The organism is Pseudomonas floridensis, from assembly GCF_002087235.1.
Lineage (GTDB): Bacteria > Pseudomonadota > Gammaproteobacteria > Pseudomonadales > Pseudomonadaceae > Aquipseudomonas > Aquipseudomonas floridensis.
The window spans coordinates 1-57,671 of record NZ_MUIO01000072.1 but is presented as its reverse complement, the minus strand read 5'-3'; the positions used below and the strand labels follow the sequence as shown (position 1 = coordinate 57,671).

Annotated in this window: 46 protein-coding genes and 2 pseudogenes; 18 read left to right on the top strand and 30 right to left on the bottom strand. The window is 55.4% G+C overall.

Annotated elements, in window-relative coordinates:
• Nucleotides 1-10: 10 nt before the first annotated feature.
• Both BZK31_RS17840 and BZK31_RS17835 read left to right on the top strand, forming a co-directional pair.
• Nucleotides 11-478 (top strand): hypothetical protein, encoded by a 468-nt coding sequence (locus BZK31_RS17840; protein ID WP_024648475.1) that lies wholly within the window; start codon nt 11-13, stop codon nt 476-478.
• A gap of 323 nt (nt 479-801) precedes the next feature.
• The gene (locus BZK31_RS17835) at nt 802-1,761 is read left to right on the top strand and encodes a hypothetical protein (RefSeq protein ID WP_024648476.1); all 960 of its coding nucleotides are present in this window, start codon (nt 802-804) and stop codon (nt 1,759-1,761) included.
• Nucleotides 1,762-1,766: 5 nt separating this feature from the next.
• Here the strand turns inward: BZK31_RS17835 and BZK31_RS17830 are convergent, their stop codons facing one another.
• The 4 genes from BZK31_RS17830 to BZK31_RS17815 all read right to left on the bottom strand — a co-directional run bounded on the left by BZK31_RS17830 (nt 1,767) and on the right by BZK31_RS17815 (nt 6,165).
• On the bottom strand, nt 1,767-2,798 hold the full coding sequence (locus BZK31_RS17830) for a DEAD/DEAH box helicase family protein (protein ID WP_024648477.1): 1,032 nt from the start codon (nt 2,796-2,798) through the stop codon (nt 1,767-1,769).
• The gene (locus BZK31_RS17825; protein WP_083184264.1) at nt 2,783-4,348 is read right to left on the bottom strand and encodes an ATP-dependent nuclease; all 1,566 of its coding nucleotides are present in this window, start codon (nt 4,346-4,348) and stop codon (nt 2,783-2,785) included. Before BZK31_RS17825 ends, BZK31_RS17830 begins: the two co-directional genes overlap by 16 nt.
• Nucleotides 4,349-4,390: 42 nt before the next feature.
• Nucleotides 4,391-5,320 carry a hypothetical protein gene (locus tag BZK31_RS17820; RefSeq protein WP_083184263.1) on the bottom strand — a complete coding sequence of 310 codons (930 nt, stop codon included), beginning with the start codon at nt 5,318-5,320 and terminating at the stop codon, nt 4,391-4,393.
• Between the two features lie 371 nt (nt 5,321-5,691).
• Nucleotides 5,692-6,165: a helix-turn-helix domain-containing protein gene (locus BZK31_RS17815; protein ID WP_032631873.1), complete on the bottom strand. Its 474-nt coding sequence runs from the start codon at nt 6,163-6,165 to the stop codon at nt 5,692-5,694.
• A gap of 217 nt (nt 6,166-6,382) precedes the next feature.
• On the opposite strand from BZK31_RS17815, the gene BZK31_RS17810 reads away from it, so the two are divergent.
• From BZK31_RS17810 to BZK31_RS17790, 5 genes are all read left to right on the top strand, one after another.
• A complete protein-coding gene (locus tag BZK31_RS17810; RefSeq protein WP_024648481.1) occupies nt 6,383-7,111 on the top strand; it encodes a metallophosphoesterase in 729 nt (242 codons plus the stop codon).
• Nucleotides 7,111-7,437, top strand: coding sequence for a hypothetical protein (locus BZK31_RS17805; RefSeq protein ID WP_083184262.1), 327 nt, complete (start codon nt 7,111-7,113; stop codon nt 7,435-7,437). The genes BZK31_RS17810 and BZK31_RS17805 overlap by 1 nt, the downstream gene beginning before the upstream one ends.
• A 105-nt stretch (nt 7,438-7,542) precedes the next feature.
• Complete coding sequence (locus tag BZK31_RS17800; protein ID WP_157900760.1) at nt 7,543-8,046, top strand: hypothetical protein; 504 nt, start codon at nt 7,543-7,545, stop codon at nt 8,044-8,046.
• A 286-nt stretch (nt 8,047-8,332) separates the two neighbouring features.
• Entirely contained in the window at nt 8,333-8,968 is a 636-nt protein-coding gene (locus BZK31_RS17795) for an HAD family hydrolase (RefSeq protein ID WP_024648484.1), read from the top strand.
• Between the two features lie 86 nt (nt 8,969-9,054).
• Complete coding sequence (locus BZK31_RS17790) at nt 9,055-9,381, top strand: LysR substrate-binding domain-containing protein (protein ID WP_024648485.1); 327 nt, start codon at nt 9,055-9,057, stop codon at nt 9,379-9,381.
• A 52-nt stretch (nt 9,382-9,433) separates the two neighbouring features.
• On the opposite strand, the gene BZK31_RS17785 is transcribed toward BZK31_RS17790, so the two are convergent.
• From BZK31_RS17785 to BZK31_RS17755, 7 genes are all read right to left on the bottom strand, one after another.
• Nucleotides 9,434-10,330, bottom strand: a complete 897-nt coding sequence (locus BZK31_RS17785; RefSeq protein ID WP_083184260.1) for a PD-(D/E)XK nuclease domain-containing protein — start codon at nt 10,328-10,330, stop codon at nt 9,434-9,436.
• 305 nt (nt 10,331-10,635) lie between these two features.
• Nucleotides 10,636-11,013, bottom strand: a complete 378-nt coding sequence (locus tag BZK31_RS17780; protein WP_083184259.1) for an ester cyclase — start codon at nt 11,011-11,013, stop codon at nt 10,636-10,638.
• A gap of 76 nt (nt 11,014-11,089) precedes the next feature.
• On the bottom strand, nt 11,090-11,785 hold the full coding sequence (locus tag BZK31_RS17775) for a helix-turn-helix domain-containing protein (protein WP_024648488.1): 696 nt from the start codon (nt 11,783-11,785) through the stop codon (nt 11,090-11,092).
• A 161-nt stretch (nt 11,786-11,946) separates the two neighbouring features.
• A complete protein-coding gene (locus tag BZK31_RS17770) occupies nt 11,947-13,743 on the bottom strand; it encodes a hypothetical protein (RefSeq protein ID WP_024648489.1) in 1,797 nt (598 codons plus the stop codon).
• A gap of 491 nt (nt 13,744-14,234) precedes the next feature.
• On the bottom strand, nt 14,235-14,903 hold the full coding sequence (locus tag BZK31_RS17765) for a hypothetical protein (protein WP_087881676.1): 669 nt from the start codon (nt 14,901-14,903) through the stop codon (nt 14,235-14,237).
• Between the two features lie 426 nt (nt 14,904-15,329).
• Complete coding sequence (locus BZK31_RS17760; RefSeq protein WP_024648491.1) at nt 15,330-16,496, bottom strand: reverse transcriptase family protein; 1,167 nt, start codon at nt 16,494-16,496, stop codon at nt 15,330-15,332.
• 160 nt (nt 16,497-16,656) lie between these two features.
• Nucleotides 16,657-17,922 carry a phosphoribosyltransferase-like protein gene (locus BZK31_RS17755; protein WP_083184272.1) on the bottom strand — a complete coding sequence of 422 codons (1,266 nt, stop codon included), beginning with the start codon at nt 17,920-17,922 and terminating at the stop codon, nt 16,657-16,659.
• Nucleotides 17,923-18,510: 588 nt separating this feature from the next.
• Here BZK31_RS17755 and BZK31_RS17750 point away from each other — a divergent pair.
• Entirely contained in the window at nt 18,511-20,496 is a 1,986-nt protein-coding gene (locus BZK31_RS17750; RefSeq protein ID WP_083184258.1) for an ATP-binding protein, read from the top strand.
• Between the two features lie 272 nt (nt 20,497-20,768).
• On the opposite strand, the gene BZK31_RS17745 is transcribed toward BZK31_RS17750, so the two are convergent.
• Together BZK31_RS17745 and BZK31_RS17740 are read right to left on the bottom strand one after the other, a co-directional pair.
• On the bottom strand, nt 20,769-22,643 hold the full coding sequence (locus tag BZK31_RS17745; RefSeq protein ID WP_083184257.1) for a UvrD-helicase domain-containing protein: 1,875 nt from the start codon (nt 22,641-22,643) through the stop codon (nt 20,769-20,771).
• Nucleotides 22,640-24,934, bottom strand: coding sequence for an AAA family ATPase (locus BZK31_RS17740; protein WP_083184256.1), 2,295 nt, complete (start codon nt 24,932-24,934; stop codon nt 22,640-22,642). The genes BZK31_RS17745 and BZK31_RS17740 overlap by 4 nt, the downstream gene beginning before the upstream one ends.
• Nucleotides 24,935-25,781: 847 nt before the next feature.
• Here BZK31_RS17740 and BZK31_RS17730 point away from each other — a divergent pair.
• A complete protein-coding gene (locus tag BZK31_RS17730; protein WP_083184254.1) occupies nt 25,782-26,750 on the top strand; it encodes a hypothetical protein in 969 nt (322 codons plus the stop codon).
• Nucleotides 26,751-26,945: 195 nt separating this feature from the next.
• Here BZK31_RS17730 and BZK31_RS17725 read toward each other — a convergent pair whose 3' ends face one another.
• The 3 genes from BZK31_RS17725 to BZK31_RS29505 all read right to left on the bottom strand — a co-directional run bounded on the left by BZK31_RS17725 (nt 26,946) and on the right by BZK31_RS29505 (nt 31,749).
• Nucleotides 26,946-28,202, bottom strand: a complete 1,257-nt coding sequence (locus tag BZK31_RS17725; protein WP_083184253.1) for a hypothetical protein — start codon at nt 28,200-28,202, stop codon at nt 26,946-26,948.
• A gap of 688 nt (nt 28,203-28,890) precedes the next feature.
• A complete protein-coding gene (locus BZK31_RS17720; protein ID WP_024648499.1) occupies nt 28,891-30,225 on the bottom strand; it encodes a tyrosine-type recombinase/integrase in 1,335 nt (444 codons plus the stop codon).
• 1,371 nt (nt 30,226-31,596) lie between these two features.
• Nucleotides 31,597-31,749, bottom strand: coding sequence for a hypothetical protein (locus BZK31_RS29505; protein ID WP_157900759.1), 153 nt, complete (start codon nt 31,747-31,749; stop codon nt 31,597-31,599).
• Between the two features lie 192 nt (nt 31,750-31,941).
• Between BZK31_RS29505 and BZK31_RS17710 the strand changes: the two genes are divergently transcribed.
• Nucleotides 31,942-32,247, top strand: coding sequence for a hypothetical protein (locus BZK31_RS17710; protein WP_244182700.1), 306 nt, complete (start codon nt 31,942-31,944; stop codon nt 32,245-32,247).
• Nucleotides 32,248-32,266: 19 nt separating this feature from the next.
• Here the strand turns inward: BZK31_RS17710 and BZK31_RS17705 are convergent, their stop codons facing one another.
• From BZK31_RS17705 to BZK31_RS17675, 7 genes are all read right to left on the bottom strand, one after another.
• Nucleotides 32,267-32,671 (bottom strand): DUF2251 domain-containing protein, encoded by a 405-nt coding sequence (locus tag BZK31_RS17705; RefSeq protein ID WP_083184251.1) that lies wholly within the window; start codon nt 32,669-32,671, stop codon nt 32,267-32,269.
• 437 nt (nt 32,672-33,108) lie between these two features.
• A complete protein-coding gene (locus tag BZK31_RS17700; protein WP_083184250.1) occupies nt 33,109-34,128 on the bottom strand; it encodes a hypothetical protein in 1,020 nt (339 codons plus the stop codon).
• A gap of 437 nt (nt 34,129-34,565) precedes the next feature.
• The gene (locus tag BZK31_RS17695) at nt 34,566-36,173 is read right to left on the bottom strand and encodes a hybrid sensor histidine kinase/response regulator (protein WP_083184249.1); all 1,608 of its coding nucleotides are present in this window, start codon (nt 36,171-36,173) and stop codon (nt 34,566-34,568) included.
• Between the two features lie 134 nt (nt 36,174-36,307).
• A complete protein-coding gene (locus BZK31_RS17690; protein WP_083184248.1) occupies nt 36,308-38,062 on the bottom strand; it encodes an ABC transporter ATP-binding protein in 1,755 nt (584 codons plus the stop codon).
• A 3-nt stretch (nt 38,063-38,065) separates the two neighbouring features.
• On the bottom strand, nt 38,066-39,211 hold the full coding sequence (locus BZK31_RS17685; protein WP_083184247.1) for a family 1 glycosylhydrolase: 1,146 nt from the start codon (nt 39,209-39,211) through the stop codon (nt 38,066-38,068).
• Between the two features lie 2 nt (nt 39,212-39,213).
• On the bottom strand, nt 39,214-40,410 hold the full coding sequence (gene glf, locus BZK31_RS17680) for a UDP-galactopyranose mutase (RefSeq protein WP_083184246.1): 1,197 nt from the start codon (nt 40,408-40,410) through the stop codon (nt 39,214-39,216).
• Nucleotides 40,398-41,558, bottom strand: coding sequence for a glycosyltransferase family 1 protein (locus tag BZK31_RS17675; protein WP_083184245.1), 1,161 nt, complete (start codon nt 41,556-41,558; stop codon nt 40,398-40,400). Before BZK31_RS17675 ends, glf begins: the two co-directional genes overlap by 13 nt.
• Before the next feature lie 417 nt (nt 41,559-41,975).
• Here BZK31_RS17675 and galE point away from each other — a divergent pair, with 417 nt between their 5' ends.
• Nucleotides 41,976-43,004: a UDP-glucose 4-epimerase GalE gene (gene galE, locus BZK31_RS17670; RefSeq protein WP_083184244.1), complete on the top strand. Its 1,029-nt coding sequence runs from the start codon at nt 41,976-41,978 to the stop codon at nt 43,002-43,004.
• A gap of 105 nt (nt 43,005-43,109) precedes the next feature.
• Nucleotides 43,110-43,619: a ferritin-like domain-containing protein gene (locus tag BZK31_RS17665; protein WP_083184243.1), complete on the top strand. Its 510-nt coding sequence runs from the start codon at nt 43,110-43,112 to the stop codon at nt 43,617-43,619.
• A 137-nt stretch (nt 43,620-43,756) separates the two neighbouring features.
• On the opposite strand, the gene BZK31_RS17660 is transcribed toward BZK31_RS17665, so the two are convergent.
• The 3 genes and pseudogenes from BZK31_RS17660 to BZK31_RS17650 form a co-directional block, all read right to left on the bottom strand.
• A complete protein-coding gene (locus BZK31_RS17660) occupies nt 43,757-44,323 on the bottom strand; it encodes a cupin domain-containing protein (protein ID WP_083184270.1) in 567 nt (188 codons plus the stop codon).
• Between the two features lie 39 nt (nt 44,324-44,362).
• Nucleotides 44,363-45,211 (bottom strand): OBAP family protein, encoded by an 849-nt coding sequence (locus BZK31_RS17655; protein WP_083184242.1) that lies wholly within the window; start codon nt 45,209-45,211, stop codon nt 44,363-44,365.
• A 42-nt stretch (nt 45,212-45,253) separates the two neighbouring features.
• Nucleotides 45,254-45,469 (bottom strand): annotated as a pseudogene (locus BZK31_RS17650) (metallothionein); the annotation flags it as partial.
• Nucleotides 45,470-45,784: 315 nt separating this feature from the next.
• On the opposite strand from BZK31_RS17650, the gene BZK31_RS17645 reads away from it, so the two are divergent.
• Nucleotides 45,785-47,872 carry a TonB-dependent receptor family protein gene (locus BZK31_RS17645; protein ID WP_167378021.1) on the top strand — a complete coding sequence of 696 codons (2,088 nt, stop codon included), beginning with the start codon at nt 45,785-45,787 and terminating at the stop codon, nt 47,870-47,872.
• Between the two features lie 20 nt (nt 47,873-47,892).
• Here BZK31_RS17645 and BZK31_RS17640 read toward each other — a convergent pair whose 3' ends face one another.
• Both BZK31_RS17640 and BZK31_RS17635 read right to left on the bottom strand, forming a co-directional pair.
• On the bottom strand, nt 47,893-48,441 hold the full coding sequence (locus BZK31_RS17640) for a cupin domain-containing protein (protein WP_083184240.1): 549 nt from the start codon (nt 48,439-48,441) through the stop codon (nt 47,893-47,895).
• Between the two features lie 101 nt (nt 48,442-48,542).
• Nucleotides 48,543-49,304, bottom strand: coding sequence for a gamma-glutamyl-gamma-aminobutyrate hydrolase family protein (locus BZK31_RS17635; RefSeq protein ID WP_083184239.1), 762 nt, complete (start codon nt 49,302-49,304; stop codon nt 48,543-48,545).
• 133 nt (nt 49,305-49,437) lie between these two features.
• Here BZK31_RS17635 and BZK31_RS17630 point away from each other — a divergent pair, with 133 nt between their 5' ends.
• The 3 genes from BZK31_RS17630 (at nt 49,438) to BZK31_RS17620 (ending at nt 52,602) form a co-directional block, all read left to right on the top strand.
• Nucleotides 49,438-50,319: a LysR family transcriptional regulator gene (locus BZK31_RS17630; RefSeq protein WP_083184238.1), complete on the top strand. Its 882-nt coding sequence runs from the start codon at nt 49,438-49,440 to the stop codon at nt 50,317-50,319.
• Nucleotides 50,320-50,572: 253 nt separating this feature from the next.
• Nucleotides 50,573-51,637 (top strand): aromatic ring-hydroxylating oxygenase subunit alpha, encoded by a 1,065-nt coding sequence (locus BZK31_RS17625; protein ID WP_083184237.1) that lies wholly within the window; start codon nt 50,573-50,575, stop codon nt 51,635-51,637.
• Nucleotides 51,638-51,651: 14 nt separating this feature from the next.
• Nucleotides 51,652-52,602, top strand: coding sequence for a PDR/VanB family oxidoreductase (locus BZK31_RS17620; RefSeq protein WP_083184236.1), 951 nt, complete (start codon nt 51,652-51,654; stop codon nt 52,600-52,602).
• On the opposite strand, the gene BZK31_RS17615 is transcribed toward BZK31_RS17620, so the two are convergent.
• A complete protein-coding gene (locus BZK31_RS17615; RefSeq protein WP_083184235.1) occupies nt 52,603-53,313 on the bottom strand; it encodes a GntR family transcriptional regulator in 711 nt (236 codons plus the stop codon).
• A gap of 182 nt (nt 53,314-53,495) precedes the next feature.
• Nucleotides 53,496-55,439, bottom strand: a complete 1,944-nt coding sequence (locus tag BZK31_RS17610) for a putative bifunctional diguanylate cyclase/phosphodiesterase (protein WP_083184234.1) — start codon at nt 55,437-55,439, stop codon at nt 53,496-53,498.
• A gap of 335 nt (nt 55,440-55,774) precedes the next feature.
• Between BZK31_RS17610 and BZK31_RS17605 the strand changes: the two genes are divergently transcribed.
• Nucleotides 55,775-56,779: a nucleoside hydrolase gene (locus tag BZK31_RS17605; protein WP_083184233.1), complete on the top strand. Its 1,005-nt coding sequence runs from the start codon at nt 55,775-55,777 to the stop codon at nt 56,777-56,779.
• A 123-nt stretch (nt 56,780-56,902) separates the two neighbouring features.
• Nucleotides 56,903-57,671: pseudogene (locus BZK31_RS17600) on the top strand (peptidase S8 and S53 subtilisin kexin sedolisin); the annotation flags it as partial.

The window sequence follows — 57,671 nt, the reverse complement described above, 5'->3', positions numbered from 1 at the left end:
AGGAGTTGCCATGAGTTATCTGCGTCGCATGTTCAATCGCGCTGTCGCCATCCCGTCTACCAACCAAGCACTCGTTTCCGTCGTGGCGTGTCCGGTTCTATATGCAGTGGCTTGCTCACATACCCCACAGATATCCGAGTACCTCAGTGGCCTGGGTGTGCACGTCAGCACGATGCAGCTCTTCGTTGCTGGCAGCACTGCTTACTGCGCCATGCTGGGCTATCACCGGATGTTCAACAACTCTGTTCGCTATACGCCCGACATTGAGCGTCATCGTCAGTTGGCCACTGCCTGCCAAGCTATGGTCGTCGTGGGGATGATTGAAACAGCCGGCTATAAGGCAATGGCCCACGAGCGTGATGGCATCAAGGATCGCCTGGGGTTTCTAGTGGATGCTGATAACTTCTACCGCAAGCTCAACCGCCTGGTCGACCTGATGCGTGTGGGGCTTCGCTACCTGCGGCAGTTGAGCCGCTAAGCGCTGAGAAGGCTGGGATCAAACAACCCCGGTCAACGATCATCTTTCGATACCGATAACGCATCAGCCGTTTTCGGCGGGAGAGCGAGGCGGTGGTTGAATAAAGCATTCCATATGCCTGCAGGTGTCTTCGTCTGTACCTAGATGGTGTGAGCAGCCCAGGCACTTGGCCTTTTCCCGAAACACCATCGTCACTCAGCTAGTCGCGCAGAGGGCGTCCCATTAGTACAGGAAGGGGATACGCGGATACAGTACCCTCGTTGTCGCAGCTCATAGCAACAGTTGTTGAATCAGGTGTGGGTAGATTCGTTGAGGCTTTACGAATGAGCATGATGCAGAACGCTGTCACATCCATTCAGCTTGGCGTGGAGGATTTCCATAGCGACGACCCGAGAAGGGTTCTCTCGGCAATCCGCAATCTCTACGCGGGTTTACTGTTGCTGTTCAAATGTAGGCTGCAGCAACTCAGTCCACTTGGGTCGGATGAGGTTTTATTGAAAACCGATATCAGCCCGGTCATCCACCCTCAGACCCAGGACGTGACCTGGAAGGGCAAGGGAAAGAAAACCGTTGATTACATGGAGATCCAAAAACGGCTCTCATCGCTCGGCATCACGGGTGTTGAGTGGAAGCTGCTTGAAAATCTTCAGAAAATCCGGAATTCAACTGAGCACTATTACAGCCTTGTTTCGCACTCCCAGATGCAGGAGGCCATCGCTAATTCGTTGCAGCTCATCATCCAGTTCTGCCAGCCCCACTTGGGCGAAGATCCTGCGAAGCTGTTGGGGCGGTCATGCTGGCAATCCCTAGTGGAGGTCGAGCAGGTCTACGCACAACAATACAAAGCGTGCTTGGAGTCGTTGGAGCAAGTTGACTGGGTTTTTCCCGAGCTTGCCGCTGCTGTTAACGAAGTTCGCTGCCCCAAGTGCGACTCTCAGCTGGTTCGGGTCAGCGATCCGACGCTCGATCCTGAGAGCTTAGAATTCGTCTGCATGGTATGCCTGGAATCCAGCAGCTACGAGGCGGTCATGGTGCCTGCCCTAGCGGAATCGCTAGCTGGCATCAATTATGTGAACGTAAAAGATGGTGGGGATGCGTGCAGCGAAACGTGCCACGAGTGCGGTAACGACACCTTTCTCGTGGAGCATGGGCAATGTGCAATCTGCTTTGCTGAACTGGACTACACGGAATGCGCCGTGTGCAGCAGTAGCCTAGGCGTCTATGACCAAGATTCTGGCGGCCTATGTAGCTACCACCACCATCTTGCCCACAAAGACTACTAAGCCGGCTACCGGGCTTTCTTCAACGGATTGAAAAGCTTGTCGGGAACGATGTAGAGGTCGCCATTTGCGCGCGAGCAAGCAACGTACAGCTTGTTTCGAGTCTGTGGATTGGCCTCGTGTAAGTTGCCATTCTGGTATCGTTTCCAGGTGTCAGCGCCCAACACGACACACACGTGCCCGAAGTGATCCATGCCTTTGCTCGCTCCCCAGTTCAGCGAGTGGCAATTGTATTTATCGTGTTCCTTCAAGAAGAGCTTCACGACGTTTGGATCGGCGTGAAGGGTCGCGGCTTGTCCGGGTTCTCCGACCGTAATGATCTTACTGGCCCGCTCCTGCTGCGCGCCCATGGTGATCTGCAGCTGCGCATTGATGAAATCGCAGACGGTTGTTGAGCACCGCCAGCTGTGCCCCAGAGTGGTTTTGTCCACCTTGATTCCGGCGTCACGGAATCGTTTCTCGTACTTGGTGATGTCGTCATGCAGTGATTTATTAACCGAGCCGTCCCGGCTGGTGTCGTAAGTATGCTGAAAGAAGTCTCCAACAAAGGTCATACTGGCCTTTGCTTTCGAGATATCCAGCAATAGGTTGAAGTCGTGGCCGGCGAAATCCTGCACCTCGTCGACGTAGACACAGTCATAGAAACGCTCGACCCGCGCGCGTATCGCAGGTATGCATTTTCTCATCTCCAGCAATTTAGCCAGGCGGTTGTAGTAGAGCCTTCGACTGCCATCCCTAAAGCGCGCCATATCGCTGAGCGGCGTCCGAGGGTTGGTTGGCAGTCGGAAGTTCATGCCCCGGGTATTCAGCTCTAATTGCAGCAGTGGCCGGTAACAAAAACCGTGCAAAAAGGAGAAGTACGTCATGACGGTGATGTTGGGCGGAATCGTCCCGAATTTTTGGATGATGCGGTGTCGAAGGTGGCGATAGTTGTTCTCGGTATAGGTGACGATCAGGGCGCGCTGGTCAAGGCTCAGGCCATCAATCACCAGGCTAGTTTTCCCGGATCCGGCGACCGCGAAAATCACGCTCTTATCCACTGGATCGCCTCCTGGATGTAGGCCGGTGCGACAAGTTCTTCTGGTTTCTTCGTAAGGAGCTCGAACGCCACATCCGTCTTGTTTTTAAGCATGTAATCCTGAACCGTCAGGGTCTTGCGCGCTCCCCTGAATAGATCGTCACAGATTTTTTGGTTGTCGAGATAAAGGCCGATCTCGAACGTAGAGCGCTCGTTGTTCCCGTCAGCGAAAATCCGGGCACCGTCGTACAGGCAAGCCTTGTAGTTCTCGACGCAATTTTGCTGATGGTCATGGTCGTTGTCCCGGATTGCTGCGACTCTGATCCCAAGGAGCTTGCCGAGCTCTAGATACCGTTTGAAGCTGGTACCACCGATCGAGATGATGTGGACGTTGTCTGACTGCGGAGTGGTTCTAGCGTGCTTGTTGTAGAAGTGTTCCAGAAGGATGAATTCGGCATCCCCTTCGACCAAAATGACCCGATTCGACAACGCAAACTCAAGCACATTGTTGTCCGGGGCCTTCATGAAGAATTCGGCAGTGGACTCCGTCAGATCCTTGAGTCGGCCTGCCTTTTGTTCGGTTCCCAGGAGTAGGGCTCGACGAAGATCAAGTCGTGAGCAGATGTGACTACTGTGGGTGGCGATGAAGAGTTGGGTTCCTTGGGTGCGGGTCAGACGCTCTAACAGGCGCTTCATGTTTGTGTGGCTCAGATGGTTCTCGGGCTCTTCGAGCAACAAGGCGTGTAGGCCACCTCTGGCATCATGCTTCTGCAGCGCAAAATTGGTTTTGATGAAACACTGCTCGCCCTTTCCACGGTTTTCGATTGGGATCCCTTCCTTGGTGATCACCAGGTCAGTTTCCAAATTCGAACGCACGCTTGTTCGCAATGCGAACTGGTACTCGCCCAGCTTGGCATTCAGCTCCTTGAGACTGTCTCTTTGGAAGCCTTCCTTGCCCTGACGGTATTGGTTTTCGAGCCGATGGCGGTCTGGCACCTGGGTGTGAAAGCCGAACACCGTCCGTGTGTATTCCCGCGCGGCGTACTCGGTGTCGATTCGAGAGCTGTCGATGAGTAGGTGCTTCACAGACCTTCGATAACTGACGTGGGGTGCCCCGGAAAAAGTGGAGAACTGTACCGCGTAGTATTCGTATGGAAAGCTCTCTTTGTTATCCCGAAGCAGTTCAAGAATGGTTTCGCCGAAATCCTCCACCAAGGGAACGATGGCCATGCGCAGGCCATCGCTGTCTGCCCCCGTCGAGTTCTGGCGTCCGTACAGGCCTTGGTCATCACCCGCCTCAAGAAAAATGTCCACTATTACCTCTGGCAGCAAATCGAGGCGGGCTGGGCCTGCCAGGAATTTCCTCACTGCAGATTGGTTCAGTAGCGCTTCGTAGCCAATGGTTTCGACCCGGCTGCGACTCGCACTTAATGCGAGGTCAAGGGCCAGTAGGACGCTACTCTTGCCCGTCTCATTGTCCCCAATCAATACGTTGGTGCCGGCATCAAACTGAAGAGTCAGATCGCCAAAGCTTTTGAAATTGTGCAGCACAAGTTTGGTGATGGCCGGCATGAGCGTTTCCTGTTTGACCTTAGGCAGGGGGGTAGGCGTTCATCAGTCGATTTTGGAGACCTGGGCTTTCAGAACCAAGGTCAACGTCAATCTGCGTTTAGTGAGGGTTTTGAAGCGTCCCTCCCTAGGGGCTTTCTCGGGTGCGGTTGTGGAGTGTTTCCACATGCCCAGAACTACGACCTCATCGTCCTTTTCAATGCCTTTGAGCCACGATGGATCCCTGGCCCAAATGCTCACCTCCAGGCCAATGCCATTTTCTGCATCATCTGGATCGACTCGGAACTTGTTCATCTGCAGGTTGATAACGTTCTTGGTTTTGTCACCCCTGATTTCAGTCCTGACGCTGCTCACCGCACCTTGAATCGCGACGGGGTGTTGAACTGCGTTGTGCGACACTGCGTAATACGCTTCCGCGTGGCGTTCCGGCTCGAAATAGAACTGATTCCAGGCGACCTTCACGTTGCCCTCAAACACCAGCTCCAGATGCTGTTCGATGTCCTGGTCTTTGTCACAGAGCGCGCGGAGCTTCAGGGCTCGCTTGGCGGAATTGATGTACGCAGGAAGAAGATTTGGGTTGTGGGTGTAAGTCCGACCCGCTGTCGCCCGAATGCCCCCATCATCCTCGAAATTACGACCACCTTTTTCCAGGGCTTCCTTGATCATGACCAGGCGCATCCGGTAACGATTGTGCTGGATGCTCTCGATCAGGTCTTCGGAGGTGCTTGCAATCTCGTTAATTTCCTCGTCCACCCCGAAGCGACAATTCGCGGCATGAGCACCTTTGGGATAAAGACGAAAATAGCCTTGGACGAAAACAGACTTTTCATACATTTCCCGGCTGTATGGCGGGTTATGGGTGACTGGAGTACCGCACTTGCACTGCAGGGGTTCGGCGCCGGTTCCCTTTGTGTACGTGGCAGCTTCCCAGCGATCACCATTCTGGTCGAAAGCGTGATCCATTTTAATGCCCATGCGAACCCCTCATGTCAAAGGTGGATTAAATCCAATCCTCATATCGGGCATGAAGCCACGGCCATCCTGCCGATGACTGCGTAGTAGCCGATACTGTTACGCGCCAGATGTTACGGACAGCTCAAACCGTCCTAGTTTCTGGCTATGGGCCACCAGTGTACCGATCGAGAGCTAGCCTGCAAGCGTGGGGGTGTGCTGCTCATAGGAGTCGGTGTCCATCCCCGCGAAGCTTGGTTCGATGGCATCAAAATGAGGCCGCGTTCGGGAGAGTTTTTCGCTGACTGGTTTGCAGTAGCACGTGTCTCGCCTCGCACTCTGGCCTCCACTAGGTCGTCTCCACGGTAGGGACTAACAAGTCGGCTGATAGGTTACTACTTGTCGTCCTTCCACAGTCTGCTGACCGTGGCTTTCCCCAGTCCCAGAAGCTCAACAGTCTCTTTCTGCGTTTTGCCCTCAGCTTTGTACTTGAGGACGGCAGCTTTGTTCAACGATGAGGAGCGTATGCGGGGATGTGACGTATCAAGCTGGCCATCCTTGAATTCCCCGTCGAGCTTTTCAATCACTCCTAGTTTTTCGAGCTTGCCGATCTCACCTGCCAGATGCTTCAAGAATTCCTTGGGGGATAGGCCCTTGTCGTGTGAGGAGGCAACGGCGAGCAACGCAACAGGATCAATATCCAGCACGATGGCGAGGTTTTCGAGGGTTGTGAGTGTGACGCTGCTTTTTGCATGCTCGATATTGCTCATGTGCCGAGATTCGACTCGACCATGGAAATCTTCCTGAGACAGGCGCTGTGATGATCGTGAAAGTCTCAGGACGGCAGCCAACGATTCCTTCAGCGGCATTGGGAGCATCCAAAGCCGAGGATATAGCCACATTGCGTAGTTCCACTCCATGCAATATAGTGCCCTTAATGAGGATTGGTAAGCGTGTGTTTTCCCAGAGTGAATAGGGGGCCGCCAAAGCGCCTAGGTGCATAGAGCTCCCCCGACGAAACTCGTCGGACACTTGGCAAAAAACCGCCTCCTTCAATTTATAGCTAAACCGGCTAAGGCGACACCGTTGAAAGTTCGAGTTTATTCAGACCTACACAACGAATTCTCCACCTTCATGCCGCCGCCCAGCGATGCTGATCTGGTGATTCTGGCAGGGGACATTGACTTGCTCGCGCGAGGTGTGAAATGGGCAGGCGAAGCGTTCAAATGCCCTGTGATTTATGTGAGTGGCAATCATGAGTACTACAAAGGCCATATCGACAAAACGCTGCAGAAAATGCGTGACGCAGCCGCTCCGAATGTCCACGTTCTCGAAAACGAGGCGTTTATTTGGAAGCAAACTCGTTTTTTGGGCACAACGGGCTGGACTGATTTTTCTTCGACCGGCAACACAGTTATCGCAACCAGCTTAGCCCGGGAAGGCATGAATGATTTTCGGATGATCAGGGCGGGGGAGTCGTATCGCAGGTTGTATCCGAATGATGTGGTGGAACGAAATCGTGCAGCTCGTGCCTGGTTAACTAACGAGCTGGAGCAGCCATTCGAGGGTAGGACTGTGGTTGTGACCCATCACAGTCCTACCGCTGCGGTCGCGGGTGATGAGCACACTGGGCACCTCACCGCTGCTTACACGAATGAATGGCCTGGTTTGATCGAGAGAGCTCACGTCTGGGTGTTCGGCCACACCCACCATAGCGTGGATGTAGATCTGGCGGGTTGCCGTGTTGTGTCAAATCCGCGCGGCTATCCAAGTGAAGAAACAGGCTTTAACCCTGCCTTCGAGATTGAAATTTGATGAGTGCTTTTGATTTGAAACCTTGCGCCGTAAAGACTTTTTATCTGTCCGAAAAAATACTCAAGGATGAACCAGTACCCTCTGAGGTCGTGCGCGCACAGAAAGTTGACTGGGGCGTTTTGGTGGATGCTTATTTGATGCAGGCTGCCAGGGTGGGGAATCGTTTTGCTGCGGTGGCATATGCCGACCGCTCTGGAACGATCGCTAATGGAACCACGATTGCAATCACTGCGGTGCGGGTGATCTCTTCAGTCGCCGGCTTTAAATTGCTGCAGACACTTGATCAAGCAGATCACTACGTGGTCGTTAGTGAACTGTCAACGTGATTGGGGGTAAGCAGCTGCCCTGAGAGTGAGATCAAATCGAGATGAAAAAATCACTTCGAACATTCAAAAGACGTTTCGATAGGTAATTCAGGGAGAGGGTGGGAAGTGTCAGAATTGAAAAAGATGGTGGTGGTCATCAAAAATTCGGTCTACAACGTCGGCGACTCAACGGGGTCATCTTATGACCGAGTGCGAGTCGAAGATGAGCGAGGCCAAACTCGCTACTTTAAAAGCTTGATAGTACCTGCATACGTGAAAAAAAAGGGAGCGTTTACCGAAGGGGTGCCCAGAACCTGGTACATTAAAGAAATTAAGAAAAACGTATCTGTCATTGTCGCGTACGAATCCCCCAATGGCAGCCTAGAATACGACTTTGATGAAATTAAAGTTATCGCCCGTTCAAACTTTTTGATGGGTCTAAAGTTTGTCGTGCTTGCGGTGCCTGCAGGAATAGTTATAGGTGTAGCCACATATGGCTTGGGACTTCTTGTGATTCCTTTTTTTGTATATTCCGGCTATCGCCACTTATTTAAAGTTCCGGCGATGCTGAGCCAGAAAAGGCTTATCGAAGATTTTTCAAGATTAGGCGTAGCAATTCGGCCGCACTGACACCTGGTATGTTGGTTTGACGAATCTATTAAGCCCGGCAGTGAAAGCAAATCCGAAAGATGCTTCTGTGCGCTCTGTCAGTTGTAAACCAAATGTTTAACTTGTAAACCTCCAAGGTTTACACAGCAAAAAGTTGGTTTACACGGCTGTGCCAGAGATTGCCGCCTTCCGACGCGCTTGTATCCAGGGAAGGAACACGAACTCACCCGCACGCCGCTGTCCCGGATTCAACATAGCAATCCGCGATGGCGCAAGCTTTCAAGGGCCGTCCAATGAGGACTAAGAGATGCCGATAAAGGCTGTCGCTTTTGATGCGTTCGGCACGATCCTGAAGATCGAGGCTGGTGTTAATCCCTATCGTCAGTTACTGCGAGAGGGGCGCATACAAGGCCGTCGACCGAAGCCTGATGATGCACATCAGATCATGACCCTGAACCTTGATTTGGCTGAGGCGGCAGAACATTTTGGAATCAAAATGGAGGCGGCAGACTTACAGCGACTCACCGCTTCGCTCGACGCTGAAGTAGCTGGGATTCAGCCGTACGAAGATGCCATCGAAGCAATTGCTTTACTGCGTCAGCACGGCGTCCGGATCGGTGTCTGTAGCAATCTCGCGAAACCTTATAGAGCGGCGATCATGCGTTTATTCCCTGGTCTTGATGGGTACGCATTCAGCTACGAGGAGGGCGTCAGCAAGCCGCATCCGGCGATCTATAGATCGATCTGCCAAAAGCTAGGTGTTGTGCCAGGAGATTATTTTGGGACGAATGCCATTCAGGTTGCGATGATCGGAGACTCAATAAAATGTGATAGAGACGGGCCGCGCGGAGTTGGGATGATGGGCTTTCATCTGGATCGAAGCGGTAAGGGGAACTTTGCTGATTTGGTCAGGTTTGCCCGGCTAGTAATTGAGGAGCTCTGAGAGAGACAAATCATCTTTATGGATGGTGTTGAGGCGTTCGAGAATGGCGATGTGATCAGCTCGTAAGAGGTCGCACAGGTAGCAGCGTGGGCTATTTTTTGGCTGCCACTGGCAAGGTCGAATCGTTGCTGTTTTTGCGTGGCGAGGAGCACTTTGAAATCGCCAATCATCACTACTCCACCAACGAGGGTAATGGGCACATCGAATTGATCAAAGCGGGGTTCGGCGTTGGGCAAAATCTCAAGCAGTTCATGGAGGCCCCGCTGCGAACGGGTGAGCTGGTCACAGTGTTGGGTGAATGGCCGCGTCCATCGGTACCGTTCCACATCGTCTATCCCCCAAGCCTGAATCAGAAGGCCAGGCTTGGGGTTTTCATCGAATGGTTCGTTGAGCGCTTCCCAACGCTTTGGTAGCGGTGCTAACACGGCTGATGCGCCTTCCCCTGAGGGGCGGCGTAGTGCTGCCTCAGGGCGCAGCCGATGCTTTCCTACGCGGCTTTGAGGGGGGCGTGGCTTTAGAGCGGTTGCGCGTCCCTTCACCATGCACAAGGATTGGTGACCAATTGCGATTGGCACCCACGTGACCAAACTCAGCCTGGATCTGCTCGGTGGTGAAAAACGGCTTGGCCATGTACACCACGGCATAGAAGTGTTTCCAATCCTCACTCCCAGCATACACATGCATGTCCTCGTAAAAACCCCCTATCACCTTTTTGGCCTCCTCGGGCGTAACTGCATATTTAAACTCTATCGCAGTATTGATGGAGTGGATGGCAATGTCGGCCTTGTACGTGCCAGAGACTTGTGCGATGGGTACTTCACGTTTGGTATCTGGGAATACGTGGATCAACAAATCGTAAACGCAGTTACGCACATCCGCCTCACTATTAGGAACGGAATCGCGATCGAGGACAATTTTAGGCGTGTTCTTTAAAATGACTTCGAGCATAGCGCGTTGCTTTTGCTCATCTGTTTCAATAGTGGCAGGGTTGACCATGGAAGAGATGGTTTTGTGAAAGTTCCATAAGTAACCTAGTGTCTTGCTGTAATAATCTCCATCCCTGCTAGTGTTACACGTTGTGGGTTTGTCAGCGTATATTTTGTAACCCGATTTGAAGCTCTTCAACAGCCGGCTATAGCCCAGAGACTCAATCAATACGCATATTGAAAGGTGAATGCGCTCGATCTTGGAAGCGAAATGCAGGTTTTCCTCATCGTAGTCCTCGTTTACATCATTTATGTGGTCATAATGATGGCTGAGTTCCTGCAGCTTATAGACTGAACTCCAAGCATCTGAAAGCTGATCATCAATGTCTCTGAGAAGTGATATCTGGGGAGCGTGGTTTGCGTTTAGGCCCTGCATTTGATGTTCCCATGGCTGATGGAATCGCTGCGTCGCTGCCCCGTCGCGTCAGGAGAAAATTGCGAGACAGGTTGGCGTCTTCACTGACAGCCGGCATTGTGCCGACTTCGCTCGACGGCCATCAAGGTTTGCGGCTGTGAAAAAGCAAGGGGTTTAGCAAACGTGACACCTGAAGGCGGCGCCGCTTTAGCGACGACAGATGTCAGTGGTGGAGATAAAATGTGGACACAGCGCCAACCACATCACCTAAGGAGTAATGCGGCCAGCAGGGATGTACTGATGTTCAGTGCAGACTAAGCTGATGCTTAGTTGAGCTCCAGCTTGTAACCAATGTTCACAGCGAGTTTCGGCTCTTCGCACATGAACCACAGCGTCTCGATTTTGCCTTCGTCGTTGAAGTGAGCGATACCGATCTCTTCCCAATCGATGGTCTTGTGGGTTGCTGGTGCGCCTGCAAACGGGCCTTTGTCTACGATTTGCATGTGCCATTTCATCATTACAGTATTGCCGTCACCTGCGATCGTATCGACCTTCATCTTCTGATCACCCAACGCCTCCGAGAGAGGTTTCCAGCCTGCTTCAAGCCATTTGAGGAAATTGCCACGTTTTGGGATGGCATCACTGATCGCGTTGTACCGGTTCGCGAAGCCAGCACGAAGGGTTACACAATCAGGTGTGACCATGTCTCGAAGCGTTTGAGCACGCGTCAGATAAGTGAGCGGGCTGTGGGATGATCGTCCTTGCTCATCGCGGCAAGCATCAGAAACGGAAGTCCAGTTTCTTTTGCACCGCGAATTCTTCCGGCGCTTTGCCCTGTTCGAAGACAATCAGGTAAGTCATCTCGACAGTCATGGGTTTCGCATCTGGCTGGCTGCCCGTTGCCTTCAGGTGAATTTCACGCGTTGCGCACTGAATACAAACCTGCAGCGTGAGCAGCTCATCGATGAGCTCCTGCATCTCGTCGTACACCGCAAATTTTGAGGTTTCCGAGTAATCGCAGGCGCAGTCCCGATATTCGCGGAAATAGTCGACGAGAGTCGCAAAGAGCTCATGAGCCTCACGCTTGATTTCAAAACCAGGCTGGCATAGATCGACCGTGGAACCTTCTGCGAGCTTAGCGAGCTGAAGGCCAGTCGCTAAGGGGAGTGCCCGCAGCGTGGTGTAGTCGCGGTCAAAGCGGGTCTTCTCTTCTTTGAGTTCTTCCTCACTAGGAATGATGTAGGGCTTGTTGAATGCGTCGATGTCCTCGATCTCGAATGCTCGTGCGAGTGCGCGGCGGGTATCGAAACTTGCCGACTTGGCGTTCTCGACGCGCTGCACAGTCCGCACGTGCAAACCCGCGAGTTCGGCCAGGGTCTCTTGCGACCACTGAAAGACCTCGCGCATTTTGCGGATGAGGGCCGCGAATTCATCAAGGTTCAACAGGCGAGGTTGGCCAGACGTGGTGCTGTTCATTGTTTCGCTCCATCAGAAGGTTGGTAGGACTCATGATGAAGAAGCTACTAATGACACAACACGACAGGAGCCCGACAGGCGCCTGCGCGCCCGGCCGTTGGCTGCCAGAAGAGCTTGCCTGCCATTACCAGGTTTTCACCGAGGGATGAGCCGCAACTGGGCTATGACGTTCTGTTTTCGACCTTAAGCCCAGCATCGAGGGTGTCCCCTATATCGCAAAGGCTGATACTAACCCTGGCCAGCAAGGTTGCTCCGATCGTGACTGGATCAGCGTCTTCGGGGGTATGCAGATCGCGTAGCGCTTCCTCCAGATCTTTCTTGGAAGGCAGGTGAGCGTCGCCTAGGCGAAGGCCGTAAGCAATATGAAGCGGCGTCATTATCTGGCGCGCCACGTCCTTGTCGCAGTACTTCAACAGCAGGCGCTCCAAGAGTTTCAAGCTTCCCAGCTTTTCCTTGGGATCAACCTTCACAAGCTGCCTCAAGAGATCGATGTCGACAGAGTCCGCAGTCAGTCTGGAAATGTCTTTGGCCAATGCCAGTACGCCATTTTTGTCCAAGGCTCGGAAGCGGTGACAGTTGCGTAGAATTTCAGCCGCATGGTCATGGGGTTTAAACAGCGGGGCATCAAAGTGTTTAGCGAAGAAAGCGTTGAGCTTGCCAATCACCACCTTGAACATCTCTTCGGGTGCGGTGGTATCTGCAGGATTGCTTTCAAACTGGGAAGCCACCAGCTCGCGCGATGGGCGGCCGTCTGGCGAGATGTTGAACCCATGCCATATCTTTTGTTGCCAAAGCGGTAGTTTGACGATGTCGTAAGCATGGGCATTGATGTGACTCTGCTCGTTCACGCCAAAATGAATACTGTAGTCAGGCGAGCATTTGATTGATCCAGTGTCCGATGTGTACCACTCCAACGCCGATCCCTTGAACGCCAACAGGGCTTCAATCGCCTCTGCCTTGAACCATAGGTACAGCCCGATATCCTCATTGTCGAGCACTCTCGCCGACAGCCTTTCACCAGAGGCACCTGTTGTGTAGTACAGCTCCTCCTCAGGTCGGTCTCCACGAACCCGTTCGCTCCGCGATGCGGGCTCTACCCACTCTTCACGCCAGAGCCTACCGTCGACCTGCTCATAAGTGAGCCCGGAGTGCTCGACTTCATAATGCTCATAGTCGGTGTTGCTGTTGTTCTCTGCAGCGAATGCTGGGACGTCTTCCTCAGGGTCAACATCTGTTCGCCAGACCCTCATCACCGACATGCGGCCCAGCAGGCCTCCATCGGCTCTGATGCTAAAGGTATGCAGCTTGAAGAGCTCGTTGTCCTTCTTCTCTTCGACAGGAGCCCCGTGCCATGGGATGTGAGATGCATCTGCCACGTACTGCTTACGCTCCCGGTATTGCGCCAGCCTGAGGGCCAGACCACGTGCGCATAAATAATCGCGTAAATGTTCAGCACGGATTTCGATGGCGATCACCCGACCAGCTTTATTTCTGCGTTGCCGGATAACCTCCATGTAACCCTCGTTGGGGCTTACCCATAGATCACCTTCCTGCATCAGTCGCAGCGCCAGAATCAAATCCTGGTTCACCAGCCACTGGGTGTCGTGGTCGCTGTTCAGATGATTGAGAAGAACGAGCTCCACGCCCACTGGCGGCTCTTCTTCATCGTGGAGGTATTGATCTGCTGGTTTGTATCGGCCATCGCCGAATGCATAGGGCCCAGGAGTATGTATCAACCCAATGGAGCTCCAACCAAGAGTCTCACCTAACTCCCGCTGATCCGTGTAGACCGCCAGTGAGCCGACGCAAAGCGTTTCTTCAAATGTGCCAGGCTCTCTGTCGGTTCCTTGCTGGTGCAACACCTCGGATTGACGCAGGGGAATCCAGATGGAAGCCGATAGCCGGCGCCGCCGGACGTCCGCCATCTGGAACCACTCTGGTGGATAATTGGCTGGCATAGTGCACTCCTTGGCAGTGGTCGGCGTTGTTCCGGGAAGAGACCCGCAGGGCATGTTGGCTCGCCGCAGGATCAGTCAAATCTTGAGGGAAGGTCGCCAAGCAGAATAGGCCAACAATTACCGGGCGCGCGATGCCTACGGCGCGAAAACTCTGATTTGGCACCGAGGTACAAGTGCGTTAGACATGGCAATCGATATGTGTTGAGTTCTGAACGCCTGTCTGCTTCGCGCTCACCACCTCCCGCAGAGGGTTGTTAGATGCTGAATAGCAAGGCCATCAGGGGCATCCAGATCAACCGGAGAAGAAGAGCGCGTAGGCCTTTTCGGCCGAGGGCATGAGGATGGAAGCCCGCAGGGCCAGGATGTCGACGTTAGCTGACTGGCCTGGCTTACGACAGCCGTCCCCGGAAGGAGCACGCAGGCATCTTTGCCCGTACTCCATCAACTATGGCTGCGAGAACATCCCGGCTCATGGGGGCGGCTGCTGTATTTTAGGGATACTTCAGTTCAGGGTCATTGAGAAAGCACATCAGTAAATCCTGAAGTGCCATGGACTCTTCCTCAACCAGCTCGAAAGGCTCGCATTCTTCGATGTAGTAGGTGCATCGCTCATAGCCGTAATCCAGCATCTTGGAGCTAACAAGCTTTCCTTTTTTAAAATGCACTTTCCCACGACTCGATGGGTCGAGCTCGCTGAGCAGGTTGTTGATATCCGGGCCGTTAAGCGCGTAGCAGGCGTCATTTATCTTGAAGTGAAGATGACCTCCTTTCCACTCCATTTCACAGAATTTGTCTCGCGAAGTACTGCCCACAAACCCGAATGGACGTAGCAGCGTGTTTGCACGATGGAAGCGCTCGTAAAGGTCGGACAATGTAGGCAGTCCGGAAGGGTCGGAGTGCACAATTTTATTGCGCAAGGCTTTGAGCTCTTTGGCTTCTTGTAAAAATTTCGGCCAGAGGTCGGGAAGTTCAGGGTGCATTGGGTATTCATGTAACTCATTTCGGATCAGCTTACCGAGCCCGACATCCTTAGGCCATTCTCCGGTATGGCGCTCAATGTAGCCTTTAACGGCTTTTTCAAACTCAATCGCTTCGAAGCGAACATCGTCGACTGAGGGCCCTTGGCTGCCGGGCAGATCCTTGTAGTCATCACTCATCATGAAGTTTGGCTGCGTGGAATGACGCTTCTCTCGTTGGAGCCATCTGAATATGCTGAACAAAATGAGGCCTATGGTTTGTCAATTGCGGATGGTATGCCAGCTTCAATAGCAGCGTCCTAAGGACGCTGTGGACTGCCGCATCAATGAGGGAGGCGAAGGTCATTGCTCAAGATCGCGCCGGCGAGGGACGCTGGTCGAAACTCCTTCAGCCCTCGATCTCCTAGAGGAGATGTAGCTGGCAACGGCGGTTGGAGGGTGTAAGTCTCACCCGTGCTGACCAATTGAATCTCAGTCCAGAGGACGTCATGACGGCCGTTGATCATGTTTACTTCATGCCCGAACAGACGGCTCCGGTACAAAGGGTAGATTTTATAGCGCTCTGATTGACGCCCGGATTCCCGAGAGTTTTTCTGCTATCGATGGGATTCACGGGAACAGGACATGGTCAACATGAAGCTGCGCGCAGATGCGTTTGAGGCGCTTGCCGTGCTCGTTTGCCCAATCGGGTTCGATACTGAGGCCGTAAGCGATCTTCCCGCTGACGTGATTGATAAGTCCCTGCAACGAATGAAACCCACGTCGCGCTGCATGGGCTGTGGCGTCGATCTTGGGGTGGGCCAAATAATAGAGATGGTCGCTGACATGCTTTTTGTAGACTTGCGAAAGCCGAGGTGTGTCGCCATCAATCAGCAGCCCCAGCACGATCTTGCGGGCGCCTGGCGTAACTATTTTCGTCTTGGCAGTATTTAGCCAGAATCCTTCCTCAGATAAGCACTTGTTGATCGCCTTGATGTGCTGAGTAGCCTGTAGCCGGTCAAATACGCCTTTGGAGGAAAATACGAGGTCGTCCGCATACCGCGAATACATCAAATTATTTTCTGTCGCATAGGTCTGCAACGTCTCGTCCAACGACTGCATGACCAGATTGGCAATCCTCGGAGACGTCGCGGCTCCTTGGGGCAGATGGCCAATGCGGGTGTCTCCGGAATAGGGTAAACCCGGAGGAAGCGGCTTGTTGCCATGTCGTTGATCCGGGTTACCGCTAGCGCGAACACGGGTGCAGAGCCTCGAAAGCTCGAATGCCACCAGTGGTTGGTAACCGAATGACCTGAAGAGCTCGTAGACTTGAGGCTCCAAGATCGACTCGAAGAAGTTAGTGAGGTCGAGCTTGATCAGCCACGTCGCCCCACAGTGGAGTTGTGCGGTCTCAAGCACCCCGTTACGGTTGTCGTAGGCGAAACTGGCTTCGTGCGGCTGGATTTTGGACAGGATATGGGTGTTGATCCAGCGCTGCGCCCGGAGCAAATCCTCCGTGGGCGCACAGATCCACCTGAACCGATCTGGGCTGTGCCCAGCATTCTGCTTCTTCAGCTTGAATACGTTGTACGCTTCTGCCCTGTACTTACGGCTAATCGTTCGATGTAAAAAGGGGTATGGGACGTCAGTCAGGTGAGCGAGGTGCTTCAGGGTAAATATAGGCGGGCAGCTGTGCTTCATCTGCTTTGCCGTCTGCACAGCATTTTGCAGAATACTCTCAGACACGCCTGCTTGGCGGCCTGCTTTTAGATAGGGCTGAGAGCTCCAGCGGGTCATCTACCTTTAAATTCCGCCCTGCGGATGGAAGCCTTCTGGCGCCAGACTTCGATAGCGAACACCACGAAGGCTGCCAACCTCCAGTACGCGTGAGATCGTTCGACGGTAAGCATAATTTGCTCCCAAACCGCCCGCACAACGTGCGGGATACTAGATTCCGCTACTGCGGAGCCCTCAGCTGCGTTGGATAATACGGAGCGAGGGCGGCGGGGGCTACAAAAAACTTCTTCCCTTGGCGTCGGAGGAAGCGGATAGCTTTATGGCCCGCCAGCGTCAGCGCTCCCGAGTTTGTGAGCCAGCCCCTGCGGACTGCACGATCTGTTGCGTGAATTAATGTGTCTAAAGATAGCGGTAGGATTCGGCGCAACTCCGCTATTCGTCGTTTGCCTTGCGAGTGGGCTAGCAGAACGATTATTGCGGATTTGCTTTGATCATTGGATCGCTTGAACCGGGGGGACTGTGCGATTTCAATGGCTTGAAGAGAATTCAAGGCGGTGCTGAACAGGACGTCCATATTGGTTTGGGTGAGTTGGGCGGACTGACGAAGGACATCGGTGACGCGTTTGGGAAAGAGGGGCGCCCATCTTCTCTTACCTCTATTTTTCTCCGAGATGAATATCGCCGGCATGTTGTTCGGCGCCCCGTGTTCGAAGGCCAGCAGGGCGGCAGTGTTTTTCCAACCCAATGGGTTGTCACTGTGTGCTCCGTATTTTTTGCAGAGGGATTTCATATCCTCCAGGTCTGCATCGAAGCTGTTATGAATAGTCGGGCAGTCGGTTACAACTGCGACGGTTGGAGAGAATCTGTGCGTTTGAACTTTTCTGATGCCTTGCCCTGTGCCGCTGTAAGCCATCACCCAAAACTTTATGAACCTTCCCGAGTGCCAGCTTCTAATCGAGGGAACATTCCACATGGCATCAAGCATCGCGAATGCCCGGTCTCCGCTGCCGATAAAGTCAGTAAGGATGACGAAGTTTCTGACTTTGGAGTCTCTGACATTATTCGCAGTGGGCTGAAGTATAAAACGTGCGCCGTTGGAGCGGCAGAGCGTAGTTGCAACGTGGGTCGTTAGCGTCTCACTTCCAATATCTTGGCTGGTGTAGTTAAGCGATTTAATGGCCTGTATCGCTGCGCCCTGAGCTCGCAGGTGCTTCTTCTTCGACCTTGGATTGTAGGTCTTTTTCGACTCGTATATCGGAGGCGGGAGCTTAGCTCTTGTTTTTTGTAGTTCGCGCTCGATGAAAAGCGCTGATGTGGTCTTTGATGGAAGTGTGTTTTTTATGAGCTTGGTGAGGCTATTTTTGAATTCGTTGAGAGGGCAGTAGCTGATCGAGTCGAGCAGCTTCTCGGCCAGCAGACGGTCGGCGGGGCTTTCGAACTGATCGAGCCATAGCTGGGTTTTTTCTTGCTCCTTCAATGGCTGCACGATGTCTCCATTCTGTTTCTGCTGGTGTTGGCCGCTATCGGGGAAGCTTGGCGGCGCCTGGTTGTGTTGGTCGCACTGGCCCATTGGCACTGGCAGATGCGTCGCGTTTTGGACGGGGCCAAGCCAGCATAGTGGAGTTGGCTCGTTTGTTCAGTCCAGCAGTTCTTGAGTATGCAGGGATCACGAACTCACGGGGGGCATGCTGGATCGTCCTTGATAGGTACTCGGTAATTCGAACAGTGCAGAGCTTACGGCTAGAGTTATTTGAAATTATGGCTCAGCGATAATTATTGCTGAACCAAAATTCTGCGAGAGGCGTTGCAGCTATCAATGCTTGCGCCGGGAATGGGCAATCCGATAGCCCCACGCGCACGCCGACTACTGAGATCAAAAGTCGCGGACACCACCGTCCTCATTGACAGGAATTGGAAAACGCGTAGTGCTGTAGCGCTTTCTATCTCATCCCGTCGGGCCGGAGGTGTTACCAGAACTGGTGATTCAGCCAGACGGGCTATTGGGGTACGATTGCGGGCATGTATTTGCTTTGTGGCCTTTTGGTCTGGAAACACTCATCCATGGAGGGAATTAATGTCTGACCAAACCCGTCATCTTTCGTTGTTTGAGGAGGACTACCTTCTCCGTGAACTAGGCCCCGTTGCGCATGTGCCCCAGGTTGCGTTAACCGAGCTTGTGGCGAATGCATGGGATGCCGGTGCCAGCAAGGTTGACCTGTTTCTCCCCACCGAGCCGGGCGGTACGCTCACCGTCGTTGATGACGGCCATGGGATGACGGCCGCGCAATTCAGCAAGCGCTGGATGACTCTGCGGTATGACCGCCTGAAGCACCAGAGCTCCAAGGTCGAATTTCCCAAAGGCAGAAATGCCAAACTCAGGAAGGCCTACGGGCGCAACGGGGTAGGTCGACATGGGCTGCTCTGCTTCGGTGATCAGTATCAGGTCGAAACCTGGCGTGACAGCAAGCTCTGCACATTCGTCGTGGGGACAGAGTCCGGCCCCAGCCCGTTTGTCGTGCGCTCGGAAGAGTTTGCCGAACGAGATGGTTCTGGCACCCGGCTCTCTGTATCGGTCACCCGTAAAATGCCCGATATTAAAGAGATCGTGACAGTGCTTGCCGCCCGATTCGTCCATGATCCGGCATTTCAGATTCGAGTGAACGGGGTGCCTCTGACGTTGGCGAAGCTTGAGCAGCACGCTCGAACCCACCGCCTTGAATTGAGCGATGGTCGTAGTGCAAAAGTCATCGTCATCGACTCCACACAGCAGAATCATTCGTCCATTCACCAAGGCGTGGCGTTCTGGGTTGAGAATCGGCTCGTGGGTGACCCCTCATGGGTGATTGGCCAGGTCGCTAACTTCGATGGTCGTACACGGTTCGCAAAACGCTACAAAGTCATCGTGGACACCCAAGGATTTGAGGGGCACGTATTCCAAGATTGGACGGGGTTTCAGTCAACGCCAGCCGTCGAGGAGTTATTCAAGGCTGCAGCGGAGTGCATCAACCACGTTGCGAATGAGCTGGCTAACGAGGTTGTAGAGGCAACGTCTGAAGATGCATTGGTGCAGAATCGCTCTGAGCTCAAAACCTTGGGGCAGGGCGCTCAGATGGAAGTGACTGAATTCACTAAAGCCGTGGCCCAGGCCCACCCAATGGTCTCACCAGACTTTCTCGCGACAGCAGTGAAAGCGGTGATCAACCTAGAGAAATCCAAGAGCGGGGCATCCTTGCTCACCAAGCTGGCCCACCTGCCTGCGTCCGATATCGAGGGGCTGGACTCATTGTTGGCAGACTGGTCAGTCAAGGATGCTCTGAGAGTGCTGGACGAGATCGATGACCGGCTCAGTGTCATAGAAGCTATCAGCAGGCTGGCTGAGGATCCTGATACCGATGAGTTGCACACTCTGCATCCCCTAATACTGCGTTCCCGGTGGTTGTTTGGGCCCGAATTTGAGTCAATGGAGTACTGCTCCAACATGACGCTGAAAAGCGTTGCGAAGCAGCTGTGGAGGGATGCTGACGCAGCATTCATCAACGAGCGCAAACGTCCCGACATCGTGGTGCTGCCGGATCGATCCACCGCGCAGCTTGTGGGGATCGAGCAGTTCGACCCGCACGACGCTTCGCTCGCCCAAATGCAAAACATCCTTCTGATTGAACTTAAGAAAGGTGGATTCAAACTCAACCGAAAAGAGGTCAGCCAGGCCGACGAGTACGTCCAGGACATCGCGAGCTCAGGGTATGTAAACGGTTCTCCGTTCATAACGGCATGGGTAGTGGGGCAGTCGATTGCAGCAGGGGTGGCCACCACGAAGACCGTTGGCGATGAGCACCATAAGTATGGGCAGGTGCGCGCCACTACCTATGGAACACTGGTCGGCACGGCCAATTTACGTCTGATGCGTCTGCGGGAAACCTTGGAAGACCGCTATGGCAACCTCAAAACGGACGCGCTTCTTCTCAAGGTTCTCGCAACCCAAGAGCAGACGAGCTTTGACTTGGGCGCGGTGCCGGAATCTGGAGCCAAGGACGAAGCCTCCGTGACAGAGGTGGTCTGATCTACTGCGCCATCACCTCAAGCGCTTTGTCGCGGAGCACGATAAGTCCAATGTGCAAATTCGGCACATTGCATCAGTCAGTGTTTTTTTAGGGCAACCGGGTGGGGAAGGTGGCCGAGCGCTTGCGATGAAACTGACATGCTGATGGTGCTGACGTCTGTTCCCAAGTTCGGCCATGCCTTCACGACGAGTGCATCCCGGTGCTGGATCATAAGCCCAATCCTCTCTGGCTTGAAGGCGCAGATAGAACCAGAATTGATTGGTCATCATAATCACGTAATCTCGACTTCCTCAGCGGTAAACCAACCGGCCTCGATAGCGCGCTGCATGGCGGTTTCAGGCTGTGAGGTGTACACGACAATGGCTAGGCTTTCCTCAGCCCTGCTGCAAGTGACGTACAGCAAGCGTCGCGTCCGAGAAAGGGCATCGTCCTTGCCTGTCTGCTGGTTCTTGATGTCGTTGTCTGAGGGCGCCTTCACGCCTAACAGCTTGTCGTAGCTGAACAGGAATCCTCCGGCTTCTTCATCGTTGAGAATCACCATGACCCTTGGAAACTCCAATCCTTTCACCCCTTGGTGAGTATCGAAGGGAGACAGGCCTTCTGCGTATCCGGCGAATGCGGCCATTTCAGAGTAAGGCCGCCCTAGGAGCACACGGTACGCGTGCACTTCAAGAGCCTCACGGTCGACAGCATCCGGCGGATCTTCATCGGTCACGCCGTGTGCAAGGGCCGTCAGCAGCCGTTCCGGTATTTCGAGCAGACCTGTGTCTACAAGTGCCGACACGACATCGGCCAAGGATGGGTTGTTGTCGGCGAACAGCCCGCACAGCGCTTGACAGCCCATACCTGCCTGCTGGAGCAATGCCAACTGATCAGGGGTCGCTTTCATGCGGTCGCTGTCCAGCAGAGGGGATATCAACCTTACAGCTTCCATCAGAGCGAATTCGCTCTCATTGGCAGCAGCCAAGATAGGCATGACGCCATTGAAGAAAAGTTTGAGTATCGGTAGCGTCCCATCAAGCAAACCGGTGCGCAGATGCTCTACTGCATAAAGTGGCGTGAAAACTCCCTCGAAGCCGAGACGTCTTCCTGCCATTTTGTGCTCAAGGATCAGAGTCTTGCGCCCTGAGGTTCCAGCCGCCCAATGCTGGTCGCCCGTAATCTGCGCCATTCGCTCGGCAAACCGGCTCTCCAATTGAAAGCCCGCGCCCGCCGCTTGCTGAGTACAGAACAGGCGGACGGCACCTCGTATCGCGTCAGGTTTTGGAGTCTGTTGATGATCATCGGCAGCGCTGCGAATGACATTGATGAGCTCAACGACCCTCGTGGGGCATCGGCGGTTTACGGGTTTTTCAGGGATAGCCCAGTCATCGGGAATGGCCCGCTCCAGATGTTCTTTCCCGTCGTTGTAAATTCGTTGCATGGTGTCGCCGAGAAGGCCCAGGCAAAACCGTGCAGGGATAAGCGATTGAGCGGTCAGAAACGCGTCCATGAGGGCGCCATTGGTATCCTGGCTTTCATCGATCAGAAGCACCGGGTACTGATCGGCCATAACGTCCAGCAAAGGAGGGCGTTGAATAAATGCAGCCGCCATCTGGACAACCTCCGCGTGATTCAGCGCTTGGCGCCCTCGGTTCTCTCCGGTGGGGCTATAAGTGAAACTGACGACTTCATCCAAGGCAGCCAGCCGCCGCGTTTTACTATCAAGCGATGCTCGATTGGCACGAGCCGTTTTGTTATTCCGATCTCGGGCTTTGCCGAGTTTCCCGTTCAGCTCTTCAATGCTTTCGCCGAGCTTGATGCGAAGCCACTCGCGGATGTCGTCATTGAAGCCCTGGATCATTCGCCATGAAAACGCATGGATGGTTGAAACGACCACCAAGGGGTCATGCTCCAGACGACGTGCGATCTCCTCGCACGCCGCGTTGGTGTAAGTGATGATGGCTACCTGACGCCCTTCGAACGTCAGCCGTTTGTGTTCTCGGGACTTCAGCTCGCTCACCGCTGTAACCAAGGAATGTGTTTTCCCTGATCCAGCGCCGGCATACAGGAAAAAGCTTTTCGGGTGATCCAAATCCAAACACTCTCGGATCATCTCATCGGCATCACGGGCACCTTCGGCGTACAAAGTCGCGGCAGGACTCATTCGGTCACCTCAATGATCGCGGCGGGAACGACCAGTAGATCCTTACGTTTGAGCTCCAGCTTAGACTGCAGCCACGTCAGACCTTCATGGATGTAGGCGGGTACTGCAAGCTGACTGAAGGCCGGATCGCCGAGCACCTCAAGTGCGAATTCGGCTTTGTCGCCCGTGCGCAGTTTATCGAACAGCGCCGCACCCAATGCTCGTCCCGTATCAGCCTCTTGGATAACCTCGCTGAAGGCACGCATCAACCCACGTCGAAAATTCCCTGTGAAGCACTGGACGTTGGTTAATGCCAAGCTGTCTTCAAAAGTGTTTGGCAGAGCTTCATCTTGCGCGCCGTTCTTCGGCAATTGAATTGGGACGGAGGTTTGGTACGCGATTCTGATCGAGTAAAGGGAATCGATCTCCTCTACTTTATGCGCATCCTCTAAGTCGAGCAGCGTGTCCACATCATAGCCGAGTCCTTTCACTCGCATCCAATGGCGGATGGTCGGGTTGTTCGTAATCTGCTCTGCCCCCCGAGCCACTGGTCGAGCTGCTTTGTCTTTGCCAGCGTCGAGGTCAGTGATGACCAACGTGGCGATACCCAACGCATCCACCAATGGCCTCAGCCGGTGTGCATGACTTCCACCGATGTCCATGATGGTGATATAGCATTGGTCGAGAAATTTGAAATGCTGGCGCAGGAAGTGGGGCAGGATCATTCGCTCTGCGGCGCCTTCCACCAAGATCACAGCATCAGCGAAGAAAAGGTCAGCGTGTTGCGCTCGCAGGTAACGTGTGACGAACTCTTTAGTTTTGCCTGTTTGGCCAAATACGGTGCTCAGGTTGGAAACGGTCGAAACAGGGATGGGTATGCCTGCCATGCCGGATGGTAGCCGCCGGAAGTAGCGCAGGTGTTCATATTCGATTTCGTGAGCGACGTGGCTTGAGTGGGAGCTGACGACCAGTTGGGTCTTCAGGTTAGGAAATTCCTCAAGCACCGGGTCGTTGCACAGCACGTGGTACGCATGCTTTATAAACGCTTGCTGGACTTGAACGTGCAGGTGCGCCTCGGGCTCCTCAACCAGCACAAGGTGTATGGGCTCGACGTTCGCAGTGGTGCGTTCTTCGGGAATTCGGGACTTCTTCAGCCAGTTGTCACGAAATGCCATGAGCCGGAAGATCATGGAGATCAGATTCTGGTAACCCAAGCCGTTCGATGTCTCTGGAAGCGTTAAGCGAGGCTCTCCGGGCGCACCTGCAACCGAGTCCAACTCAAACAGAACTGCTGCCTCATGATCTAAGCCATCAGTTGGGCCGAGGCGGGTTGCCACTTTGATGCTGGGATCGCTGTTGTTTGGGTACCCAAGGCCTGCAACCTCTCTAAGCGCGGGCGCAAAGCTCGTTGTTAGCCTGGTGTCAAAAGCGCTTTGGGCAGCTTCAATGGCCCTGAGCGCTTCAAGATCCGATACGTCTGGGCTGTCGCCAGGGTCGAGGTGGCGGCGATAATAGGTTCGCAGCTGCTCAGACAACTTCCTGCCACTTCCCGTTTTACTGTCATCTTGCCCCTCATCGGCGCTGTCTCCGAAGCCGCGCTGAGCATTGATCTCATGAACCCGGATCAGACTGAGGAGTGGATTACGCTCAAGTGGCACTGCAGTGTCGGCGAGCGCTTGTAGGATCGCTGTCCGGTTTTCGGCACACGGGGCAGAAAGCATATGCGGGTTAAGCCGATACCAGCGCACCTTGAACGACTTGACCAAGCGCCGGTTTAAATAGTCATGAAGACTCTGCGGCCATAGCTGTAGGGTAGGGCGCTGTTGTCCTTGCTCAGCCTGATTCTGGATCTCCTGAAGGAGAGTGGCAACACGAGCACGTTCTTTTCGATAATCGGCGTAGAGCGTGGGTAGATCGTCCGGTTCCAATCGAAACCGCATCCCGACCATTCCACCAGACCAGGAAAAATTGGGAATCAGATCGCGAATGTGATGGAGCTCACCCTGAGCCGCCTGTATCCATACGTCGAGCGTTGGCAGCCAGTCAGCCCAGGTATTAGCCTCTTGAATCGCAAAGCCTTCTTCTGCTTGCTCCCATTCACGGCCAATAGCGTCAAGTGTGGCTATATGGCAGAGAGTCAAATCTTGCAGTCTGAATGTGGTGGGTTTCACCAAGAATTTGCGTAGAGCCAGCATCGCTGAGGACTTGCCGCTGTTGTTGGCGCCCACCAGGAGTGTTGTCTCGGCGGCCAGGTCGATTCTGACGGACTTCAGCTTGCGAAAATTCGCGATTTCCAGGTGCTGGATATGCATGGATTCATCCTTGAAAAATGGAGAAGGTAAGGGAGTGCGCCTGTGCGGGTCGTGAAACCTTACCTGAGTGGTTGCGAGGTACCAATAAAGCTGATTGGCCGAGTTGGGGCAAGTCACCAAGATGATTTGGCTCCTGCATCTCTGAACCCCTGCAGCATCGTGATCTGGGAGCGCATTGGGGGGTAAGGAGAGTGACTGAGTTTGACCCGTAGTCGAGATGCAGACAGGTTCGCAAGCCGCATGACAGACGTGACTCTTATGGCTAAAATTAGCTTTTCTATGCTGGCTAAAAGCGATCATTACTTGGCTATCGGCCAATCATTAGGGATTTATAGGGGGACGCATGGAGTTTGTTGTTCCAAGAGACCGGTCACTGTCCAATCTCTTATCGAATGCCGCATCTGGGAATCTAGATACCTTGGCCGACCTCATTACCGATAATGGCAAAGGCAGACTAGCGCTCGATCGACGACATTTTCGCCATAGAAGAGATCGTCATCCGCCAGGCCGTACACAAGTACATGGGAGACGAAGCCCTCGATGACTATCTGAAAAGCGGCAATGTCGTGGGGTACATCACTCAACTAGTGAAAACGTTGATCTCAGCTGCCGGCACCATCGGCGGGATAGCGGCCTCGGGTGGAGGAGCAGGTATAGCCAGTGTAATCGGAAGTCGCGTTTTGTCGCTTGTGGCAGCCCCAGTTGCTATAGGAACCGCAGGACTGGCGATTTACCAAGCGTCATCACCAGCGTTTCGGATCACAGTCCCGGCTGTGCTGGAGATCGCCAAGATTCGTCGCGCACGATATGAACAGGATTTCTCAGCCTACACGGAGAAGCTCAAAGCATGTTTGTAAACGCTGAAGCGCTTGTGCGTTCATTGCCTGATATTCCGGATGTCATAGCCAAATTGCGCAGCGGAGCGTACACCCTCCATGGGGGAGTAGTCCGACATGCGGCGGGAACCGGTAAAGGAGGCCAGATCGTAGGTCATCTACTCTATCCAGGCGACTCCCAGCACATCAAGGAAAGCCTGCAGAACCTGCAAACCACACTTTCTGATGGACTAGGGTCACTGCAAACCGGGATGGATTCCCTGCAGCAGAGCATGAATGCCCTCCAGGGTCTGCAAGCAGCTAACCTTGTGATGACGGGGCTCAACCTTGCGGTAACGACTGCGGGCTTTGTCATCGTGTGCAGAAAGCTCGACAAGATCAGCGAGCAGATCCAAGCGCAATCACAAACCATTTCCCATACCTGGCAGATGGTCAGTGAAGCTCACGAGCGGAATTTGCTCACTGATGAGGCCCGCTTTCGAGGCTTGCTTTCCACTGCACAACAGTTCTGCGAAGAAGGTGATGTCTATCATCTCAAATCCCTGATCAACCCGTTCAATGAGCAGTATCAGTTCACCAAGCTACTTCTACAGAGGCATTCAGGGCTTGCGTCAAGCAACGGTGCAATCCTTGACCAGATTTCGTTGCTGCAGAATCGCTTAGTGAACCTCGGCTTGATGAGAGCGCACGTTCAGTTCAAAGCTGAGTCTCTGAAATACAGCCAGCAAAACCTGACGGAGCTTGGAACCGACATTGCCAGCCTCAACGGGCAACGAGTGGAGGCATTGAGCAGTGACCGCAACTTTGCGTCAACGCTAACGCACGAGCAGTTCGGCGATTTGACCCGGTTTCTGCAGGACGGGAGAAGCATGATTCCGGCCCTGACTTATCAAGCCGAAGTTATCGAACTTGAGGCGAAGCACCCTGGACTACTTAAGCAGACGTCTGACGCGAAGGAGATTTTGCTGGTAGCGGCATGAGTCCCCATTCTGAGTCGGTGGTGTCGTGCATGACAGGGTAGAAACCCGACCAATAATGGAGACCTGACTCAGGGCGCTGGCTGCAGGTAATCGCGAGAGTGTCGGGCTACACCAGCACAGCAGACGGACGCTGCGCTGAACTTGATCGGAGGATCCCTAGACGCGAGATGGCAAATACGTTTGCGTCTGTTTTACCTACTTGGAGCCGGGCGGTGTGATGGGATTGAGGGCCGCATCTTTTTCTATGCACTTGACTGCAAGCCAACGGATGGTCGGCACGAAATGGCTGAGTATTTGCGCGGCAGGCGTATAAGGCTCGAAAGTGGCAGTTGGAGCGCCTTTTCTAGTTTTTTTTGAGTGAATGACTGCGCACCGTATTTCATAAAGCCAGCGTGCAAGCTCTTTTCGCGTTTCGCCAGCACTTGCGTTAAATGCAGCGATGCTGACGCTAGAGGATGTTGACAAGTCGCAGTCCATTACCTTCCGGCTTGCCGGAGGTAGGCTTTGTAAAAAAATCTGGATATCGGTATCGGTAACCAGAAGTGCCAGGACACTCTCAATCTGTAGCCTTTCGGTTAGTGCGGCGTGCTGAAGAAGCCGTGGTGCCTCCTCAAAATAGTATTCCAGTACGTTATAAAATCCAACAAAGCTCTTCATCGCATTGAGCTCGTGCAGGCCGGAAAAATAATGAGATAACATGACGGCATTATGATATTGGATTGCCGTGATTCTCTCGATGGGCAGTGTGTAACTGGGTATGAAGACCCCATATCCTCCTACATCCACCACCGTGGCCGTATTGGGAATGTTTCTAATGCAAAGGTCGGCTAGTTGCAGGGCAGTGTGATAATCGATTAGCTCATAGTCGGTTTTAACCACCCTCATTTTTCCAAAATAGCCATCACGATCCGAGCTCGGCATAATCTGGACGCTGACTTTTTTATCCAGAATCTTTGTCAGGCTTTCCACATATGGCTGCAGACATTCCTTAGTGTAGTTACGGCCAATGTCCCAGTCGTAAAGATCAATCCGATCTTCTGCGTCAATTGCTTCAATACCCAAAACGCAATCGTCGTTACGTGCATCGACTACCAGTACTTCTGTGAGACCTTGATCTACATCAAGATAGTGATCACTAACATCATCGTGCCAGAATTTCCCAGTCATCACCTTGAAGGTCATATTTGAGTCAGGATGGCGCTTGCTAAACTCGAACAGGTAATTATCTATAAGGTATTCGAGGTCTGCCTCCGCCAGAGAATCTTCATGATTTTCGAATCTGACCTTCGCAACAGAATGCAACTGTTCTAAGTAGTAAAATGCCTGAGCAGTGAGCACTGGTTCCCCATGAACTATAGGGTGAATTATTACGGGAAAAGACAGCCCTGAACATACAATTACTCGTCCAAGGCCCACGCTGTTTTCCAGCTGCATTACACTATTAATCGCCATCTATGAAACATCCCTGATATCTTGAGTTTAGTGACAAGCTAATTTTATGGCTGGGCTTATTAAGCGTTGGTGTGAAGGCTCTAGCATCTCACAGCCCCTGTACTCTTCATATACCAGAGCGTGCATTTTCTGGCTGGCTCCACGAAACTCGGTGCTGTCCACTATCAAACCTGGATCGGACACGTCTACGCTATCATTACTTGACATCGATTTATAGCGCTGCAACGCAAGGAAGCTAATGCCAACCTTGGATCACTGGGCCCATCGTTACTGACGGTGCCGCTCCACATCGAATGTCTCTCTATTCAAGTTATTGGCTACGACCATGAGGAACCATTCTTCATCTAGCTTGGCCACAGCCCTATAACTTCCCGCACCGAGGTGCATTTTATCATGCAGGTGGAGGTGATCTACGACGTGTGGCTGTGGCTAGACGTGCCAATCGAGTAACTCTGTCGCATAGCACTACGCGAATATGCTGATTCAACGCACCCCTCTGGGGATGGCGTAAAGCACTTAAATTTTAAAATTAAGTGCGCATTGCTAGGAGTATTTCTTCCTCAAATCCCATAGAATAAAAACAGCCTAGTGTAAAAACACGGAGCTGGTCGGTTAGTTGCGGATGAGTATCTGGACTTTGAAGGCTTTGTCTTAACCTGCGGTTGCAGGTACTCATGCAGTATGTGCCTTATCCTCTGTCGCGCATCCCTACGCCACGCACAGACAGACTACGCTCCTGGTCATGTGAGTGGTAATAGACGTTCTGCGTGGTACTAAGGCTGCTATGACGTAAGTCCATCTGTAGATCTTTGGGACTTCTCAGGGGTGCGTCGAACGTCGCAGAAGTATGTCTGAGCCAGTGCGCGGAAGCCGCCCGTAGGCTGTTCATCTCATGCTCTTCGCGCTCCTCATCGCGCATTCGCGCTAGGGCATTATCGAACACTGATTGGAGGAGGGCACGTACTTGCCGCCCCGACAACCCTGAACGACCTCGGATAGTCATGAGCAGGGGAGTCTGATCATTCCAGCCGGGCAGTTCAGGCAACCCAATAAACCTACGGTACCTCGTCAGGTACTGAGAGATGTACTCGTCCCTGACTGCAACCTTCCCGGCTTTGTTGCCTTTGCCGATCACGTGGTACCACCAGTTGCCCTCCGGATCTAGGCGGAAGTCTCCCATCACTGGGCGCCAATTCGGCCTGCCGACGATGTCAGACACCCGCAGGTACATCGCGAACAGGGTCGCCACAATGAAAAGGGTTCGCTCGTGCCGTTTAGGTTCCTCAAGCGCCATTCGCTCCGCAGTCTCAAGCACGTAGTCCCACTGCAAAGGAGTCAGAGCACGGTTTGTCCCTTCCTCTTGAGGGGTGCCACGGCTGAGGCTTTTTTTCTTGATCATCCTGAACGGGTTGGCTGCGACCGTACCGTCCTCGACCATGTATTCAAAGAAACGGCTGCAGATTGTGTAAATCTGATTGAGGGTGCTTGGCGAGGCCTTGTATTGCATCGCGGCATCTTGAGCCACGCCAAGCTCAGGATCCCGGGGGTGATTGTTTGAAGGCGCTTTCAGCTCGCCCGAAAAATCCTTCGCACGTTTCAGGCTGAACGGTCTCCATTTTGGGTTCGGAATGACCGGATCACCCCACGTCGACTCGGTATGGTCGCTGGTGACGAAACGACCACGCACAATGGTGCCGATCCACTCAGCAGGCGGGTTACGGCAAAATTCAAGGTAGTCTTCAGCATCTTGGCGCTTGAGCTGCGAGAACGGCTTTTTCTTTATGATTAGTGCCCATAAAAGCAAGCGCTCGACATGCGTCCTATATGAAGTAAATGTGAGGTTATTGTCTGAAAACGCTCGAAGAAAATCTCGCGCCGTGAGGTAACCCTTATGGGCCTCAACTGAGGGCGGAAAGTTACCAATATAGTCACGAACACAAACCATACTGGATTCGCGCAAACTAAAATCCGTATCAATGAAGATCTCGTAGGTCTCAAAAATAGGCATTGGTTGCGTAGACATTTTGGTGCGTTACCGTGTGACTTGGCAGTGATGAGAAACTTCCAGTAATGGAAGTAACTGGAAGTTAGGGCAGGGTAGCTGCTCGCTTCTTCGCATTTTGGCTTCTTGCATCTTGGTTTTTTGCATTTTGATCGCGTGCATTTCGTTCATCCCCCCTTGCCCAATTCGTTGACGATGCCCGATGGTAGCCCCCGGCTGGCACTGTTGCAACCACCTCTGCTCGGCGTTAAAAGTTGAGCGTCGAGCTTGACAAAGGCTTGCGGCATGAACTAATAAAAGCGCGCTATGGCTTTTCCACTTATTCCGTTGCTTCGCTTTTTTATGAGAGCTGCGAGGGCGTTAGTTGCTTTAACCGTATATTGCCAAAGTGTTCATCCGGATTTCTTTATTTGGCCGGACGGGCTGCTTTGTTGTCCTTTACAAGGAAATTGGCGACTGTTGCAATTCTTGGATTTCAGTCCTTGAGTGCCGATTCCCAGAGATTGGATTCCTGGCTTCTTTGTTTGGATTTTAGTTTATTGATTTATTGATTTATTGATTTATTGATTTATTGATTTTCAGGAATCGAGGTTAGTATTTTTTTGGCGGGGTCTATGCTCGGAATCTGATTTCACGTAAGCCTTGATGTGGTTGATGGCTTCTGGGGTTCTGTTTATGGTGAATCGCAATTATTGGGTAATTCGCGATGGGATGCGCGCGGGAATACACCGGGTACTCAGGTGGCACGGCCACAACGCCTCAACGGTGCGCTCTCACGATAAGCTTGAGTCCAAGGAGGTTGTCGCTCGGGTCGTTCGGGTTGGAATGTCCACTCGTTTCTTTAAAAATCCTCCGGCGCCCGGTTTTACGGGGTCTCAAGGGGTTTTTGACGAAATTCGCGCACGGATTTTCCACTTATTGTTTGATCAGGAGGCGTCGTAATTCCATGATGCGCCAGACTGCGACCAAGCCTCGCAAAAGGCAGCGGGTACCGCGCTGGAGCATCACGGTATAGCTGCATCAGAGACTCTCAGGCCATCCCGGCCTAGGGATTACGGGGCTTCAGGGATATCGGAGGATCTCAGCAGCTTCGGTTTACGTGTCTCTATCGATATTGGCTTAGGCGTCGAACAGTGCGCAGGAGGCCTCTGTTTCCGTGGATTTTCCACTGATTTCGTCTTGGGTAACGGCGGTGCGGAATGTCCACTCAATTCCTCAAAAAGACCTGGAGCCTTTGTCCTGCAGGGGTTTCGAGGTGTCCAATGACGCACCCCCTGAAGAAGGATTCCACTGATTTCTCCTTGGGTGCGACGGCTATTCCATTTAGACGCGAATTTAAGAAAATCATATAAATCAATAAGATATGGATTTACGTATCGCAGAAATTTCCACTCATTTCGTCAAAAAGCCGCGCAAAACCAGCATCCCGAACGAGATGAAGCCCAGCAGAATCAAGGGATTGGGATGCAAAGAAGGGGTTTTCCACTCAAATCGCGATTGGCGCAGCAGGGTCTGGTTTTCGGGGGCCGGCGACATCATAAACATTTATGACAATACCTTTAATTTAACATAATATACATTATGCGCTCCAACATATTACTTCCCACAGCGTCAGGGCAGCCCAATTGAAACGCCAGCCGGTCACGACCGACACCAAGCCACTCCCTGATCGACACTCCCATCAACACTCGCGATAATCCCGGATCCTTCGCAACCCGCTTCATTCAAGGATGACTTTTGAAACGTGCTCTGGTTTTCATGCTGACCTGTGTCAGCGTACCCGCATGGTCGGCCGACTCGTTCAGCTCGATTGCGAAGCCCATTGGCAAACACATGCACACGCTAGGCAATGCATTTGCCTGTGAGCTACTGGCTGGAACGCGAGGCCTCGCCAATGCGCCTCAATGCCGTGACAGAAATGCATCGGCGCTTTCCGATTACCGTGAGTTCGACAAGTCCGCAGACAAGAAAACCCTTCGCGAATGCATGAAGCCTGACAATCTTATCGATGACGATGTGCGCAAATGCATGAAGGGTCTCTGATGGGTTTGAAGGCTTACCCTCAGGCAAACAACTCACGCGCAGCATTGTTCCAATCGTGTCCGTCGGCCGACCAGCCGTTGGTTATCGGTGGCGGAAATCCAGTACGGCAATAGCCTTGCTTCGCCTCAAAATCGAACACGGCGTGCGGTTGGTCATTGATCAGCAGGACCGCTTTGGCGTGGTCCACAGACCAGCCGATCTTTATGGTCGAAGGCTTTGTCCGGTCTGAAACGTCATTCACATTGTAGATGTGCAGCGCATCCTGAATCGGATTGCTCTCGGATTGGGTATCGAGTGCGTAGAAATAACCGGTGTCAGCATCGTCATCGAATACGACGGCAAACGTACCTTCTTGGGCCGCGGCTTCTACGACGATGGGCTGCCCCACATTCAATTCATGCTCAGCAGCCAGATAGACAGGCATGGACTTATCCTTGTGTTTGATGTTTTTGACGACCACGTTATCATGCCATGGCTACCAGGTTTAGCCTGTAATGACAGAAATGCCGGGGCTGGAGATCAACTGAACGTAATGTGTGCGCCCTATTGCTTTGCACTATGTCATCACTGTAGGTATCGATAACTCGACTAAAGAGTCATTTAGTTGAGTTAATGGCATTTTGCCTTTTGCCCGCATTCAACGTCAGTTCCGGGTTCTATTTCATCACCGTAACCAACCTACGAACCCTCTTTTCTATTCTGCTGGCAGACACTGAACAACCACGTACCCTCCTCCTCAATTACTGTTACCTCTCTCAACGGTCTGTCTTTCTCATGCGCTGGCTCGTAATGGGTTTTTCCGGACCATAAAAAGGGGACGATCATCGTCCCCTTCTTATATTCGCTAGCTAAACAGTTGAATCAGACCGCGGCAACGACCTTGGCTGGTGGCTGAGTGCGACGACCCAGTACGCCGGCACCGGCTGCAACCAGACCCGAGATCACCAGAGTGATCAGCAGAATCCAGGCGCCCTGCGATACGCGCTTGGCGGCAACTTCAGCGGCCTCACGTGCTTTCTGTTCTGCCTGAGCCTTCAGCTCTTGATACTTGGCATAAGCCTGGCGATAGCTGGCTTGTGCCTGATCGACGATCTGATTGGCTTCTGCGTCTGTCTTGTTGCCACGCGCCTTGATCAGATTGACCAATGCCTGACGGTCAGCCGCATCCCAAGCCTGATCACCCTTCGCTTTGATGCGATCCATCAGACCACCCAGTTGCTCATCGGCCTGCTGAGGGTTCTGCGCACTACGCTCGGCAGTGTTCTGCGCGTCCTGCTGGGTCGCTTGAGCTTCCTGTTTGACGTTGTCCGGATTCAGTTCAGGCTTGCCGGTCTGACGCATGGCGGTTTCGATTTCGCCCTGAATATCGTTCAGGTTGAACTCGATGCCCTGTTCGCGCAGTTGGTCCTGGATCTTGCCGCCCAATGCGGGAGCTACCTGAGCGATACCGCTACCCAGTGCAGACATACCGCTGCCAGCCAGGTTCAGGCCGCCGCGTACCACGCCGGTCACGGCGCTGGTGACCAGGTAAACCGTGATCAGAGACACACTGGCCCACACTAGCAGACCGTGGAAAGCACCTTCGCGTTGAGCCAGACGACCTGCTGCCCAGCCACCGACGAACAGTGAAATCACTGAACTCACCACGACCCAGATGCCTGCACCAGTGCCAATACCGGACATTGGATTGGCTTCCTGCATCGGGTCGATTGTGGACGTACCGATGGCAGTGCCCAGCAGACTCAATAACAATGAAACAACCATGGCCAGTACCACACCGGCCAAAATCGCGCTCCATGAAATACGTTTGAGCAAGGGTGCCATGGCATGGGTGTCTTGATAGACAGGTGCGCCCGGGGCGATACGGTCATCGCGAATCATAGTGGTAATCCTTCGAGTCAGTGGCAGAACACGCTAAAGTATTTGGCGTACACTCCAATGACCCGAGGCGCATTCAAGAAGTTTAATAATTTTCGATAACTTTTTTTGCGGAGTAAATGCTCTACGCTTGGCAGTTGCATATAAACGGAACGGAACGGCTCAGCCATGTTCCAACTCGCTTGTTTTTCAGACAGATTTGAAAAGAAAACAGTACAGTATTGCGCGCAGTCATCTGATAACAGTTGTATTGCAACTCTGGTATTCGTCAGTTAGAAAACGGTCAATTCATTGTCTCATGGCTAATTAACCTGACCGCTGGCCTTTCAAGGTACAGCGAACCAGACAGGCGCAAACAAAACGCCCTCACGCGGCGACACAAAGGCCAATAAAAAAAGCCTGACTGAGTCAGGCTTTTGTTTCAGGAAACCGCCCAGCTATCAGGCAATGCCATTTGGTCCATCCAGCACCTGACGAACCTTTCTCGCCAGGTCATGCGGCATGCAGGGTTTGGACACCACATCGAACTCCGAACCACCGATATCGGTGCGCTCTATCGAGCTTTCCGCATAACCGGTGGTCAGCAGCACTTTGACTTTGGGGTATCGACGTTTCACTTCACGGGCAAGCATCACACCGTTCATGCCGCCGGGCATGATCAGGTCGGTGAACAGCAGGTCATAGGTGCTTCCGGACTCGAACTTCTTCAACGCTTCACGTGCGTTGAGCACGATGTCGGACGTGTAGCCGTAATCGTCGAGTACCATCTTGGCCAGCTCGGCAACGTCGGGACGGTCTTCGACGATAAGAATGCGTTCACTGCTGCCAAGACGTTGTCGCTGTTCAAGCGCCTGGGGGGACTCGCTGGTCACTGTGGCTTCATCAACGGGAAAGTACAGGCGCAAGGTAGTGCCCACGCCTTCCTCGGTGTAAATACGCGCCGCGCCGCCGGATTGTTTGGCAAAGCCGTACACCATGGACAGACCGAGCCCCGAGCCCTTGCCCTCCTCCTTCGTGGTGAAGAACGGGTCCATGACCCGGTCACGAATACTGCTCGGCATGCCGATACCGTTATCGGTGACGGCAATGCTGACGTAGCGTCCCGGCAACAACCCGTCATAAGACATGTTGGCCAGTTCGTCGACCACCAGGTTGCGGGTCTCGATGAACACCTTAGGGTCTGGCCTGCCGATCAACGCATCCCGAGCGTTGATAAAAATATTTAGCAGCGCGACTTCGGCCTGGGTCGGATCGATGCGGCAGTTTCGCAGCGCGGGGTCGAGATCGGTTTCGATCGTCACTTCCGACCCGAAGGTCCGCTCGATCAAAGGCTCGGTGTTGGAAACCAGGCCATTGAGATTAAGAACCCGGCCATGCAGTTTCTGTTTGCGCGCAAAAGCCAACAATTGCTTAGTCAACGTACTGGCTCGTTCGACGGCCGACTTGGCGTGATACACGCTGCGTTGAACACGCGACACATCAATGGTTGGCTTTTCAGCAGCACTGCCAATCAGGTCGATGTATCCACCCATCACCTGCAGCAGGTTGTTGAAGTCATGCGCGATGCCGCCGGTCAATTGCCCGAGGGCTTCCATTTTTTGCGCTTGTCGCAGCGCCTCTTCGGCATCGCGACGGCGACTGATGTCCAGTTGTGAGGCGAAGAAATAGATCAGATCGCCGTCGTCGTTGTAGACGGGAGAAATGAACAACGCGTTCCAGAAGGAAGAGCCGTCCTTGCGATAGTTGAGAATCTCGGTCGATATATCCACGCGGTCGTGAATGGCATCACGAATGGTCTTCACCACTGCCCTGTCGGTTTCCGGACCTTGTAGAAAACGACAGTTGGTGCCGATGATTTCTTCGGAGGCGTACCCGGTCATTTCCAGAAACGCCTTGTTGGCAAAGATGATCGGGTTATCTTCGGTATTCGGGTCGGTCACGATCATCGGCATGCGCGTCGTTTCTACTGCCGCGAAGAAGATGTCTTTTCCCTGGTGAGAGATTTTTCCGCTCGCGGTATTGTCGACACGGGTTTTGTTATCCGACACGCCATGACTCCCAGAATAATGTCAGCGTGAACCCACGCACTTATCCGACTACGACTTCGGCACCCTCGAAGGGTTCTGAATGATCTGATAAAAAACAGAATTATATGCATATGAATGGGCCGGACGAAGCGCATTTATTCGCCCAACAATGTCTGAGCCACCCAAAGCGACTCATAGACACCGCCTTGCCGACGCAGTTGCATGGGCGGACCGTCCTCTATGATCTGTCCGTCGTGCAGAACAATGACGCGATCAAAGTTCGCCACCGTCGACAGTCTGTGCGCGACTACCAGTACCGTCCTGTCGTGCATCAGCTTCGCCAGTGCGGCCTGAATCACCGCCTCTGAATGTGAGTCCAGCGCGGACGTTGCCTCGTCAAGGATCAGGATCGGCGCATTCTTCAGGAAAACCCTCGCCAGCCCCAGCCGCTGTCGCTGACCGCCCGACAGTCTGACGCCCCGCTCTCCTACAAGTGTGTCGTAACCTTGCGGCAGCGCACGGATGAACTCGTCACAATAGGCCTGCCGCGAGGCTTGAATGACGTCTTCATAGCGGGCATCGGGCAATCCATAGGCGATGTTCTCGTAAATGCTGCGATTGAACAGCGTGGGCTCTTGCGGGACAACAGCGATCTGCTTTCGAAGACTGTCCTGGCTGACGGCGCGGATGTCGCGATCATCGATCAGGATAACGCCACTGCTGACATCGTCGAGGCGTTGAAACAGGCTCAGTAGTGTGGACTTGCCCGCGCCCGAAGAGCCGACGATGCCGACCCGCTGCCCCGCCGGAATGTCCAGATTCAGGTGCACGAACACCTGACGACCCTCCGGATAACGGTAGGAAACATCGATAACCCGAATGGCCCCGCGACTGGGTTTCAGCTCTGTTTTGGCATCGGTCAGCGTATAGGGCTGAACGATGATGCGCAGGGTTTCGGCGATGACGCCCAGTTGTTGAGACGTATCGACCAGTGCCAGCGCCAGATCCCGTGAGCCGTGTAGAATCCGGAACGTCAGCGCGCTCACCAGGACCACGTCCCCCGCGGTCACGGCATCGTCGCGCCATAAAATAAGCGCCCAGCCCAGCATGCCGCCGGCCATGATCGAAAGGCAGATATCGTGCAGCACACGTGCCTTCTCCAGATAAATCCAGCTACGTCGCTGTGCCTGGGCTTCGATACCGATGGAGGCTTCCAGTCGCCGGCGCTCGCGTTCCCGGGCGGAAAACGCCTTGATGGTCCATATATTGGAAACCAGATCGACCATTTCGCCACCGACTCTGGCCGAGTGCGCGGCGAAGTCGATGTGCCTCGAGCGACCATGCACGCCGACCAGAGTGATCAGCGCGGCCACCAGCAGTACACAGATGATCAGCACATTTGCCATGCCGGTCTTGACCGTATACAGCACGACCACAGCGCCCAGAAAATCGACGCAGGGCGGGATGATCTTCCACGCCAGGCCGCCATAGATCGAGCCGGCCGCCGCACCGGCCGACGAGATGCGATTGGCCAGCGACCCCGAAAAATGCTGGGAGAAGTAGCGCATCGGATGGCCGGTCAAATGATTGAACAGCTCGACGCGCATGTCCGCACAACTGGCGACTACCGTTTTGCAGCCCAGCCAGCCGCCCAATCGCCAGAACAGGTTTTCCACTACGATCAGGCCAATGAACAGCACGAACGGAAACCAGATGTGTTCGCTTCGCCGATCTCCCAAGGTCATTACATCGACCAGCATCTTCATCCCGTACTGAACCGCCACCGCACAGCTGGCCGCGCCGATGATCAGCACCAGCATGATCCCGAAGTGCCAAGGGCGCAGCAACACATAGCGTGTCAAAAAGGCCAAAGCCTGTGCTGGCAGCGGCGTGAAAGGGTTTTTCAGCATGCGCTATTGGCCCCTGTCGACACTTGACACTGGCGAGTGCAGCGCATCGAACTCCTCAGTTTCTTCGCGGATGGCGAGCTGCAGGGCATGAAAGGTCACGCGCTGGCCCTGCCCGTCTGCATAGCCAAGCAACCCGGCCGGACAATACCGGCCATCGTCCCAACCGGGATAGTCGAGAATCGGGTACCAGCAGATGCCCTCAATCGGCACGCCGGCCTTCAACGCCTTTTTGACCTGCTCGGTCACGTACCTGAACCACGGCAGGCGCTGCTCGTCTTCGGCGCCCGTTTCAGAAATCAGAATCGGTTTGCCGTACCGGGCATACAGCTCCCTGAGCATGCCGGAAAAAGGCCGGTAGTCACGCTCACCGCGCATCACACGCCGACCGTTGAAGACCCACTGATTATGCGGATAAAAATTTGCCCCCAGAATGTCCAGATACGCGGGGCTGCCGCCCAGTCCTGGCCACAGACGTCCGCTGAGCAGGTCCCAGGCTTCGAACTGCGCCTGACGGTAGTTCTCCGCCGCTTCGATTTCATCGTTGCGATGGGTTGCGGGCAGCACATGAATCAGCGGATCGGCCTGCACGAATCTCGCCAAAGGTTCAACCTCGCGCACGGCATCGATGGCGGCGATACTCGCCCGGACCAATTGGTGCTTGAGCTCCATGCCCCGATGGTGCACGCCGGGATTGAAATACCCGACGTCCCCCCCCGCCCAGCTCCAGAACGATATCTCGTTGATCGGCGAATAGAACGGTACCGTTTCACCCTCGTCCCTGACTATTTGCGCCACGGCCCTGGCAAAGCGCGCAAAGCGCTCGACGAAGTGCGGTCGCCAGATATCCATATTATCCGGATAACCGTAATGACAGAGATCCCAGATCACTTGAGTGCCCTGCTGACGCGCTGCGCGCAACATGGGAATGAAGCTGCTCCAGTCATAAACGCCAGGGCGGATTTCGATCAAGTGCCAGCGCAAGCCACTGCGAACCGTGCGGATGCCACACGCTGCCATTGTGGCGAAGTCTTCGCCTGGCCAGCGCGCATGTCCGGTGGCGTGCAGCAGATCGAGGCGCACGCCGTCACGTCGTCTGTGACTGGAACATTCGACCCCCCCCACGAAAAAGCTCTTGAACAGACGCGGCATGCTTATCCCCTCGCAGGCTGTTCAACGACAACGGACTCCACGTGTACGGGCTCTGCCGGTTCATGTTCCTGGGCCAGGCGTTGATACAAGGCCAGTGCCTGTCCGACCACCTGATCCATGTTGTAGTACTTGTAAGTGCCCAGCCTGCCCAGAAACATAACGTTGTCGGATTGATCAGCCAGCACCTTGTAACGCTTATACAAGTCGACATTTTCCGCTCTGGGTATGGGGTAATAAGGGTCACCCTCGGCGGTTGGAAACTCATACGTCACACTGGTCTTGGGGTGTTGCTGGCCCGTGAGGTGTTTGTACTCGGTGATGCGTGTGTAAGGGACTTTCTGATCCGGGTAATTCACCACAGCAACCGGCTGAAACTGTGCCTGATCGACTGTTTCATGTTCGAAGCGCAACGAACGGTAAGGCAGCCGCCCATAACAGTGCCCGAAGAACTCATCGATGGGGCCGCAATAAACCAGCCGTGTATACCGTAACGCCTCTCGCACCTCAGCGAAGTCGACGCCGAGTACGATGTCGATCAACTCATGATCCAGCATGCGTTCGAACATCTTCGTATAGCCTTCCAACGGCATCTTTTGAAACGTGTCCGTGAAATAACGACTGTCGGTATTGGTGCGTGTCGGCACTCTTGAGGTGACTGACTTATCCAGTTGCGAAGGGTCCAGTCCCCATTGCTTGCGCGTGTAGCCGCGGAAAAACTTCTCGTACAACTCGCGCCCGACCTGATTGACCACCACGTCCTCGGAGGTCTTGATCACCTCGACCGGCTCGGCACGCTCGGCCAGAAAAATCTCCGCCTGTTGCTGGTTCATCTGCAGGCCATACAGACGGTTGAGCGTGTCCAGGTTGATCGGGATTGGAACCAGCCTGCCGTCCACCTTTGCCAGTACCCGGTGCTCATAGGAGCGCCACCGCGTGAATCGCGACAGGTACTCGACGATACGCTCGGCATTGGTGTGAAAAATGTGCGGTCCGTAGCGATGCACCAAAACGCCGGCGTTGTCCAGATGATCGTAGGCATTGCCACCGATGTGCGCGCGGCGATCGATCAGCAGCACCTTCTTGCCCAGCCCGGCAGCCAGCCGCTCGGCAAGTACGCTGCCGGCAAAGCCTGCACCGACGATGAGAAAGTCATAGAGCTGCGGCGCGTTGATCGCGGTTTCGAGCGTTATTTCAGGCATGTGATCAGCTCCTTCATGGCCGCGCAGGTGGTATCCCATGACATGTCGGCGAGCACCGCATCGGCACGTCGATTGAAGACAGACGACTTGCCGTTTCCCCGCAGCGCGTGCTCGATGGCCGACGCAAAGCCCTGTGCGTCGGCGGCGATGGCGACCAGTCCTGTATCTGCGTAAGTCCTGACCACGTCAGTGATCGGGGTCGACACAACCGGGCAGCCGCCTGCCAGGTATTCCGGGGTTTTGGTCGGGCTGATGAAGCGCGTGGACTCATTAAGCGCGAACGGCATCAGCGCCACCTCCCAGCCCGACAGATAGGCTGGCAACTTTTCATAAGCCTTACCGCCCAGGTAATGAATGTTGGGCAGACGAGGCAACGTGTCCGGGTCGATCTTGACCACCGGGCCAATCAAAACGAACTGCCACTGCGGCTGCGAGCAGGCCAGTTGCTGAATCAGTTCGACGTCAAAGCGCTCATCGATCACACCGAAAAAACCCAGTCTTGGATGAGGAATGTGTTCTTGGTCACGCGGATCATTTACGCCATTACGCGCCGAAGAGAAGTGCTGGATATCGACACTGCTGGGCATCGCATGGACATTGTCATGCCGCTCCTTTTTCGCCTCCCACAGGCTGTAGCCACCGGTAAACACAATATCGGCGCGGTCCAACAGGTCCTGCTCCATGCCAATCAATGCAGATGGCGCACCCTTGAAGGCGGACAGCTCGTCCATGCAGTCGTAAATCGTTGCCCGCGGCCACAGGTGCGATGTGAACGCCAGACTCATCGGTGTGAAATACCACAGGATCAATTCATTGGCCGGATGCTCGTACAACCAGCCGTCCAGCAGCATCTTCTGCCAGTTGACGATCTGTTCGGACGACGCGCCGTGAGGTACGTGAGGCACCAGAACGTTGACGCCGCAAGGCTGTGGCAGGCGTTCAAGCAAAGGGGCAGATGAATTCGACGGCACAGGCTCTTCAAAGAACATCACGTCATAACTCTGCGCCATACGGGACATAATGTGTTGCGGTCGCTGGTAGACGAACCCCCATCGAAGGTGGGAAAGACATAGCAGCGCAGGGCGCTTGTCGAATCGAGAATGGGTTGCAGCCGACAGGTCGGAATGAATCGCTTCTACACGGTTCATGAAGTTTCCCTTTTTGTAAAAGTGCCCGGACGAATCTGAAGGGCGCCTCGGAGGGCTGTACTTCGACTGCATTCATTATTGAACGGAACGCGGTCATGCCGAAAACCGATATCGGGCATGGTGACTCTGCATTTATGGAGCGCTCATCAGGCCCAACCGTTCATTTCTCCCGATGAAACGCATCTGCCGCTGGGAAACTATCGTTGAACTCGTGCGCAGCAAAATTTCCCTAGTCATAAGCGAATGCTTTTTTGGCACCTGCTGTGCGTCATGTCTGTTGGGTCGATGGGTCCTGATTTCGCTAGCAACCACTCCACAGGTCGCGCTCGTTTTCTCTCAGGGAAAAGGAGCGAGAGCGACAACGGAGTCGTCAGCCAGCCTCTCCCCGAGGCAGCGAAAACCAAAGGAAGGACAACCATGATCCTAGTGACCGGTGGTGCGGGATACATTGGCGCTCATATTGTGCTGGCATTGCTTGAGCACGGTTACGATGTGCTGGTGCTGGACAATCTGTGCAACAGCTCGCGAGAAACGCTTGATCGAGTGGTGGCCATCACCGGACTTCATTTCGATTTCATCCAGGGCGATATTCGCAGCAAGACCACGCTGCAGTCCCTGTTTGCCGAATACCCTGTCACAGCCGTGATTCATTGTGCGGGCCTGAAAGCCGTGGGTGAAAGCGTTCGAGAGCCCTTGCGGTATTTCGAAACCAACGTCAGCGGCAGTGTCACGCTGTGTCAGGCGATGGCCGAGGCAGGGGTTTTCAACCTGCTGTTCAGCTCGTCCGCCACGGTCTACGGCGAATCCGAACGCATGCCACTGGACGAGAGCTGCGCTTTGGGACTGCCGACCAATCCTTATGGCCATTCCAAGCTGATGGCCGAGCACGTGATGAAAAGCGTGGCCAGTTCCGACCCGCGCTGGGCCATCGGTTTGCTGCGCTATTTCAACCCGATTGGTGCGCATCCTTCCGGATTGCTGGGTGAATCGCCGCGCAGCACGCCCAACAACCTGCTGCCCTTTCTGCTGCAGGTCGCCCAGCGACAACGCCCTGCCCTGCATGTTTTCGGCAGCAATTATCCGACTGCGGATGGTACCGGCGTGCGTGATTATCTTCATGTAATGGATCTGGCCGAGGGGCACCTGAAGGCGCTGGGCAGAATAGACAGTCAGCGTGGAGTATCGATCTGGAACCTCGGCACCGGACGCGGCTACTCGGTGCTTGAAGTGGTACGCACCTTCGAATGTATCTCGGGTGTGACAGTGCCGCTGATCTTCGAACCCCGTCGAGCGGGCGACGTGGCCGCTTGCTGGTCCGATCCCGGCAAGGCATGGCGCGAGCTCAATTGGCGGGCGCGACATGACCTTAACACCATGCTCGCCGACGCGTGGCGCTGGCAATGCATGAACCCGCAAGGCCCGGAACTGGAGGTGCTGGCGGGTTGAGCATGCCTGAAAAACCATCCGTCAGCCTGACCCACAAACCTCGGAACCGGTCCTGCGCAACATTTTTCTACCCTTTTACCACTCACTCAGAAGAGGTAATGCATCATGGCTACCATGCAGGAAAACATACTGGACTGGCTGCGCGACGCGCACGCCATGGAGCAGCAGGCCGAGAGCATGCTGGAGGCGCAGAGCAAGCGTCTCGAGCACTATCCAAAGCTCAAGGCGCGTATCGATCAACACATCACCGAGACGCAGGGTCAGCAGAAGCTGATAAAGGAGTGCCTTGAGCGGTTGGGCGGCAGTACATCGGTGTTGAAGGATCTGGGCGGAAAACTGATGGCGTTTGGTCAGGCAGTGGGCGGCATGGCCGTCTCCGACGAAGTCGTGAAAGGAGCCATGAGCGGCTATGTGTTCGAAAATATGGAAATCGCTTCGTACACCGTTCTGATTCAGGCAGCAAAGGACTTGGGAGATACTGAAACTCAACGGGCCTGCGAGCGGATACTCAAGCAGGAAGTCGCCATGGCGGACTGGCTTCGTGAGCACCTTCCTGAAATCACCAAGACATTCCTCAATCGCTCCGAGTCGCCGAACGTCGAAGCCAAACGCTGATAACACTCTTTGAGACCAGACAGTGGTCGAGCGCGTATCACTGCAGTTGCCGCTCGACGGTCCCGCTTCCAAATGACGAGCTCGCCCCGTCCTGTGCGCCTACTCGTCGAGCGAGCCTGGAATCGATAGGCTGGGAATCAGGCCCCGTCGCTTTCATCGTCGATCCAGGTGTCCATTAGTAAACCGCCACGGCCGGTCACCGGATCTGAATCAGGTTTGGGCACGTTGGCAATCCGGGCGACCGACTGGTCGTGGACTGCGGGGTCGACGCATTGGATATCGTAATCTTCCTGACCTTTCGGATAGGCGCCTACCACCAGAAAATCAGCGCTCTGGTCACGACGGCAGTGGCCGGTCCCGGCGGGTAACACCAGAACGTCCCCCGCCTTGACCTGAATATCGTCGCCGTTTTCGCCACCCAGGCGGAGCGTGGCATACCCGCTGGCCACTCCCAGCACCTCATGGGCCGTCGAGTGATAATGCTGATAGTTAAAAACACCGTCGCGCCAGAGCGGCGACCAGTCGTTGCTGGCGAATAACTGTTCGAACGCAGCGGCCGTGTCCAGATCGCTGTTCAAGGGAATTTCATACACCAGCACCGGAAAGGAACTGTTGGGCGTGGCACCGTCGTCCTCGAAAAACAAGACGTGCGGCGCCGGCAGTGACAATTCCCGGTCTCCAAACACAGCAGTCAGGCTGTTCATGGTTAACACCTCCTTATTGAATTTTTGCTGATGCTTCATTCAGGGCGCCGGAGAGCGGCTGTTGACGCCCTGCTCCGCCTGCTGACCGGGTCCAGTGGTCGGATGATGTGAAGCCGTTCCGGTCGGATCGGGTAGCTGAATGACCTTGCCGTTCATCCACGCATCTGCGCCAGGCAACACCGGCTGCGGCGTGATGTCTTTGCGTGCCTGGCGTTCGGCAGCGCTGTCTACACTCATTCGCTCGTCGCGCGCCTTGACCATGGTGGCGTCCGCCTGGCCATCGCGTGTGAACCCCATCATCAGTTGCGGGACACCCACAGGCAGCGACTTGTCCTTGTCCGTGTGCCAGGTGTGCCAGGTCTTGCCGTAGGTGTTCACCAGTTTCTGCATCAGCGCGTGTTCGGCCGGTTCCGGAATGCCCGGAGCAACCAACTGGCCCGAGGTCACTTCATGCGAATGGCTGTGCCAATAGGCTTTTTCTTTAGTGGGCAGGCCCTCGAACAGCCGGGCGCTGATGATGTACTCAACACCCATCAGATGCGCATTCTCGACGTTGCCGTCATAGATCACGCATTGAATGACCTCTTCATTGAGAATCGAGCAGTAATGGTGGGCCTCCATTTGCGATTCGGGTGTGCCGTTGTAAAAATGAAAGCCATCCAGATAGGTGTTCAGCGCATCGAGCGGCGGTCGGGATTGCAGCAACGCCGCACCCGTTTCCAGTACTTTGGTAGATGCCTGCTTATCCAGGCCCGGACTGGATACCGGCGGGCGGGTATGGGTGCCATTACAGGCCGGAAGTGCCGCTATCGTTGCCAAAAGCGCGACTCTTGCGCCTTTGGCAAGCGTGTCATTGCCGCACAGGCGGCGATCAGGGCCGGAACACATCACTGTTGTATCCTTTAGACATTGAACGTAAAACGTGGCGCGTCAAGGCGAGATCGGATCGCTGGCCGGAAACGTTTCTTCCAGAGCGTCGTCCAGCTTTTCCTCGGCAGCCTCCTCACAGTGGCAGCCGGGTGACTGACACTTCTGGTGATTGACGTGGTGTTCGGCGCAAGCCTCACAGCAATAGCGCTGACCATCGCGCTCGACAGCCGTCGATGATTCGGTCGTACAATCGCACTGCGGGCATGCACAGGTTTCATCAGGTCATAACGCTCTCCTGAATTGAAGGTGCGCCTGATTCAGCGCCTTTCATTTTCGAAACAGACCCGCCCGGATAGTTGTTGGAATCTGCTTGATCACCGACCAGCGGTGGTCATGACGTGACGCGACAGCCAGTAGTGGCATCGAACCCTCTGTCCACCCGAACACGCATGGCCAAGGCTCTGCGATGGCCGTCGCGCTGTGAATGCGCAACGACCCCAGTCAAAGAGGCCGCTGCACATGCACTACACCCCACTGTTCCCGCTGTCTGACTACAGCCGTCCGTTGCAATGGATAGGCCTGAGCACTGCCATGGCCTGGTCGGCCCAGGTCAGCGCCGACCAGGCCGTGAACCTGTCCAGCATCGAAGTGAACGGCAGTGTCATCCAGAGCCCTGTGGACATTGCCCGAGAGACGTTGCGTAGCGTACCGGGCGCGACCAATGTGGTTGACCTGAACCGCGTCGGGCAAGGCCGGGTTGCGACCAACGAAGATGTGTTCCGCTATCAGGCCGGCATTTATGCCAAAGCCGCCAACAACGAAGGCGCAAAGATCTCGATTCGCGGCTCGGGACTGAACCGGGTACCCGGCGCACATGCTTCCGGGCTGTTTGAGATGCTCGACGGGTTGCCGCTGACCGGCCCCGGTGGAACACCGTACGAACTCAAGGAACCCCTATGGCTTAGCCACGTAGAAGTGCGACGCGGCGCGAACGGTTTCGAGCTGGGCTCACTCGCGCTGGGCGGCGCCGTCAATTACGTCACTCACACTGGTTACGATTCGCCGCGCCTGCACGTGCGTTACGAAGCCGGAAGTCACGGCTATGGCAAACGCCAGATCAGTTCCGGCGACGTGCTGGGCGACCTGGACTACTACGTTGCGCTGACCGATTCCAATTACGATGGATTCCAGGACCACAGCTCAGGCGACAGTCAGGGAATGGTCACCAACGTTGGCTATCGCTTCAATCCTGATCTGGAAACCCGGTTTTTCTTTCGCTACCGGGAAACCGACAATGACTCGCCGGGCAGACTGACCCGCGATCAGATCCGCCATGACCCACGTGCGGCCAATGCGCTCAATGAGGCCCGCAACTCCAAGCGCCTGCAACCGGGCAGCACCTGGCTGGGCAACAAGACCACGCTCTACCTCGATGACAACTCAAGAATAGAAACCGGCCTGGTCTACCACGACTACCCCATGGACCTGCGGGAAGGCACCAATCGCCTGAAGGTCGCCTACACCGATGTCAGCGGTACGCTGAACTACCTCCGTCAGGACACACTTTTCGGTCATCAGAGCAACACCACCCTGGGGCTGCGTACCACCAAAGGCCTGCCGAACAATGGCGCATCCGAATATGTGCGCGTCCCCGCAGGCAACACCGCAAGCTTCACGCCGGGCACGCGGACCCGGGATTACAGCTACCTGGGCTCCGACAGCGTTTTGCAACTGAGCAACGATTTCGAACTGGTGCCCGACCTGTGGTTTACATCGGGTGTGGCTGCAATCTACACGCGACGTGAAACCGAGGTCACCTACCCCGCTACCGACCAGGCTGTAAGCACGCACGACTGGGACTACGCATCGCGGCTCGGCCTGCGCTACGACGTCACACCGCAACTCCAGATCTACGGCAACCTGAGTCGATCCGTCGAGCCTCCCCATGCCTGGTCGATGATCTGGGGGTCGAACCGCTTCTTCCCCGCGGGAAGCGGCCCGGCGACCGGGCTACAACGCGTTGGCGTGAAACTTGAAAACCAGACCGCGACTACTTTGGAACTCGGAGGGCGCGGCCGGGGATGGATGGGTGACTGGCAAGCGGGGTGGTATTACTCGCAGCTCAGGCACGAACTGTTGAGCGTCGAGACGCAGGCGGCGAGCGCCACCACGTCGCAGGTCATCGCCGAAGCGAATGCCAGCCCGACCGTGCACACCGGCGTCGAACTGAGCCTCGACAGCGCGTTGTGGCAAGGCGGCGCATCCGGCAAGCTGGATCTGCGTCAGGCGTATACATTCAGCGACTTCCATTATCGGGACGATGATCGATTCGGCGACAATGCCTTGCCCGGTATTCCCCGCCATTACTATCAGGCCGAATTGCGCTACAGCCATCCGACCGGGTTTTATGCGGGACTGAACACCGAGCATGCCTCCAGGGTCGCGTTGGATTACGCCAATTCGTTCTACGCCGATCAGTACACCTTGTTGGGCGCGACGTTGGGCTACGCATCCGCCGACAACGACTGGCAAACCTGGCTGGACCTGCGCAACCTCACCGATCGACGCTACGCTGCTACGGTCACGCCGGGTTATGACGACAATGGCCGCGATACAGCGCGCTCTACGCCCGGCGATGGCATGGGCGTCTATGCGGGCGTGTCCTGGAGGCTGCGCTGACCGGCAGTTGGCGGGCGCGGTCAAAAGTTGGCAGGCGTATTGGCGCTGATGATCTCGGCTTCATCCTGACCGATATTGCGGAAACGGTGGGGCAAGGTGGTGGGGAAATAGTACCCATCCCCCGGACCGAGGATATTGATCTGCCCGTCGATGGTCAGCTCGACCGTGCCGCGCGTCACCAGACCGCACTCCTCGCCTTCGCTGTGCACGATGGGCTCCTCACCGGAGTCGGCGCCCGGCGCGTACTGCTCGCGCAGAAAACGCATCTGACGACTGGGCAGCGTAGCGCCGACCAGCAATAAACGTACGCCATTGCGGCCCAGGTCGGGCTGATCACCGCCACGGAACACGTACTGATCCTGTCCTGGCGGCTGATCGAAGGTAAAGAAGTCCGCCAGCGACATGGGAATGCCCTCCAACAGCTTTTTCAACGAGCTGATCGAGGGACTGACGCGGTTCTGTTCAATCAAGGAAATCGTGGCATTGGTCACACCACTGCGTCTGGCGAGTTCGCGTTGTGACAGCTTGTAGCTTTCACGCACCAGCTTGAGTCGTGCACCCGTATCCATAGTGGCCTTATGCGAAAAATATCCAGTGATCAGACTCGGCCGCCTGTTGCTGGACGCCGGGGCCGTGAGGCCGGATATTAAATCACGTTTGCCGATACAGCTCAGTAGTTGATCACCGAGCGCTTGCGTGCATGGGCCTGACACGCCTGACGGAACGCCTCGAACAGACGCAGCGAGACTGGATTGTCGAGAAACGCCCACTCCGGATGCCATTGCACGCCCAGCACGAAACCTGGTGTGCCGGGCAGCGACACGGCTTCGACCAGCCCGTCGGGGGCCAGCGCTTCTGCGCGCAAGTCAGAGGCCAGCCTGTCGATCCCCTGGCTGTGCAGGCTGTTGACCTCAAAGCCGGGCGACAGCCCCAGTGAGTCCAGCAGACCACCAGGTTGCACGGATACGGCGTGCTGCGGCGCGTACTGATCAGCCAGCGCCTCGCTCTGCGGTTCGCGGTGATCGAGGTAGCCTGGCAATTCGTGAACCCGTTGATGCAGGCTTCCGCCCAGTGCGACGTTCAGCTCCTGAAAACCCCTGCAGATACACAATACCGGTACACCCTGATCGATGGCTGCCCTGAGCAGCGGCAGCGTGTTGCGATCACGAAACACATCATGCGCCGTGCCCTCAGCGCTCGGCATGCCGTTGTAATGGCGTGGCTCGACATTGGACGGCGATCCGGTAAACAGCAGGCCGTCCAGTTGCGCCAAGAGTTGCTCAGGCTCAACCGGCGTATTGAGCGCGGGCAAAATCAGCGGAATGCCGGCGAAACCCGCCGCTTCGACATATTTATCGCCAGCCGTGTGCGAAGAATATTTTCCCAGTTGCTGACGACAGGCAGTCACGCCGATCAATGGAAGTCGAGACATGGTTCGGACCTTGCGAAGAATACGTGAACACCTGAATGCACGTTAATAGGCGCTATCCGGTGCGGATGAAAGCAGTTTAGGATAGTCATCAGCGCAATCTACATAGGCATTCAGGCAAAGGAACCTTGCAGCAATGCAATATGAAGTCAGTCACACCGATCTGTCATTGGTATTGGCCCTGGTCAGAGGTCGCACCCTGGCGCGTGCCGCCGAACTACTACACGTTGACGTTTCCACGGTCTTTCGCTCGATCAAACGTCTTGAGTCGGCGCTGGGTGTCGCACTGTTCGAAAAGAATCGACGCGGTTACATGCCGACCGATACCGCTGTGGCAATGGCCGAGCAGGCTGAGCGGGCCGAACTGGCGTTGAATGCGGCGCGTATTGCACTGCAGCAAGGTGAGAACGTGGTGAGCGGCACGGTGCGTCTGACCTGCACCGACGCTGTGCTGCACACACTGTTGCTGCCCGCCCTCGCCCGCTTCATGCCCGACTACCCGGCGTTGACGCTGGAGCTGGCGACGTCCAATTCGTTTGCCAACCTGAGTCGTCGCGATGCCGACATCGCCTTGCGCCTGACCAATACACCACCGGAGCATCTGGTGGGTCGTCGCCTGGGAAGCGTCGACTACGTCATTTGCGGTTTGCCTGAGTTTCGCGAGACGCTCGGTGAGGCTGCGACATCGGTGCCCTGGATCAGCCCGGATGACTCGATGCCCGACCACACCTCGGTGATCTGGCGCAGTCAGGCATTTCCGGATGTGGTCCCGCGCTATCGATGCAGCAGCATGTCTGCCGTGTCACATTTGGTGGCGGCCGGCCTCGGCGTCGCCGCCCTGACTGATTTCACGGTTCGACATCTGCCCGGTGTAGAAAAGCTCAGTGCCGCGCTGCCAGGCTGCAGCACCGACCTGTGGCTGCTCACCCGTCCCGATTGTCGCGCGTTGCGCTCGGTGCAAACCCTGCTCGATGAGCTGGCACCGCTGCTACGCGAGGCGTTGCAGGCGTCAGTCTGAATCGATCGCTTTGGATGCACCGTCGCGATTGCACGCCACCGCATCTGTTCCGTTTCCTGCGCCTGCCAGGATCCGTTCACGAGCCAGCGTTGCTCCAGACACGGCAAGCGATCAGGCCAATGGATCCATTAAAATATAGTTAATTCAATTAATCATTTTATTTCCCTCTCCTATGTGGCATTAATAGCTCCAGCCACACTTCTGGCCAAACCTGATGGATCCATAAGAACAAAACGAACCGTGGAGAATCGTCATGCACCCGAAAAACACCTGGTACGTCGCCTGCACTGCGGATGAGGTCGCTGACAAGCCGCTTGGTCGGCAGATCTGCAACGAGAAGATGGTGTTCTACCGCGATCAGAACCAGCAGGTCGTCGCTGTCGAGGACTTCTGTCCTCACCGTGGCGCGCCGTTGTCGCTCGGTTATGTCGAGAACGGGCAACTGGTGTGCGGTTACCACGGTCTGGTCATGGGCGGCGACGGCAAGACGATTGCCATGCCCGGTCAGCGGGTACGAGGCTTTCCCTGCAACAAGACCTTCGCTGCGGTCGAGCGTTATGGCTTCATCTGGGTCTGGCCGGGCGAACAGGACAAGGCTGATCCCGCGCTGATTCACCATCTGGAATGGGCCGTCAGTGACGACTGGGCATATGGCGGGGGTCTGTTCCACATCCAGTGCGATTATCGCCTGATGATCGATAACCTGATGGACCTGACGCACGAAACCTACGTCCATGCTTCCAGCATCGGCCAGAAGGAGATCGACGAAGCCCCCCCTGTGACCACCGTCGAAGGTCAGGAAGTCGTCACCGCGCGCCACATGGAAAACATCATGCCGCCGCCATTCTGGAAGATGGCTTTGCGTGGCAACAACCTGGCCGATGACGTGCCGGTGGACCGATGGCAAATCTGCCGTTTCACTCCGCCCAGTCACGTGTTGATCGAAGTGGGTGTCGCCCATGCAGGCAAAGGCGGTTATCACGCTCCGCACGAGTTCAAGGCATCGAGCATCGTGGTCGATTTCATTACGCCGGAAACCGACACCTCGATCTGGTACTTCTGGGGCATGGCACGCAACTTCAATCCAAAGGACGAAGCATTGACCGCGAGCATTCGCGAGGGTCAAGGCAAGATTTTCACCGAAGACCTGGAAATGCTCGAGCGTCAGCAACAGAACCTGCTGCAGCATCCCCATCGCAACCTGCTCAAGCTTAATATCGACGCAGGCGGCGTGCAGTCGCGCAAGATTCTGGAGCGACTGATCGCCAGTGAACAAATGGTCAACGACAGCCAGATTCCCGTGGCCAACCTGAAGTGACTCCGAGGTGCGACATGATCGACGTGACCGTGTTATCGCGTACTGACGAAGCGTTGGGTATCTGCAGTTATGAACTGGTGCGCACCGATGGCGGATTGTTGCCGCCCTTCACCGCCGGTGCACATATCGATGTGCACCTGCCCGACGGCCTGATCCGGCAGTATTCACTGTGCAATGCACCGAGCGAACGCCATCGCTACCTGATCGGGGTACTCAACGACCCGGCGTCGCGTGGCGGATCGCGCAGCCTTCATCAACAGATCCACCCAGGCGCGCACTTGCGCATCAGCGAACCGAGAAATCTCTTCCCGCTGGCCGATAAGGCAAGCCGCACCCTGCTGTTTGGGGGTGGTATTGGGATCACCCCCATTTTGTGCATGGCCGAGGATCTCGCGCAGCGAGACCAGCCGTTCGAACTGCACTACTGCGTCCGTTCTGCCGAACACGCAGCCTTCACCGAACGTCTGCAGCAGTCGGTGTTCGCCAGTCAGGTCAATCTGCATTTCGACGATCGCCCGCCAACACGGCTGGATGCGCTGACGGTTCTGGGCGAACCGGCGGCCGATGCCCATCTGTACGTCTGCGGCCCGAACGGCTTCATGCAGTACATTCTGGACAGTGCCCGCGCTCAGGGCTGGACGGAAGAACAGTTGCACCGTGAGTACTTCACCTCCGCCCCGGTGGACACCAGCAGCGATGGCAGTTTTTCGGTCGAAATCGGCAGCACCGGTCAGGTCTTCACCGTCCCGGCGGACAAGACAGTGGCGCAGGTGCTGGAAAGCAACGGCATCGACATTCCCCTGTCCTGCGAACAGGGTGTTTGCGGTACGTGCCTGACGAGGGTGCTGAAGGGCATTCCGGATCACCGCGACCTGTTCATGACCGAGGACGAACAAGCGCTCAACGATCAGTTCACGCCATGCTGTTCACGCTCGAAAACCCCATTGCTGGTGCTCGACATCTGATCATTCAGGCCGCTGGATGACCTTCATCCGCTCATGCACGCCAGCACCGAATATCTCGGCGTAGCGCAGCGTGGCATTGGCGTGCTCACGCATGATGGCCTCGGCCCGCGCGCCCTGGCCATTGATCAACGCGTCCACCACCGCATGATGCTGCATGTGCGCGAAGTTGAACCGGCGAAACTCGCGCACAAGATCATTGCGATCCACCGCCAGCGCAGTGACCGAGGCGAATGGCAGATGATCGTTACGCGCCAGTGCGTCGGCGATGGCCGGGTTGCAACTGCCCTCGACGATAGTCCGGTGCAGGCGTATGTTCAGGTCGTGGTAGACCTGCAAATCATCTTCGGTCACGAATCCTTTGGCGAACAGGGCGTCACCCTGAATCAGGCAGGCTTCAAGCTCGTCACGCGCCTGCCCGGTGACGCCGCGCTCGGCCATCTGCCGTGCCGCCAGCCCTTCGAGCACGCCCCGAACCTCAACCGCTCCGGCGATCTCATGCGCACTGATGGACCGCACTTGGAAGCCACGTCCCCCGAAGGGTACCAGCAGCCCTTCCTGTTCCAGGGTACGAAACGCCATACGCACCGGCATCCGCGATACGCCGAAGCGCTCGGCCGTCGGAACCTCCATCAAGCGCTCCCCCGCCGCCAGCTCGCCCGAGGCAATCATTTTGCGCAGCGCAACAAGTATGGTCTGGCCAGGTTTGCTCATCAACGGACTTCCGCAAGGTTCGGGAGCGCTATCTTACCCCGAGCGACGGTACTTGCTCACACACGGGATGCGAGGTGCAGAGCATGCAGGTACATAGAGTGATAAATAGCGGAAGCGAGCCTGCTGACGAGCACGCCCGTCCATTCACTGCAGGGTTCAAACTGCCTTGAAAATGCAGCGGCTCAACCGAAGCTGCGCTCCGCGTCCGGGGTTTCGAGCCACTCCAGTGTGGCCTCGAAACTCATCGGCGGGCTGTAGAAGTAGCCCTGGACCAGCGTGCAGCCAAGGGTGGCCAGCGCATCCAGTTCTTCCTGCGTCTCAACCCCCTCGATGACGCAACCCAACGACATATCCATGCTCAGCGCCACGAGTGATTTCACGATCTTGTAGCTGGCCGGGTTGTCATGCACGCCGGTGACAAAGCTGCGGTCGATCTTGAGTTTGGTCAGCGCCAGCGCATGCAACTGACTGAGGCTCGAATAGCCCGTGCCGAAGTCGTCCAGCGAAATCCCGCAGCCCAGTTGGCGGAACTGGGTAATGGCGTGCTGAACCTGCGCGATATCCTGCATGACGGCGGTTTCAGTGATTTCCAGATCAAGACGTGACGCATCGAACCCGCTGTTTTCGATGATGCCGACGATCAGACTGACACTTTCGCAGGTGGCGCAATCATGTGCCGACAGGTTGAATGAGAGCCTGATCGGTGCAGGCCATGACATCGCCTTCTGCAACGCATGCGTCAGCAACGGGCCGGTCAGTCGATTGATCATGCCGATGCGTTCGGCAATCGGAATGAAGTGCGCGGGTGACACAGCGCCTAGCTCAGGGCTGTTCCAACGAGCCAGCGCTTCGAACGCGACGGTTTCCCGGCTGCAGCTTTCCATGATCGGCTGGAACAACACGTAGAACTCGGTTTCCAGATTGGCGCGCCGCAACGCCTGCTCGGTTACGCCATCGGCATGCAACTGCTCGCGGTGTGCGGCCGAGAACAGGCAAGCAGTGCCGGGGTTGTGATTCTTGCCCTGATAGAGCGCGTAGTCGGCGTACTCGAACAACTGCGTGGCATTGTCGGCAGTCGCCGGGTAGGTCGCGATGCCGAAGGTGGCACCGATCTGGATGGGCATGTCGAGCAGTTCGAAATTGTCATGCATCCGCTCACACAGGTGCTTGCCGAAGGCCAGCAGGGCTTCGTTGCCGATCTCACCCTTGATGACCAGCGCAAATTCGTCGCCGCCCAGGCGTGAAACATGCACCGTGTCGCTGACTACTTCCCGCAACCGCTCGGCGACAAGGATCAGCAACTGATCTCCGGTGCGATGGCCGTACAGGTCGTTGACGGGCTTGAAGCCATCCAGATCCAGTACGCCGACCGCAAGCCCGGAGCCCTTGGCCAACGCCTCGCTCATGGCCAGATCCAGGGTCTGAAAGAACTGACGCCGGTTGGGCAGACCGGTCAGACTGTCCTGGTTGGCCAGCAACAGGTTCTCGTTGCTCAACCGTTCAGTCTGCACCTGCACATTCACCAGACTGGTGAAGTCACGGTATTGATAGCGAAGAATGATCAGCATGCCGATCGACACCAGCACGATGTTGGCGGCCGTGGCAATGAAGGTCATGTTGTGGGTCGAGGCGAAAAAAACCACGAAAGCCGCGTTCACTACCACCGTGGTGGTCAACGCCGCAGGCTGCAAGTGCATCATGCAGAAGATGCACACGATCACTGTGATGCCCATGAAAAACGCCACATGCGCCTGGGCGTAAGCATCGCCGTAGGGATACAGCGCCAGCGACCAGCCGGCAAACGCAGCGGCGATGATTCCGGCCAGTCCGTTGGTGCTGCGCAAGGTCGCCAGAATCAACGCCTCAGACGGCAACTTGTTGACGGTGCGCAACCACATGCGCGCACGAATGCCACAGACCAGCGTCAGCAGCGTCGGGATCAGCAGTGTCAACCACACCGGCGCCGTCCCGTGAGTGAACGCCAGCGCCCAGGTATTGACCAGCAGCACGAAGTACATCAACGGCAGTTGACGTGACAACGCGATGTATTGGGCCTGAAGCAGCCTTGGGTTGTTGGTGGGCACCGACATCAGGGTGCGCAAGGCACCCAACAGGTTTTTCAGCATCGCAAGGCTTCTCTGTTACCACAGTCAAAGCGCACGTGGCTTGCTGTAAATCATGCGTGCCGGGCAACGTGCGGCTCGCTTGTCATGCTCTCGGCCAAGGCGACTGTTTCTTTAAGTCAAAACTCGTCCATTTAACGATTTGACTGTAAATAATGCCCAACTTTGCCGCCTGCCATGCACTCGACTGATATCACCCACTGTTGTATATATCGAGCCGCCTTTTAAAACGCCTGAACGGTGGCACTTAATCTGCGAGAACAACTCGGGTAATGGCGTGCTGCACCGCCACCGGCGTCTCAATACCTGGTAGTCCTCTATGACATGGAGCATGTGACATGAACAGGAAAGTTATCATCGATACAGACATGGGCTGGGACGATGTATTGTCCATTTCGTACCTCATGAAAAGACCGGATATCGATATCGTCGGTGTCACCGTGACCGGCTGTGGGGAAACGGATCTCGGTTGGGGCGTGATCATTGCTCGCCACCTGCTGGGCATTGGCCAGCGCCTGGACACGGTGGTCGCACGCGGCACCTACACGCCGCTGAAATACGCCTACCGGTTTCCCCAGGACTTCAAAAACGACATGAACGATGTCATGGGGCTCTTGGGATCATTGAACCCGACACAACTGCCACCGCTGACGCAAATCCCGGCCTCGGAGTTCCTGTATGAAACAATCAAGAACAGTCAGGACGCCATCACGGTTCTTTCGCTGGGCGGTTTTACCAATATTGCCAACATGCTGTCACTGAGTAGCAATCCGCAAGACTTCGCCATGCTTGACGGTATTTATGCGATGGCGGGCGCGGTGTATGTCGACGGTAACGTCGCCGCCTTGAACAATGCACAACCTGCCTGGGATCAGGGCCCGGCCTACAGCAGCAATTATTATGCGGAATGGAATGTGTTCGTCGACGCGGTAGCGGCCAATATTGTCTTCGACTCGACGCTGCCCCTTACCCTGGTGCCACTGGATGTCTGCAATCAGGTGGTCCTGGACCCTTCTTACTCGAAGCTGATCACCGCAACCGATCCGGTGGCCACGCTGGTGCGCGAAGTCCTTGACATCAAGTCCGGTGCCCATGCGGAAGGCAGCCTGCCGGTGCCGATCTTCGACCCGCTGGCCACCGTGCTAATGGCGGGTGGTATTGACGCGACCAAGACCAACAGCGAGTTCCTGACGGTCGATACCACCAGCACCGAACAGGATAACCACTGCGGTCAGACCCGCGTAACCGACGTCGGCTCGCGTCGCATCTCGTTCATCACCGGTGTTTCGCAAACCGCCTTCAGCGCCGAGTTCGCCCACGTCATTAATCGCCCGCTGAACTGACCCTGCCTCCGCGTGCCCGTGCGCAGCGCCCGGGCATGCTCGACGACGGGAGCTGGCAACCCTGAACCATGTGCGCCGCCGCAGAGTCAGAAGGCTACTTCACGCCGTGTTCAGGATTTCCGCATGTTCAGCCGTTCCCTGCTAGTCGCTGCCACCCTGGCCTGTTCGTCCTTTGCCCTCGCCAAAGACAACTTGCGAATCGAGCGTCTGCAGCGCTGTGACGATCTGCTCGACCGACAACAGCAGACCTTTTGCCTGCGCGCCAAAGGCATGGATACGGGCCCGGTGGAGATCAGACTGGGTGACAAGACGCTGCCGGAGTCGGCCATCCAGCGGGACGGTGATAGCCTGCGCGTGCGCCTGAACTACGCGGACTGGCAAAGCGCCCCGATTTGGCTGCAGCAGGCAGGCAACAGCAGCAACCCGGTGTGGCTGAGCATGGCGGGCAGCCACGTGCTGGCGGCAACGCCTGATGAAGTCGCGAAAAACATGGACGGACTGACCACCTACGTCAACCTGATCAGCCTGATCATCGAAGAGCGTTTTGACGGTCGCGAAGAGGCGCAGCGCATTGCGCAGAAATTCGGCGCAACTGTCGTGGGTTCGATTGCCCCGCTCAATACCTGGCAACTGCGTTTACCGGCAAAGAACCTGGTGGAACGCGACGCCACGGTGCTGCGCATGGGCAGCGAGGTCAGCGTGGACGCCGTGGTGATCGAAGAGTCCCGGGGCGAGGCGGCTGAAAGCGAAGCGCCGCCGTCGGATGGCAAGCAGGAAAAACCGACCCGTGAGCAGTGGACCGCCAACCGTTTCATGGACGCGGTCAACTATTACCAGCGCCGGATTCCCGGCAAGGTATCGCCCATCACACCAGTGCCGATCCGGATCGGCA

Coding starts and splice junctions, on each gene's coding strand:
- BZK31_RS17840 (WP_024648475.1), top strand. CDS start 11: ATGAGTTATCTGCGTCGCATGTTCAATCGCGCTGTCGCCATCCCGTCT.
- BZK31_RS17835 (WP_024648476.1), top strand. CDS start 802: ATGAGCATGATGCAGAACGCTGTCACATCCATTCAGCTTGGCGTGGAG.
- BZK31_RS17825 (WP_083184264.1), bottom strand. CDS start 4,348: ATGCCGGCCATCACCAAACTTGTGCTGCACAATTTCAAAAGCTTTGGC.
- BZK31_RS17820 (WP_083184263.1), bottom strand. CDS start 5,320: ATGGGCATTAAAATGGATCACGCTTTCGACCAGAATGGTGATCGCTGG.
- BZK31_RS17815 (WP_032631873.1), bottom strand. CDS start 6,165: ATGCCGCTGAAGGAATCGTTGGCTGCCGTCCTGAGACTTTCACGATCA.
- BZK31_RS17805 (WP_083184262.1), top strand. CDS start 7,111: ATGAGTGCTTTTGATTTGAAACCTTGCGCCGTAAAGACTTTTTATCTG.
- BZK31_RS17795 (WP_024648484.1), top strand. CDS start 8,333: ATGCCGATAAAGGCTGTCGCTTTTGATGCGTTCGGCACGATCCTGAAG.
- BZK31_RS17785 (WP_083184260.1), bottom strand. CDS start 10,330: ATGCAGGGCCTAAACGCAAACCACGCTCCCCAGATATCACTTCTCAGA.
- BZK31_RS17780 (WP_083184259.1), bottom strand. CDS start 11,013: ATGGTCACACCTGATTGTGTAACCCTTCGTGCTGGCTTCGCGAACCGG.
- BZK31_RS17775 (WP_024648488.1), bottom strand. CDS start 11,785: ATGAACAGCACCACGTCTGGCCAACCTCGCCTGTTGAACCTTGATGAA.
- BZK31_RS17770 (WP_024648489.1), bottom strand. CDS start 13,743: ATGCCAGCCAATTATCCACCAGAGTGGTTCCAGATGGCGGACGTCCGG.
- BZK31_RS17765 (WP_087881676.1), bottom strand. CDS start 14,903: ATGATGAGTGATGACTACAAGGATCTGCCCGGCAGCCAAGGGCCCTCA.
- BZK31_RS17760 (WP_024648491.1), bottom strand. CDS start 16,496: ATGACCCGCTGGAGCTCTCAGCCCTATCTAAAAGCAGGCCGCCAAGCA.
- BZK31_RS17750 (WP_083184258.1), top strand. CDS start 18,511: ATGTCTGACCAAACCCGTCATCTTTCGTTGTTTGAGGAGGACTACCTT.
- BZK31_RS17745 (WP_083184257.1), bottom strand. CDS start 22,643: ATGAGTCCTGCCGCGACTTTGTACGCCGAAGGTGCCCGTGATGCCGAT.
- BZK31_RS17740 (WP_083184256.1), bottom strand. CDS start 24,934: ATGCATATCCAGCACCTGGAAATCGCGAATTTTCGCAAGCTGAAGTCC.
- BZK31_RS17730 (WP_083184254.1), top strand. CDS start 25,782: ATGTTTGTAAACGCTGAAGCGCTTGTGCGTTCATTGCCTGATATTCCG.
- BZK31_RS17725 (WP_083184253.1), bottom strand. CDS start 28,202: ATGGCGATTAATAGTGTAATGCAGCTGGAAAACAGCGTGGGCCTTGGA.
- BZK31_RS17720 (WP_024648499.1), bottom strand. CDS start 30,225: ATGTCTACGCAACCAATGCCTATTTTTGAGACCTACGAGATCTTCATT.
- BZK31_RS29505 (WP_157900759.1), bottom strand. CDS start 31,749: ATGTTTATGATGTCGCCGGCCCCCGAAAACCAGACCCTGCTGCGCCAA.
- BZK31_RS17705 (WP_083184251.1), bottom strand. CDS start 32,671: ATGCCTGTCTATCTGGCTGCTGAGCATGAATTGAATGTGGGGCAGCCC.
- BZK31_RS17700 (WP_083184250.1), bottom strand. CDS start 34,128: ATGATTCGCGATGACCGTATCGCCCCGGGCGCACCTGTCTATCAAGAC.
- BZK31_RS17690 (WP_083184248.1), bottom strand. CDS start 38,062: ATGCTGAAAAACCCTTTCACGCCGCTGCCAGCACAGGCTTTGGCCTTT.
- BZK31_RS17685 (WP_083184247.1), bottom strand. CDS start 39,211: ATGCCGCGTCTGTTCAAGAGCTTTTTCGTGGGGGGGGTCGAATGTTCC.
- glf (WP_083184246.1), bottom strand. CDS start 40,410: ATGCCTGAAATAACGCTCGAAACCGCGATCAACGCGCCGCAGCTCTAT.
- BZK31_RS17675 (WP_083184245.1), bottom strand. CDS start 41,558: ATGAACCGTGTAGAAGCGATTCATTCCGACCTGTCGGCTGCAACCCAT.
- galE (WP_083184244.1), top strand. CDS start 41,976: ATGATCCTAGTGACCGGTGGTGCGGGATACATTGGCGCTCATATTGTG.
- BZK31_RS17665 (WP_083184243.1), top strand. CDS start 43,110: ATGGCTACCATGCAGGAAAACATACTGGACTGGCTGCGCGACGCGCAC.
- BZK31_RS17660 (WP_083184270.1), bottom strand. CDS start 44,323: ATGAACAGCCTGACTGCTGTGTTTGGAGACCGGGAATTGTCACTGCCG.
- BZK31_RS17655 (WP_083184242.1), bottom strand. CDS start 45,211: ATGTGTTCCGGCCCTGATCGCCGCCTGTGCGGCAATGACACGCTTGCC.
- BZK31_RS17645 (WP_167378021.1), top strand. CDS start 45,785: ATGGCCTGGTCGGCCCAGGTCAGCGCCGACCAGGCCGTGAACCTGTCC.
- BZK31_RS17640 (WP_083184240.1), bottom strand. CDS start 48,441: ATGGATACGGGTGCACGACTCAAGCTGGTGCGTGAAAGCTACAAGCTG.
- BZK31_RS17635 (WP_083184239.1), bottom strand. CDS start 49,304: ATGTCTCGACTTCCATTGATCGGCGTGACTGCCTGTCGTCAGCAACTG.
- BZK31_RS17630 (WP_083184238.1), top strand. CDS start 49,438: ATGCAATATGAAGTCAGTCACACCGATCTGTCATTGGTATTGGCCCTG.
- BZK31_RS17625 (WP_083184237.1), top strand. CDS start 50,573: ATGCACCCGAAAAACACCTGGTACGTCGCCTGCACTGCGGATGAGGTC.
- BZK31_RS17620 (WP_083184236.1), top strand. CDS start 51,652: ATGATCGACGTGACCGTGTTATCGCGTACTGACGAAGCGTTGGGTATC.
- BZK31_RS17615 (WP_083184235.1), bottom strand. CDS start 53,313: ATGAGCAAACCTGGCCAGACCATACTTGTTGCGCTGCGCAAAATGATT.
- BZK31_RS17610 (WP_083184234.1), bottom strand. CDS start 55,439: ATGCTGAAAAACCTGTTGGGTGCCTTGCGCACCCTGATGTCGGTGCCC.
- BZK31_RS17605 (WP_083184233.1), top strand. CDS start 55,775: ATGAACAGGAAAGTTATCATCGATACAGACATGGGCTGGGACGATGTA.